Genomic DNA, 56,280 nt, shown 5'->3' with positions numbered 1-56,280 from the left:
TGGGCGTGCCGGCCATGCCGCCGAATGCGATGCGCGCGGCTGTCACGATGCCACCCTCAAGCGTGATGTTGAATGCGCCGCACACCGCCGAGATATCTTGATCGAAGCGCTTGGACAGCTTGTAGCAGCGCAAATGGTCCGGCTGGACGGGGATCGTGACGGCCTCGACGAATTCCCCGGCGGCGCGGTCTTGCTTGCCATAGGCGAGAAAGAAATCCTCGAGCGGCAGGCTGCGCCGTATATCGCCCCGGCGCAGGTGCAGTGTTGCGCCCAAGGCGATCAGCGCGGGTGGGCTGTCACCGATGGGCGAGCCATTGGCGATATTGCCGCCGATGGTGGCGGCATTGCGCACTTGCACCGAGCCGTAGCGGCGGATCAGCTCGGCGAAGGCGGGGTGGCGGTCGGCGATGAATGCGCCGAGTTCCGCGATTGTGGTCATCGCGCCGATGCTGATTGTTTCGTCATCGGCAACAATCCCGCGCAAATCGGCGCATTGGTTCAGGAAGGCGACCGGCGCAAGATCGCGCAAGCCCTTGGTCACCCAAAGCCCCACATCGGTGGCCCCCGCGATCAAGGTTGCGTCGGGGTTGTCCAGATACCAAGCGGCGAGTTCATCGGCGGATGTCGGGCAAGTGGGGGGCTGTCTGTCCCGGCCGCCATTGTCGCTCGGACCAGTGGCGCTCGAATGGCGCCCCCCCGGGGATATTTGTGAAACACACAAGGGTGAGGCCGCCAGGGTGGCCGCATCAACCCGCATCCAGTCAGGTATGGGGGCCGTGGTTGCGGCTTCGGCGGCGCGAATGATCGGGGCATAGCCCGTACAACGACACAGGTTGCCCGCCAATTGATCGTCATGGTCGTGCCGCCCGTTCAGATGGGCCACGGCCATCGACACCACGAAGCCCGGTGTGCAAAAGCCGCATTGTGACCCATGATGATCGACCATCGCCTGTTGTACCGGGTGCAGTGCGCCGTCGGGGCCTGCGATCCCCTCGATCGTGCGGACCGCGTGACCTGCGAGTTGGGGCATGAACAAGATGCAGGCATTGAGCGCGCGCGATGTTCCTTCGGGATTGGTCACCATGACCGTGCAGGCGCCGCAATCGCCCTCGTTACAGCCTTCCTTGGTGCCGGTGAGCCGCCGTTCCTCGCGCAGCCAATCGAGCAGCGTCGCGGTGGGGGGCGCATCGACATCCACAGGTTCCCCGTTCAAAAGAAACCGGATCGTCATGAAACTTGCCTGCCGCGATACCCGTGTTCGGGGAGGTCGTCCGGCGCTCGATGCGGCGTAGAGCGCGGCCCCAAAGTTGTACGACCGCCCTCTAGAAAAGCGGTGTTGCGGCGATATTGCAAGCCTTGCCTTGCGCCAAGCCATCCGCGCGCATGGTTGCGCCCGTTTTCTGTGCGAACCGCGAGGTTGCGGTTCCATCGCGCGGACGGCTGCGATAGCGTGCCGACATGTCCGATCCGAAATTCATCCACCTGCGCTTGCACACGGAATATTCGCTGCTCGAAGGGGCGATGCGGGTCAAGAAGCTGCCCGGTCTTGTGGCCGATGCCGGCATGCCCGCGGTCGCCGTGACCGATAGCAACAACATGTTTTGTGCGCTGGAGTTTTCGGAAACCGCTGTCAAGGCTGGGGTCCAGCCGATCATCGGTTGCCAGCTCGATGTCGATTACGACCCGGTCCGCCCCGGCGAGCGTCCCGTGCCGCCCGCCGCGATCGTGCTTTTGGCCCAAGACCGGCAGGGTTATGAAAATCTGATGAAGCTGAACTCGGCGCTTTACCTGCGCGGGGATGGCAGCGCGCCGCATGTCACGCTTGATGAATTGGCGGCGCATGGGGCGGGGATGATCTGTCTGACGGGTGGGCCGGATGGACCGCTGGGACGTTTGCTGCGCATGGGCAATCATGCCAAGGCCGAGGCGCTTTTGACGCGTTTGACCACGATCTATCCCGACAGGCTTTATGTTGAATTGCAGCGCCACCCGGGCGAGACAGGCCTGCCCGAGGCCGAGCAACTGACCGAGCGGCCCAGCATCGAGCTGGCCTATGCGATGGGTCTGCCGCTGGTGGCGACCAATGATGTCTATTTCCCGAAAGCCGATATGTTCCAAGCCCATGATGCATTGATCTGCATCGCGCAAGGTGCCTATGTCGACCAATCCGAGCCGCGCCGCCGCCTCAGCCCGCAGCATTATTTCAAATCCCCCGAAGAGATGGCGACGCTTTTCGCCGATCTGCCCGAGGCGTTGGAAAACACCGTCGAGATCGCGCGCCGCTGCGCCTATCGCGCGCGGACGCACCCCCCGATCCTGCCGCGTTTTGCCGAGGATGAGATCGAGGAATTGCGCCGTCAGGCCCGTGCCGGGCTTGCCGCGCGTTTGGCCGTGATCCCCCATGCCGCCCCGGTCGCTGAGTACGAGGCGCGCCTTGATTTCGAACTGGGCATCATCGAGGGGATGGGGTTCCCCGGTTACTTCCTGATCGTGGCCGATTTCATCAAATGGGCCAAGGATGCGGGAATTCCCGTGGGTCCGGGCCGGGGATCGGGGGCGGGCTCGCTTGTGGCCTATGCGCTGACGATCACGGACCTTGACCCGCTGCGCTATTCGCTGTTGTTCGAACGCTTCCTCAACCCCGAGCGCGTGTCGATGCCCGATTTCGACATCGACTTTTGCATGGACCGCCGCGAAGAGGTGATCCGTTATGTGCAGGAAAAATACGGCCGCGACCGGGTGGGCCAGATCATCACCTTCGGCGCGCTTTTGTCCAAGGCTGCTGTGCGCGATGTCGGCCGTGTGCTGCAAATGCCCTTTGGCCAGGTCGACAGGCTGTCGAAAATGATCCCCGTCGAAGGGGTGAAGCCGGTCTCGATCACGCAAGCCGTGACGCAAGAGGAACGCATCCGCGAAGAAATGCGCGAGACCGAGCAAGATCGCCGCGAGGGTCGCACCAACCCGGTGCGGCGCCTGTTCGATTACGCCGAAAAGGTCGAAGGTCTGCTCAGGAATGCCTCGACCCATGCAGCGGGTGTGGTGATCGCTGATCGCCCGCTTGACGCGCTGGTGCCGATCTACCGCGATCCGCGCTCGGATATGCCCGCCACCCAGTTCAACATGAAATGGGTCGAGCCGGCCGGTTTGGTGAAATTCGATTTCCTCGGCCTCAAGACGCTGACGGTGGTGCAAAACGCCATCGCCTTGATCCATGCCAGCGGACGGCAACTCCATGAGGGGCCGGATGGCACGCGGCTATACGACCCCGCGCCGGGGGCGGAAAACCAGATCAACGCCATCCCGCTCGATGACGCCAAGACCTACGCGCTTTATGCCAGCGCCAAGACGGTCGCGGTGTTTCAGGTGGAAAGTTCGGGCATGATGGATGCGCTTCGCCGCATGAAACCCACCTGCATCGAGGATATCGTTGCGCTGGTCGCACTCTATCGCCCCGGCCCGATGGAGAACATCCCCGCCTATTGCGAGGTCAAGAACGGCCTGCGGCCGCTTGAATCGATCCACCCTTCGATCGATCATATCTTGCAAGAGACCCAAGGCATCATCGTCTACCAAGAACAGGTGATGGAGATCGCGCAGGTCATGGCGGGCTATTCGCTGGGCGGTGCCGACCTCCTGCGCCGCGCCATGGGCAAGAAGATCGCCGAGGAAATGGCCAAGGAACGCCCCAAATTCATCGAAGGGGCAACCGCCAATGGCGTGACCAATGAGAAGGCGGGTGAGGTTTTCGACCTGCTCGAGAAATTCGCCAATTACGGCTTCAACAAATCCCATGCTGCCGCCTATGCGGTGGTCAGCTATCAGACGGCATGGCTCAAGGCCAACCACCCGGTCGAATTCATGGCCGCGGTGATGAATTGCGACATCCATCTCACCGAGAAACTCGCCATTTATCGCCAAGAGGTCGCAAGGCTGGGCATCGATGTGGTGTCGCCCTGCGTGAACCGCGCGGCGGCCAGCTTTACGGTTGCGGAGGGCAAGATCCTTTACGCGCTGGGCGCACTCAAGAATGTAGGCGTCGATGCGATGCGGCTGATCGTCGAGGCGCGCGGCGACAAACCCTTCCGCTCGCTTTTCGACTTCGCCCGCCGTGTCGATCTGAAACGCGTGGGCAAGCGTTCGCTTGAAATGCTGGCACGGGCGGGTGCTTTTGATACGCTCGACCGCAACCGGGCGCGCGTGTTCGCCGGCCTCGATGCGCTGGTGGCCTATTCGGCAGCGATCCATGATGCGGCCGCATCAAATCAGGTCTCGCTTTTCGGCGAAGCGGGCGACGACCTGCCCGAGCCGCGCCTGCCCGACACCGAGGATTGGTTGCCCGCCGCGCGGCTGAGTGCCGAGCATGCGGCTGTCGGGTTCTACCTTTCGGGCCATCCGCTTGACGACTACCTGCCCGCGCTGGGGCGCAAGGGGGTGCTGACCCTGTCCGATGTGATGGCCAAGGTTCAGGGCGGGGCCTTTGTCGCGCGCATGGCGGGGGCGGTCTCGTCGCGGCAGGAACGCAAATCGCAAAAGGGCAATCGCTTCGCTTTCGTGGCGCTCTCCGATCCAACGGGGCTTTACGAAGTGACGATGTTCTCCGACGTGCTCGATGCCGCGCGGCCCCATCTCGATACGGGGATGAATGTCTTGCTGCAGGTCGAGGCGACCTATGAGGCCGATCAGCTGAAATTGCTTTGCCGGGCTGTGCAGCCGTTGGACGCCGCCGTGGCGAGTGCCACCACCGGCCTGCGGGTTTTCGTCGATGGCGAGATCGGGATCACATCGGTGCAATCGCTCTTGTCGCGCATGGCCACCGACGCGGCCCGCGCCGTGCGGGGGCCGATCCATCTTTGCCTGATGGCCCCCGATCTGCCGGGTGAGGTCGAATTGGTGCTGGGCGATGACTTTCCCGTCTCGCCCCAGATCAAGGGCGCCCTGCGCGCCATGGAAGGGGTCGTGACGGTCGAAGAGGTCTAGCTGTCCATCGGGCCAAACACCCTCTTTCCAAGCCGCGATGACAGGCCTAGCCTCGCGCCATGATCGCCCCCATTCTCGATAGCCGCGCATCGTGGTTCCGCCTTGGCCTCGCGCTGCTGATCTCGCTGATCGGCAATGTGGGGATGTGGTCGATCATCGTCATCATGCCCGCGATGCAGGCCGAGTTCGGTGTCGACCGCGCCGATGCCGCCATCCCCTATACGCTGACCATGCTGGGCTTTGCGGCGGGCAATTTCCTGATCGGTCGCGCGGTGGATCGCTGGGGGGTGGCACGCGCCTTGGCGGCCTCGGCCTTGCTCATGGCCTTGGGTTTCGCCGGTGCCGCGATCGCGCCCAACATCGCCACGCTCTCGGCGCTGCAACTCCTGATCGGCTTCGGCACCGCCACCAGCTTCGGCCCGCTCATCGCCGATGTCAGCCAATGGTTTCTCAAGCGCCGCGGGATCGCGGTGGCGATGATCGCCTCGGGCAATTACCTCTCCGGTGCGATCTGGCCCCTGATCTTGGCCGATATCCTTGCCGGGCCCGGCTGGCGTACCGCCTATCTTGTGATCGCTGCCGCCGCATTGTTCATCATGCTGCCCGCCACATGGCTTTTGCGCGCACCGCTTCCCGCCGGCGCGATCGAGGCCTCCGACACCGCTGCCGCGGCACGCGCGCGCGATAGCGGGCTGGGCCCGCGGGCATTGACATGGCTCTTGGCGGCGGCAGGCATCGGCTGCTGCGTGGCCATGTCCATGCCGCAGGTCCACATCGTCGCCTATTGCGTCGATCTCGGCTACGGCCCGGCGGTCGGTGCCGAAATGTTGAGCTTGATGCTGTTGGGTGGGGTCGCCTCGCGGCTGATCTCGGGGCTTTTGGCCGACCGTTTGGGGGGGGTGATGACCCTTCTGATCGGATCGAGCCTGCAAATGCTGGCGCTCATGCTTTATTTGCCGAGCAGCGGCCTGACCTCGCTCTATCTTGTCAGCCTGATCTTCGGCCTCAGCCAAGGGGGCATCGTGCCTGCCTATGCGATCATCGTGCGCGAATACCTGCCCGCGCGCGAGGCGGGCGCAAGGGTCGGCTTCGTCATCATGGCCACGATCATCGGCATGGCGCTGGGCGGTTGGCTGTCGGGGCTGATCTACGACATCACCGGTTCCTACCGCTGGGCTTTCCTTAACGGCATCGCCTTCAACGCGCTCAATGTGGCGGTCATGCTCTACATCTTGGCCCGCTCACGCCCGCGCAGGCCGCAGCCTTTGCCTGCTTGACCATTCCGCAAGGCGAACCCCCTGCCATCTTTGCTTCCCAAATACTCCGGGGGGAACGGCCAAGGGCCGTCGGGGGGCAGCGCCCCCCGCACACAAGGACTCTGGGGCGCTCACCAATGCGGCGGCTTTTGATCGGCCAAGGGCACGCTGCCGCCCGCCGCGAACTCGCGTTCGGCCTCGCGCGCCATGATCATTTCCACGCGGCGTGTCAGGCGTGCGATCTCGGTGTCTTGGCGCGCGACGACTTCGGATAGATCGTCGAGCATGCGGGCAAGATGGGCGATGCGTTCTTCATAGGCGGTCATATCGGTCATGGGGCCTCGCTTTGCGGCGCGCAGTGCAGTTGGCCTAGCCTATAGCCTGCCCGCCGTCAGCACATCCCCCCGCGTGACCTTGCCGATCGCGCCCCCCTCCGCTAGACGATGCCCGACCCCGACCCGAGGGATATGCCGCCCATGGCCAAAGACCGCAAACAGCCCCGCCCCAAGGCCGAGACGCCCAAAGGCTTCCGTGACTTTTTCGGCGCCGAGGTGCTGGAACGCCAGCAGATGCTGGACAAGATCGCGCGCGTCTATCACGCCCATGGCTTCGACCCGCTGGAAACCGCCGCCGTTGAAACCGTCGAGGCGCTGGGCAAGTTCCTGCCCGATGTCGACCGACCCAATGCCGGCGTCTTTTCGTGGCAAGAGGATGAGGGCGAAGGGGGCACATGGCTGGCGCTGCGCTATGATATGACCGCGCCGCTTGCGCGCGTCGCGGCACAATTCCGCAACGATTTGCCCAGCCCCTATCGCCGCTACGCGATGGGCCCTGTCTGGCGCAATGAGAAGCCGGGGCCGGGGCGGTTTCGGCAGTTCTATCAGTGCGATGCCGATACGGTGGGTGCGGCCAGCGTGGCCGCCGACGCCGAGATTTGCGGCATGTTGGCGGACGCGCTTGAGGCCGTGGGGATCGAGCGGGGCGATTACATCGTGCGCGTCAACAATCGCAAGGTTTTGAACGGCGTGCTTGAGGTCGCGGGCCTGTCGGGCGAGGATCAAGAGGATGCGCGCGGCATCGTCTTGCGCGCCATCGACAAGCTGGACCGCTTGGGCGAGGGCGGCGTGCGCGCGCTTCTGGGCGCGGGCCGCAAGGATGAAAGCGGCGATTTCACCCACGGTGCAGGGCTGGCCGAGGCGCAGGCCGATGTGATCATGGGTTTCATGGACGCGCGCCGCGATAGCGCACAGGCCACGGTCGCGCGGCTTTATGAATTGGTCGCTGGCTCGGAAATCGGGCGCGACGGCGTGGCCGAGTTGGAAACCATCGCATCCCTGCTTAACGCCCAAGGCTATGGCCCTGACCGCATCGTCATCGACCCCTCGGTCGTGCGGGGCTTGGGCTATTACACCGGCCCGGTCTATGAGGCCGAGCTGACCTTTGAAATCCTCGACGAAAAAGGCCGTCCGCGCCAATTCGGCAGCGTGGCGGGGGGCGGGCGCTACGACGATCTGGTCAAGCGCTTCACCGGGCAAGAGGTTCCGGCCACCGGCGTTTCCATCGGCGTGGACCGCTTGCTTGCCGCGCTGCGCGCCAAGGGGCGGCTCTCGGGCGAGGCCCAAGGCCCCGTCGTCGTTACCGTGATGGATCGCGACCGCATGGAAGATTACCAGCGCATGGCCGCCGAGCTTCGCGCTGCAGGCATCCGCGCCGAGGTTTACTTGGGCAACCCCAAGAATTTCGGCAACCAGCTCAAATACGCCGACAAACGGGCCAGCCCCGTCGCGATCATCCAGGGCGGGGACGAGGCCGCACGCGGGGTGGTTCAGATTAAGGATCTGATCCTCGGCGCGAAACTGGCTGGGGAGGCGACGTTGGAGGAATGGAAATCCCAGCCCGCGCAAATCGAGGTGCCGTTGGCCGATTTGGTGGCCCAGACCCGCGCCATTCTGGATCGCCACAGGTGAGCGACAAATCCGCCCTCAGGGCCGAGGCAGCACGGCTTCAGGCCATCTTCACCGCGGCGGGCGCTCAACCCGTCGAGGCCGATCTTTTGCTGCCCGCCGAGACGCTTCTCGATCTTTACGGCGAAGATATCCGCGCGCGCGCCTATGTCACCCATGACCCCGACCGGGGCGAATTGATGCTGCGCCCCGATTTCACCGTGCCGGTGGTGCAGATGCATATGCAGGGCGGGGCCGATCCCGCGCGCTATTGCTATCAGGGCGAGGTGTTCCGCACGCAGGCCGCAGGCTCGGGCCGGCCCAGCGAATATCTGCAAGTGGGATACGAGGTGTTCGACCGCGCCGATCCGACCCGCGCCGATGCCGAGGTGTTCGCGCTGTTTTCCCGCGCGCTTGGCGGGCTCGATCTACGTGCGGTGACGGGCGATATCGGCATTCTGTCAGCTGCCATCGATACGCTGACCACCTCGGATGCGCGCAAGGCCGCGCTGCGCCGCCACATCTGGCGCCCGCGCCGCTTTCGCGCGCTGCTTGACCGCTTCACCGGGGCCAAGGCTGCCGCGCCTGCCCGCGCATCTTTGATCGCTGCGTTGGCGGATAAGGGTGCAGCAAAGCTATTGGCTGGGGCCGCACCCGAAATCGGTCTGCGCAGCATGGCCGAGGTCGCCGCGCGTCTGGACGCCCTTGCCGCCGATGCCGCAACCGCGCCCATCCCCGCCGCACAGGCCGAGGTTCTGGGCGGGATCTTGTCGCTCAAGGCGATGCTGCCCGATGCGCTGGAACATCTGCGCGATATCTGTGTCGATCTGCCGGGGTTGTCGCCGGCCGTCGACCGGCTCGCCGCGCGGACGGCTGCGCTTTCTGCCGCCGGCATCGATGTCGCGACCCTGCCGTTCGAGGCGAATTTCGGACGTACCACGATGGAATATTACGACGGCTTTGTCTTCGGCTTCTGGGCCGCGGCGCAGGCCGATCTGCCGCCTGTCGCATCGGGCGGGCGCTATGACGCGCTGACGCGGATCTTGGGCGATGGCCGCGCGATCCCTGCGGTGGGCGGCGTGATCCGGCCCGAGTTGGTGATGCGGCTGACGGCGGGGGGGGCACCATGACGATCCGGCTGGGGGTGCCCTCCAAGGGGCGGCTGATGGACAAGACATTCGGCTGGTTCGCCGACCGCGGCGTCGAGATGCGGCGCACGGGCTCCGAGCGCGAATATGCCGCCGCCGTCGACGGGGTGGATATGAGCTTGATGCTGCTCGCCGCGGGTGAGATTCCGCGCGAATTGGCGGCGGGGCGCATCCATCTGGGCGTCACCGGTTCTGATCTTGTGCAAGAACGCATCCCCGCTTGGGATCAAGCGGTCGAGGTGGTGGCGCCGATGGGGTTCGGCCATGCCGATCTGGTGATCGCCGTGCCCGCCTGCTGGATCGATGTGACGGGCCTTGAGGATCTCGATGCGGTCGCGGCCGCCTTTCGGCGCAAGCACGGGTTCCGCCTGCGGATCGCCACGAAATATCACCGCCTCGTGCGCGAGTTCCTGCGTGAGGCGGGGGTTGCCGATTATCAGCTTGTCGACAGCCAAGGGGCGACCGAAGGCACCGTCGCCCATGGCACCGCCGAGGCGATTGCCGACATCACCTCGACCGGTGAGACTTTGCGCGCCAATCACCTGCGCATCTTGGAGGATGGGCTGATCCACCGCTCCGAGGCGACGTTGTTTCGTGCGCGCGGGGCGGAATGGGGCGCGGCGGAAAAGGCGGCGCTGGCCCATCTGGTGGGCCTCATCGGCGCGGCTTGAAGGGGCCGCTACAGAACACCGATTTCAGCCAATGCATTTTGCAACGCTTGCGGCAGCGCTTCTTCGGCCTCGCGGCCCTTGGGCAAATCGCGCGGTGCGTCCTCGGGGGCAAGGTAGCGCCAGCCTTGAAAGGGTCGCTTGGCGGTCGGAGCCACGCGGATTATCGTCGGGTCAAGCACGATGCCGCAGCGCGCGATCCCGTCGCCACGATCCACAGCATCAAGCCGCAAGATAGGTTGGCGACATAGCACCAACCCCTTGAACACCCAGTAAAGCGCGCCGCCATTCAGCACCTCTTCGGCGCGTTTGGGCCACATGCGGGTGACATGGCGCGGAAGGCCGTCGGGGCCTTTGGCCCGCGCTGTCGCCTGCCAATCAGTCAGGTCTTCGACCCGCTCTGCGCCGACGCACAGCTTGATCAGATGAATTGTCCCCGACTTACTCACAGACTGCTCCACAGAATCCCGAGTTTCTACCGCATATCGTAGGGCGTTCACGCGCCGCTGCAATCTGTTGATCGCAAAGGCCGGTCGCGCTATGTTGTGCGTCTGCCCAAAGGAGCCCTGCCAATGACCCGTTTCGCCGCCCCCATCGCCGAGCAAATCTGGGATATGAAATATCGTCTCAAGCAAGGCGATGGCAGCGCCATCGACCAGTCGGTCGAGGATACATGGCGCCGCATCGCGCGTGCGCTGGCCGATGTCGAACAAGACAAGGCCGGGTGGGAAGAGCGGTTCTACACCGCGCTCGAGGATTTCAAATACCTGCCCGCGGGGCGTATCGTGGCGGGTGCGGGCACGGGGCGGTCGGTGACGCTGTTCAACTGCTTCGTCATGGGGACGGTGCCCGACAGCATGGGCGGTATCTTCGACAATCTGCGCGAGGCGGCGCTGACCATGCAGCAGGGTGGCGGCATCGGTTATGATTTCTCAACCATCCGACCCAAGGGGGCCGAGGTTTTGGGCGTGGCCGCCGATGCATCCGGGCCGCTGTCGTTCATGGATGTCTGGGATGCGATGTGCCGCACGATCATGTCGGCGGGCAGTCGTCGTGGTGCCATGATGGCGACCCTGCGCTGCGATCACCCCGATATCGAGGCCTTCATCGACGCGAAATCGGACCCCGCGCGCCTGCGCATGTTCAATGTTTCGGTTCTTGTGACCGATCCTTTCATGGAGGCGGTCAAGGCCGACGGCCCGTGGGATCTGGTCTTTGGGGGGCGGGTCTACCGCACGGTGCAGGCGCGCGATCTGTGGAACAAGATCATGCGCGCGACCTATGATTATGCCGAACCCGGCGTGATCTTCATCGACCGCATCAACGCCGAAAACAACCTCAACTATGTCGAGACGATCGCGGCGACCAACCCCTGCGGAGAGCAGCCCTTGCCGCCCTATGGGGCATGTCTTTTGGGGTCGATCAACCTGTCGCGGCTGGTGGATGATCCGTTCGGCGCGAACGCAAGGATCGATCCCGCCAAGCTTGCCGATCTTGTGGCGCTGTCGGTGCGGATGATGGATAATGTTGTCGATGCTTCGCGCTTCCCGCTGGAGGCACAAGCCGCCGAGGCACGCGCCAAGCGCCGGATCGGGCTTGGTGTGACGGGTCTGGCCGATGCCTTGGCGATGGTGGGGCTGCGCTACGGCGCGCCCGAGGCGGCCGAGATGACGGGTGAATGGCTGCGGCTGATCGCCAATGCCAGCTATCGCGCCTCGGCTTTGCTGGCGGCTGAAAAGGGGGCTTTCCCGCTTTATGACCCGGCGGCCTATGCCAAGGCACCGATGATCTTGCGGCTTGATGCGGAAGTGCAGGCCTTGATCGCGCAACACGGGCTGAGGAACGCGCTTTTGACTTCCATCGCGCCTACGGGCACGATCAGCCTGTTCGCGGGTAATGTCAGCTCGGGGATCGAGCCGATCTTCGCCAATTCCTACAAGCGAAAGGTGCTGCAACCCGATGGTAGCCGGACCGAGGAAGAGGTGGTGGATTACGCCGTGAAGGCATGGCGCGCTTATGCTGGTGATACCGCGTTGCCCGATCACTTCGTGACCGCCCAAACGCTGGCACCGCTCGACCATGTCCGCATGCAAGCAGCGGCTCAGCCCTGGATCGACAGCTCGATCTCGAAAACCATCAATGTGCCGGCTGATATCGATTTCGAAAGCTTCAAGGATGTTTATGCAGAAGCTTACGCCACCGGCTGCAAGGGTTGCACGACCTATCGGCCCAATGATGTGACGGGATCGGTCCTGTCGGTTTCCGAGACCGCCGATAAAGCCGATGGCCCCGAGGCCGTCGAGGCCGCAAGCGGCGAAGTCATCTATATGTCCGAACCGCTGGACCGCCCCGCAACGCTTGAGGGGCATACCTACAAGGTCAAATGGCCCGATAGCGAGCATGCGCTTTACATCACGATCAACGACATCGTGCTGTCGGGCCACAGGCGGCCCTTCGAGGTCTTCATCAACTCCAAGAACATGGAGCATTTCGCCTGGACCGTCGCGCTGACGCGGATGATCTCGGCGGTGTTCCGGCGCGGGGGCGATGTCAGTTTCGTGGTCGAGGAGCTCAAGGCCGTGTTCGATCCGCGTGGTGGCGCGTGGATGAACGGCAAATACGTGCCGTCGATCTTGGCGGCCATCGGAGGCGTGATCGAACGGCACATGATCTCTATCGGCTTCATCGCGGGCGAGGGGATGGGGCTGAAATCCGACCCGCAGGCCGAGGTGGTCAATCTGGGCCACAAACCCGGCCCGGCCTGTGCGTCTTGCGGGCAATACGACATGCGCATGGCCGAAGGGTGCCTGACCTGCAACAGTTGCGGCTATTCGAAATGTGGCTGAGATAAGGCCGCGCCGCGCCACATTTTCGCCGCATTCCGCCGCATAAGTCGGGGTAACGGGCGGGCGTTTGCGCCGCTGTTTTGCGTGGGTCGGTATCATGGGTTTCGGTTTCACCCGGTTCGGGGCTTTGGCGATCGCTGTTCTGGGCTGGGCCGCCCCGGCCTTGGCCCAAGACGTCGATGGACGCCAAGCGCTCGGCATGGCGCGGGTCTTTACCAATGACACCATCGCCGACAGGCAAGATCGCTGGCGTTCGGGTGGCTACGGGGTCAGCGCCTTTCGCGGCGCGGAATGGTTCGGTGCGTTGCCCAACCAACCCTTCACGATCATGGAATATCGCCTGCGTGGCGAGGTGATGGCGCCTGACAATCTGGCCCGCCCCGCGCCGGGGGACCGGCTTTATGCCGGTAGCCTGTGGCTTGGCGCGCACACGCATCTGGGATGGCAGGGGCTCGATGTGACGGCGGGGGCCGATCTGGTCGTGACGGGCGAACAATCGGGCGTGCGGCGCTTGCAGTCGCAAATCCATGATTGGTTCTCGATGCCACGGATGGATGTCGAAGGGTTTCAAGTCGCCAACGGTGTCTATCTGCACGGCACGGTAGAAATGGCGAAAGCGGTCGCGCTGTCATGGGGCGAGTTGCGCCCCTTTGCCGAGCTTCAGGCCGGGGTCGAGAACATGGCCCGCGCCGGGGTCGATCTGACCATCGGCACGCTGGGGCAAGGCGGTTTGCGCGCGCGCGATCCTATTACCGGGCAGCGCATCGCGGGCATCGTGGATGCGGAAGGCAGCGGCTGGTCGTTTTTGATCGGCGGCGATGTCGCGCATGTCGACAGCTCGGTCTTTCTGCCCGAGAGCCGCGGCTACATGGTCGAACCCACGCGTCAAAGGCTGCGCCTTGGCGCGAATTACGCGGTCGGCACCAGCAATTTCTTCTACGGCGTGACCTACATGTCCGAAGAATTCGTGGGTCAGCCCGAGGGCCAGCTTGTCGGATCGCTCAGTTTGAACCTGCGATTCTGATATTTTGTGTCTCGGCGCGAATCGAGCGCTATACATAGCGAATCACTTTTGATACCCTTTGCGAAAGGCATGGCCGATCAACGGCTGGCCGCGTAACGAGTATGAGGCGGGGCAATGAGCACGGGCTTTCGGGGCGCGTTCGTGATCACATGGGCGCAGACCATGCTGGATGGATATCCGGCACAAGGGCATCTTCATCTTTCGGAAGGCATGACATGGCGTTGGCAGGGCCGCGCGATCCCTTTGGCGGGCGAGGGCGGCGCATTGTTGCTGCAAGACAGCGCCGAACATGTCGAGTTGCGCGCCCGCGCGGCACGTGTGGTGCGCAAGCTGATGCAGCGCCCCGCACCCAGTGCTGCCGAAATCGCCGCTGACGAGGCCGACCCGATCTTTCGCGGGGCCTTCGTGGTCACGGATCAACGCAAGCTCTTTACCATTGTGCCGATCAATCTCGATGATGCGGCCGAGCCGGTGCTGCTTTTCTTGGGTGAGATGCCGCCGCCCGAGCGCGATCTGACCATTTTGCATTGCTCCGAGCGCATGTTGCGCGCGACCCCGTCCGAACGGCCCTCGGTCATCTGTTTCACGCCCGGCACGCGGCTGAAAACCGAGACAGGCGAGATGGCGATCGAGGATCTGGGGCCGGGCGACAAGCTTTTGACCCGCGACAGCGGCCCCCAAGAGGTACTGTGGTCAGGCCATCGCCGCATGTCGGGCGCGCGGCTTTTCGCCATGCCCGAACAGCGCCCCGTCAGGTTGCGCCGCGGGGCATTGGGGCTTGACCGACCCGAAGATGATCTGGTGGTCAGCCCCGAGCATCGCGTTCTGGTCAAGGGGCGCGCCGCCCGCGATCTCTGGGGCGAGGACGAGGTTCTGGTGCGCGCCGCCGATCTGGTGGGCGATCGCTTCATCACCATCGATCATTCCCTGCGCGAGACATGGTACATCCACCTGATGCTGGAACGCCACGAGGTGATCTGGGCCAATGGGCTGGAGGTAGAGACATTCCATCCCGGCTTCATGGGCCTCGATCATCTGAACGGGGCGCAGCGCGACCTGTTGTTCGACCTGCGCCCGGAATTGTCGGACAACCCCGATCTTTACGGCCCACCCGCCCGGCGTATGGTCAGCCGCGCCGAGGCCGCGATCCTTTTACATGGCGCACCGGCGCATGCGGTGTCCGCGCGGCATTGACAGCCCCGCCGCTTCGGCCTAAACGGCGCGCTCACGCGGCGGTCCGAATGGGCCGCTGTTCATATTGGTGTTGGTGGCCCCCGCAAGGGAATGCCTGTCGCCTCGGCAAAATCCGGGGAAAGGACAACGCCCTCTCGATGCATGAAGAGGAGATCAGACGGTGACCAAACGCACCTCTGCCAAGTATAAGATCGACCGCCGGATGGGTGAGAACATCTGGGGTCGTCCGAAATCCCCGGTGAACAAGCGCGAATACGGCCCCGGCCAGCATGGTCAGCGCCGCAAGGGCAAGATGTCGGACTTCGGCCTGCAGCTGCGCGCAAAGCAAAAGCTGAAGGGCTATTACGGCGATCTGACCGAAAAGCAGTTCCGCCGCATCTTCACCGAAGCCGAGCGTCGCCGTGGTGACACGGGCGAATTGCTCATCGGCCTGCTCGAGCGCCGCTTGGACGCTGTCGTCTACCGCGCGAAATTCGTCGCCACCATCTTCGCCGCACGCCAGTTCGTGAACCACGGCCATGTGACGGTGAACGGTCAGCGGGTGAACATCCCCTCCTACCGCGTGAAGGAAGGCGATGTGATCGAGGTGCGTCAGAAGTCCAAGCAGATGACCGTGCTTCTCGAAGCCGTGCAATTGGCCGAGCGCGATGTTCCCGATTACCTCGAGGTCGATCATTCCAAGATGATCGCCACCTTCGTGCGCACCCCGGGCTTGGGCGATGTGCCCTATCCGGTGGTGATGGAACCGAATCTCGTTATCGAATACTACGCACAGAACTGATAACTGTTGCACGCAAGTTCAGGGGGCCGTGCCAAGCTGGCGCGGCCCTTTTTGTTTCGTTCAGGCGATAGGAGGCCCCACGAATGGCGCAGACCCATCCCATCTACGGCCGCATCGACGGCCCGATCGTGATCATCGGCTTCGGTTCGATCGGCAAAGGCACTTGGCCCTTGATCGAACGGCATTTCGATTATGATGCCGACAAGCTGGTGGTGATCGAACCCGACGCGGCACAGGCCAACTTCCTGCGCCAGCATCGCCTGACCCATGTGCAAGAGGCGCTGACGCCCGAGAATTACCGCGCCGTGCTGGGCCGTCTTTTGGAGCCGGGAAAAGGGTTTTGCGTCAACCTGAGTGTCGATACATCCTCGCTCGACTTGATGCGCTACTGCCGCGAGATCGGCGTTCCTTATATCGACACCGTGGTAGAGCCTTGGGCGGGCTATTACTTCGGCACGACGGATAATGCCGCGCGCACCAATTATGCGCTGCGCCAAGCGGTGCGCGATGAAAAGGCCGCCAACCCCGGCGGGTCGACCGCAATCTCGTGCTGCGGGGCCAATCCCGGCATGGTGTCATGGTTCGTGAAAGAGGCGCTTTTGACGCTGGCGCGCGACACCGGGCATGATGTCGGTATGCCACAAGATCGTGCCGCTTGGGCGGGGCTGATGCGCGATCTGGGTGTAAAAGGTGTGCATATCGCCGAGCGCGACACCCAGGCGCGCCGTGTGCCGCGCCCGCGCGGCGTCTTCGTCAACACGTGGTCGGTCGAGGGCTTCATCGCCGAAGGGTTCCAGCCCGCGGAGCTGGGGTGGGGCACGCATGAGCCGTGGTTCCCCGAGAACGGCTATCGCCACGATACCGGCTGTCAGGCCGCGATCTGGCTGGACCGTCCCGGCGCGATCACCCGCGTGCATAGCTGGTGCCCGACGCCGGGGCCGCAATTCGGCTTTCTGGTCACCCATAACGAAGCGATCTCGATCGCGGATTACTACACCGTGGGCCAAGGCGCGGCGCCGGAATATCGGCCGACCTGTCACTATGCTTATCATCCCTGCGACGACGCGGTGCTGAGCTTGCACGAGATGTTCGGCTCGGGGCGGGCGCAGGAAAAGCATCATATCCTTGCCGAAGATGAGATCGTCGAGGGGATCGATGAGTTGGGCGTGCTGCTCTATGGCCACGAGAAGAACGCGCTTTGGTTCGGTTCGCGCCTGTCCAATGCCGAGACGCGCGATCTTGCCCCCTATCAAAACGCCACCGGGCTACAGGTGACGAGTGCGGTTCTGGCGGGGATGGTCTGGGCCTTGGAGAACCCCGGTGCGGGGATCGTCGAGGCCGATGAGATGGATCATGCGCGCTGCCTTGAGGTGCAGCGGCCCTATCTGGGCCCGGTCGAGGCGCATTATACTGATTGGACGCCTTTGCAGGACCGCTGGGAACTGTTTCCCGAGGATATCGACCCCGAAGAGCCTTGGGCTTTTCGCAATGTATTGGCCAGCTGACCCCTGCGTCGATCGAAAGGTGCAGACTACGGCTGCGCGGCTGGTGTCGCGCCCCGCCCTTGGCGGGGCTCGGGTCACGGGGGCGCTGCCCCCGCACCCCCGGAGTATTTGAAAAGCAAAGATGACGCGGTGATCCGCGCTTTCGAGGCGATGGACGCGGGCGGCGAAGGGGCGTAAGGGCGATCCATGGCATATGGCGATCGTTTCAGCACCCTCTCGCTTGCGCAGGCGCAAGGGCTGCCGTTCTGGCGGCGCCCCATTGCGCTTTTGGTGCTGATGGCGTTCGCCATGCCGGTGGCCTTTGCCACTTGGTCGGCGCTGCTGAACAATTTCGTCATCGAGATGGCGGGTTTCGACGGGGCCGATATCGGCTGGCTGCATACCGTGCGCGAGATACCGGGGTTTTTCGCCATCGGGGTTATTGCCTTGATCATCTTTATCCGCGAGCAGCTGCTGGGGCTGGTGTCGCTTTTGATGCTTGGTGTGGCGACCGCGCTGACGGCGCAATTTCCTAGCTTGGGTGGCTTGTTGATGATCACGCTGATCAGTTCGATCGGCTTTCACTATTACGAGACGGTCAACCAATCGCTGCAGTTACAATGGATCGACAAGAAGCGCGCGCCGCAGGTTCTGGGCTGGTTGATGGCCGTAGGCTCGGGGGCGACATTCCTTGCCTATGGGCTGATCGTGCTGACATGGCGGGCCTATGATCTGAGCTATGATCTTGTCTATTGGCTGGCGGGCGGTGTGACGGCGGCGATCGCGCTGCTGTGCCTTTGGGCCTATCCGCAATTCGAAAGCCCGAACCCGCAGACCAAGAAGATGGTGCTGCGCCGGCGCTATTGGCTCTATTATGCGTTGCAATTCATGTCGGGCGCGCGGCGGCAGATCTTCGTCGTTTTCGCGGCTTTCATGATGGTAGAGCGCTATGGCTTTGCCGTGCATGAGGTCACGGCGCTGTTCATGGTGACGCTGCTTGCCAATATGGTCGTGGCACCGCTTTTGGGGGCGGTGGTGGCGCGCTTCGGGGAAAGGTTGGCCTTGATCGTGGAATATGGCGGGTTGGGTGCCATCTTCTTGCTTTATGCCGCGCTCTATATCTTTGACTGGGGCCCTATGGTGGCGGCGGGGCTGTATATCGCCAATCATCTGTTCTTCGCGCTGGCCTTGGCGATCAAGACCTATTTCCAGAAGATCGCCGATCCCGGCGATATCGCGCCGACGGCGGCGGTGGCTTTCACCATCAACCATATCGCGGCCGTGTTCTTGCCCGCATTGCTGGGCTATGTCTGGCTTACATCACCGATATCGGTCTTTGTACTGGCGGCGGGGATGGCAGCGGTGTCCTTGGGCCTGTCCTGTCTTGTGCCGCGCCACCCCGAACCGGGACATGAGACCACATTGGTCGCGCGGCGCGGCGCGGACGTTGCCAAGAGCGGGACAAGCGCGTAGGGGCAGGGCGAGTTTGACCTGACCCGAACGGAGCCCGCAAATGCCCACCTGGACCGCGCTGACGACCCTGCCCGAGAAGATCATGGCCGAGGCGCTGGGTGCTGCGTTGGAAGAGATGACGCCCGAGCCGACCGGCGTCGGCGTCTTCGAAATGGAGGACGGGTCAGGTCTATGGGAAGTCGGCGCTTATTTCACCGAGGCGCCCGACGAGATCGCGCTGATGTTGCTGGCCGCAGCGCATGGGGCGCGGCCTTTCGCGATATCGGAACTTCCCGAAACCGATTGGGTCGCGCATGTGCGCCGGGAATTGCACCCCGTAAATGCCGGGCGGTTCTTCGTCTATGGCGCGCATGATGCCGACAAGGTGCCGGATGGGCGGATCGGCCTGTTGATCGAGGCTGCGATGGCCTTTGGCACAGGGCATCATGGGACGACGCAAGGTTGTCTCGAAGCGATGGACAAACTGTTGAACGCTGGGAATTCGTTCAAAAATGTGGCCGATATCGGTTGTGGCACGGCGGTTCTTGCCATCGCTGCCGCCAAGGTTTTGGAGGGGGATGTCATCGCCTCTGACATCGATCCGGTCGCCGTCGATGTTGCCTTGGCCAATGCTGCGGCCAATGGTGTGGCGGGGGGTATCGCCTGTGTGGAGGCGGCTGGTTTCGACCATGTCGATCTTGCCGCGCGCGCGCCTTATGATCTTGTTTTTGCAAATATTCTCAAGGGTCCGCTGATCGAGTTGGCGCCTGATATGGCCGCGCATTCAGCCGCGGATGGTCATGTCATCTTGTCGGGGCTTTTGATCGATCAAGCGCCTGATGTGACGGCCGCCTATGTCGCGGCGGGTTTCGAGTTGAAGGATCATCGCGAGATCGGGGATTGGGCCACGCTGACCTTGTGCCGTAAACACGCCTAAATTCCGCCCCAATTCACTCGCAGTTTTCGGCGACTCGTGGTAAATATCCACGCGGTGGGGGCAACTTTGAACGTTCGAGTTGCCCAATGAATCAGGACTATCCTAATTTTCGGTCTCGCGTGGATCGAATTAACCGTGCCCGGCGTGACCGGGTGGTGGGCGAGTTCGTGTTGCAATCGAACGGTCTTCTTGTGCCGAAACAGCGTCGCCTGAGATTTGGTTTCCCGCTCAAGGGCCTGATTTTGGCTTTCGTCATCGCCGTGATGGTGAAGGCCTATCTGATCTGGTTCCTTGGCTTGGAGCTTTATCAGTTGGAGATGCTGCGACTGCTGAGTGGATCGCGCTTCGAACAAGCCGCGGCGCGTATCCTTATGCCTGATCAACTGACCATGTGGGTGGTCGGCCAGTATGATTGGATATGGGGGTATATCATGGCTTGGCGACAATCTGCGGTGGCCCTTTGACGGGCTGTCCAGAACGATCTTGCCAATAAAAGAAAAAGGCGCCCCCGATCTGCTTCGGGGGCGCCTTTATTTTCGGGAGTGGTTGGTTCACCCGCGCTGATAGGTGCCGCGGGCGATATCGTCGATATCACCGCGCACAAGGCCCAGATCTTCCAATTCGCGGTCGGTCAAGGCCGAGAGGCTTTTGCGCGTGACGCGCGCGTCATTCCATGCGGCGATCCGGCCGAAAACTTCGGCCAGAAGACGGGATGCGCCGAAGCCGGCGCCGAGGGGGCGGTTCGTGATAAGGGCCATCTGGCGTTTCCTTTCGGGTTCAACTTTTCGGCCAAGCGCTGCGAGTGCGTTGAGCCTGTGTTCAGACGCCGCATCTAGATGTGCGGAATACGGCACACAATGCGCGTTTGTGCATGGGTCACATGCAATCTGCGCATGCCTCGAAAGGAGCCGTTTCGCGCAATAATCAAAGGGGTTTTCGGGAAATTCAATGTCGCTTTCACATCGTCGGATGACGCTTTTTGGCGGTGCGATTCCGACATCGGTCAAAAGCGACTTTTCACAGCGACAAAGGGACCATTCGCTAGGCAATGTTCGCCTTTCGTGCTAGTGATGCAGAAAGGCCACGAAATGGGCTGTCAATTGCGGGGCGAGGACGGGCAGATGCGGATAATCGGGATCGACCCGGGGCTGAGATGTCTTGGATGGGGTGTGATCGAGGTTGATGGTGCGCGGCTCAGGCATGTGGCCAACGGGCATATCTTGTCTGGTACGGGTGATTTGGCGGCGCGGCTTTTGGTGCTTTATGAGCAATTGAGCCTGGTTGTCGCGCGCCATGCGCCACAGGCGGCCGCCGTCGAGCAGACCTTTGTCAACAAGGATGGGGCAGGCACCCTCAAGCTGGGGCAGGCGCGCGGCATTGCGATGCTGGTGCCAGCGCAAGCGGGGTTGAGCGTGGCGGAATATGCCCCCAATGCGGTGAAAAAGGCGGTCGTCGGCGTGGGGCATGCCGAGAAGCAACAGGTCGAACACATGGTGCGGCTGCAATTGCCGGGTTGCGATCCGGCGGGGCCAGATGCCGCCGATGCACTGGCGATCGCGATCTGCCACGCCTTTCACGCGCAATCGGCAGGGCGTCTGGCCCAAGCCATCGGGGCGGCATCATGATCGGCAAGCTGACGGGGCGGGTGGATTACAAGGCCGCCGATCATGTCCTGCTCGATGTGGGCGGCGTGGGCTACACGGTGCATTGTTCGGACCGCACCTTGGCGGCCCTTCCGGGCGCGGGGCAGGCGGTGGCACTTTATACCGAGCTTCTGGTGCGCGAGGATTTGCTGCAGCTTTTCGGTTTTCTCACGCCCTATGAGCGCGAATGGCACCGGCTACTCATCACGGTGCAGGGGGTTGGCTCCAAGGCGTCGATGGCGATCTTGGGCACGCTTGGCCCCGAAGGCGTGGCGCGCGCGATTGCCATTGGTGATTGGGGTGCGGTCAAGGCCGCGCCGGGGATCGGCCCGAAGCTTGCGCAGCGCGTGGTCAATGAACTCAAGGAAAAGGCACCGGGCATCATGGCCTTGGGTGGCACGATGGGGCAGGCGGCGGGCACCGCGTCCGACCCTTTGATCGTCGAGGACGCGCCAGCGCCCATGCCCAAGGCCAAACCTGCCGCGCCAAACGCGGGCGCGGCACAAGCTGATGCGCTCTCCGCCCTGACCAATCTGGGCTATGCACCGTCTGAGGCCGCGCGCGCCGTGGCCGAGGCGGCGGGCAATGCGCCGGGGGCCGAGGCGTCAGCGCTCATCCGCGCGGCGCTGCGCCTTTTGGCACCAAAAGAGTAAGGGGGTGGCGTGCGCTTTGCGCCTCAGCCATAGATGCAAGACATGACAGACCCCGATCCAACCCTTCGCCCCGCGCCCTTGCCCGAAGATGCAGACCGCGCGCTCAGGCCGCAAAGCCTTGATGATTTCATCGGTCAGGCCGAGGCGCGGGCGAACCTGTCGGTCTTCATCGAAAGCGCGCGGCGTCGGGCCGAGGCGATGGACCATGTGCTGTTCCACGGCCCCCCCGGCCTTGGCAAGACGACGCTGGCGCAGATCATGGCGCGCGAATTGGGGGTCAATTTCCGTATGACAAGCGGCCCGGTGCTGGCGCGCGCGGGCGATCTGGCGGCGATCTTGACCAATCTCGAGGCGCGCGATGTGCTGTTCATCGACGAGATCCACCGCCTCAACCCCGCGGTAGAAGAGGTGCTGTATCCCGCGCTTGAGGATTTCGAGCTTGATCTGGTGATCGGCGAAGGCCCCGCCGCGCGCACGGTGCGGATCGAATTGCAGCCCTTCACGCTGGTGGGTGCCACGACGCGGATGGGGCTCTTGACCACGCCATTGCGTGACCGCTTCGGCATTCCCACGCGGCTCAATTTCTACACGACCGAGGAATTGACCCGGATCGTGGCGCGCGGTGCACGGCTCTCGGGGATCGATGCCGACCCCGCGGGCGTGGCCGAGATCGCCGGGCGCGCGCGTGGAACGCCGCGCATTGCAGGGCGGCTGTTGCGCCGCGTAATCGACTTCGCGCTGGTCGAGGGGAATGGGCGTTTGACCCAAGCCATCGCCGATAGCGCGCTGACCCGGCTGGGCGTCGATCATCTGGGCCTTGATGGGGCGGATAGGCGGTATTTGAGCTTGATCGCGGAAAACTATGCGGGTGGGCCGGTGGGTGTGGAAACCCTATCCGCCGCGCTGTCGGAAAGCCGCGATACGCTGGAAGAGGTGATCGAGCCCTATCTGCTACAACAAGGCCTGATCGCGCGCACACCGCGCGGGCGGATGCTGGCACATAAGGGCTGGACACATCTTGGGCTGGCCGCCCCGCCCATGCCGGGGCAGGGCGATCTGTTCTGAGCGCGCCGATGACCGATACCACCCTTTCCCCCCTGTCCCCCGATGACATCACCGCGCTGTTCACCCGCGCGGATGGTCAATTCCTGTTTGCCCGTTGGGGGCGGCCCATCGTGCCGGTGGTGTTCGGGGTCGAGGATGGCACGGTGTCCATCCTGAAAGGCGCGATCGAGGCGGTGGTGGCGCTGGCCGGTCACCGCATGGCTGAAACCGACCCGGAACTGGGCGCGAACCTGATGGTGTTTTTCATCCGCGACTGGGCCGAGTTGACGGCAACCCCCAATCTTGACCGGCTGATCCCCGATCTGGGCGCGCTGGTGGTGCGGCTGCAGGCGGCCGATGCTAATCAATACCGCGCCTTTCGCTTTGACGCGGGCGGCGGGATCAAGGCGGCTTTTGTGTTCATCCGCATGGATGCCGCGATGGCGCAGGCACCAGCCGAGACCATCGCGCTCAGCCAGATCGTGCAGACGATCCTTTTGTGGTCGGACACGGCGTTTCTTGGCCAATCGCCGCTTGCCGTGCTACGCGATGGCGGCCCTGCGATCCTCAAGCCGCAGATCGCCGATCTGATCCGGGCGGCTTATGATCCAGCGCTGCCCGTGGCGTCGGACGATCCGGCGCTGGCGTTGCGCGTGGCCGCGCGTCTGGGGCGGATGCAATGACCCATATCTGGCCCATCCGCGTCTATTACGAAGACACCGATCTGGCGGGGATCGTCTATTACGCCAATTACCTGCGCTTCATCGAGCGCGCGCGCTCGGAACTGGTGCGCGCGGCAGGCATTGACCAGGTGGCGATGAAACAAGCCGGGCTGGTCTTCGCCGTGCGGCGCGTCGAGGCCGACTACCTGTCGCCTGCGCGATACGATGATCAGATCCAGGTGCGCACCCGGCTCACCGATGTGAGAGGCGCAAGTTTCGCCATGCCGCAAGAGGTGTGGCGCGGCGAGACGCTTTTGTTCCGCGCCGATGTGATCATTGTGGTCTTGAACGCCGAAGGGCGGGCCACGCGGCTTCCGGCGGAACTTCGCGCAAAGCTCGATACGTTCACGGCAGATGTCAGCCGCTGACAGAGAAGTGTTCGCAATCCCCCTTATAAGCTGATATGCTCCACCCTTAATGAGGCATGGAAAACGTGCCCATATCGTATTGAGGCCGGGGCAGAGGAAACCTTTAGACACTATGGAAACCGAAACACTCGCTGTCGCGCAGCAGGCGGATTACACCGTTATTGCGCTGTTTTTCCGTGCAAGCATAACTGTCCAGCTTGTCATGATCGCCTTGATCGTGGCCTCGGTCTGGGTTTGGGCGGTCACCTTTACCAAGTTCAAGATGTTTCGCAGCGCACGCGCCAATGCGAGTGCTTTCGACGCGGCATTTTGGTCGGGTGAGCCGCTGGACGAGCTTTATGACCGCGTCGCCGATGCACCCGCCAGCGCCTATGAACGCGTTTTTGTCGCGGGCATGACCGAATGGCGGCGGTCCTTGCGCGATGATGGCGCCTTGATCCCCGGGGTGCAGCAGCGCGTCGACCGCTCGATGGATGTGGCGATCGCGCGCGAAAGCGAACGCTGGACCCAAGGTCTCGGATTTCTGGCGACCACCGGATCGGCGGCGCCTTTCGTCGGCCTGTTCGGTACTGTTTGGGGGATCATGCGCTCGTTTCAGGAAATCGCGATTTCCGGGAATACGTCGCTTGCCATCGTCGCCCCCGGTATCGCCGAGGCGTTGCTGGCCACGGGCTTGGGCCTGTTGGCAGCCATCCCCGCGGTGATCTTGTATAACATGCTCAGTGCCGATGCCGATCGTCTTGTCAGCGGGCTGGAAGGTTTCGCCGATGAGTTTTCGACCCTGCTGTCGCGGCAGCTCGACTGATGGGTGTCTCGGTTGCAACCAATAGCGGCTCACGCCGCCGGGGACGGGGCCGCCGTGCCAATCTCAAGCCCATGTCCGAGATCAACGTCACGCCGTTCGTCGATGTGATCTTGTGCCTGTTGATCATCTTCATGGTCGCCGCGCCCTTGATGACGGTGGGCGTGCCCATCGACCTGCCCGATACCGCCGCCGAAGCGCTGCCGTCGGAGGAGGAAGAGCCGCTCACGGTGACGCTGGCCCCTGATGGAACGGTGATGATCCAGACTACCGCGGTCGCACCTGAGGAGATGATCAACCGTCTACAGGCGATTGCCGCCGAGCGTGCATCGTCGCGCATATTCCTGCGTGCCGATGGCGCGATACCCTATGAGGATGTGATGCGCATCATGGGGGCACTGAATGCAGGTGGTTTTCGCGAGATCGGTCTGGTGACCGATTCCGGCGGCCCCCGGCTTGACGGTGGCGGAGAGTAAGGGGGGAACGGATGCGCCGGTCCCTTTACGCCTCGACTGCGATACATGCCGCGCTCTTGATTTGGGTCGCGGTCGGGGATGGTTTGTTCAAGGAAAGCCCTGATCCGGTGTTCGAGGTCACGGGCGTCACGATCTTGTCGACCGCCGAATTCGATGCCTTGACGGCGGCGGCCACGCCTGTTGCGCTGGAAATTGCACCGCCTCCGCCGCGCCCCGAACCGACGCCTGAGCCGGAGCCGGAACCTGCGCCTGAACCCGAACCCCAGCCTGAACCCACCCCGCCGGGTGAGGTGACCGATACGCTGGCGCCACCCGCGCCGTTGTCGGGCTCTCCCGATCTGCCCGAGGATGGCCGCCCGACGCCGCGCGCCGCCGATCGGATCGCGCCCCTGCCCACACCCGCCCCCGAACCCGAGGTCGAGACCGCCCCCGAGGCCGTGACCCAATCCACCGCCCCAGCCCCATCGCCAAGCCCGGTCGAGGCACAGCCCGAAACCGCCCCCGAAGAGGCCACGACCGAGATCGTGACCGAGGCGGAAACGCCCTCGGGCGGGCCGCTTGGCCCCGTCGCCTCGATCCGGCCGCCGACGCGACCCGAGCGCCCACGCCCGGCCGAAACACCAGTCGCCGCAGCTGCGCCTGAACCGCAGCCCGCGCCAGAACCGCCACCCGAACCCGCTGTCGATCCGCTGGCCGCGGCCATCGCCTCGGCGGTGGCCCAAGCGGTGCAAGCCCCGGCAGCCCCCGCCGGCCCGCCGCTCAGCGCTGGCGCGCGCGAGGGGTTCCGCGTGGCTGTGTCGACCTGTTGGAATGTCGGCTCGCTTAGCAACGAGGCCCAGCGCACGACGGTCGTGGTCGGGTTCGACATGACCCCCGATGCCCGGCCCGTCGATGGCTCGCTGCGCCTGATCTCCTTCGATGGTGGATCAGAGGCCGCAGCCCGCCAAGCCTATGAGGCCGCCCGCCGCGCGATCCTGCGCTGTGGGACCAGCGGATATAGCCTGCCCGCCGAAAGCTATGATGATTGGCGGCAGGTCGAGCTTGTCTTCAACCCCGAAGGGATGCGTCTGAGATGATTTTGTCGCGCGCCCCGATTAGCATAAGCTGGCGGAAGCTTTCCGCGTGGCCAGAGGTGTATCCATGTTGTTGACCCGTCGTTCCCTGATCCGTTCCGCCTCGGTTTTCGCGGCGGCGGCAAGTATGCCCGCGCTGGTGCGCGCGCAAAGCCGGCCCTTGCGCCTCGAGATCACCGAAGGGGTGATCGAACCCATGCCCTTCGCCATCCCCGCCTTTATCGCGCGCAACGGGGCGGCCGCCGATGCCGCCGCCGACATCACCCGCGTCATCGCCGCCGATCTGCGTGGCACGGGGCTGTTTCGTCAAATCCCCGACAGCGCGCATATCTCGAGCGTCACCAATTTCGACGCGCCGATCCTCTACCCCGATTGGCAGGCGATCAACGCCCAAGCCCTGATCGTGGGCGAGGTCGAGCAGCAGGGCGGCCGCCTGATCGTGCGATTCCGCCTGTTCGATGTGTTCAGCCAACAGCCCTTGGGTGACGGGCTGCAATTCGTGGGCAACCGCGATGGCTGGCGGCGGATGGCGCATAATGTCGCCGATCAGGTCTATGAGCGGATCACCGGCGAGACGGGGTATTTCGACACCCGCGTCGTTTTCGTCCATGAGGAAGGGCCGAAGAACGCCCGCCTCAAGCGGCTGGCCTTGATGGATTACGACGGGGCGAATGTGCAATTTCTGACCGATAGCCGTAGCCTTGTTCTCGCGCCGCGTTTCAGCCCGACGGGCGATCGCATCATCTATACCAGCTATGAAAGCGGCCAGCCGCGCGTCTATCTGATGGATGTGGCAAGTGTCAGCCGCCGCCCGCTCGAGGCGGTATCGGCAGGCAACATGACCTTTTCGCCGCGCTTTACCGCCGATGGCGGCAGCGTGGTCTTTTCGATGGAACAAGGCGGCAACACCGATATCTACCGCGTGCCGGTGGGCGGTGGGGCGCGCAGCCAGTTGACCAATGCCCCCTCGATTGAAACCGCGCCCTCCTTCTCGCCCGATGGGCGGCAGATGGTTTTCGAGAGCGACCGCACCGGCGGCCAACAGATCTATGTCATGCCCGCAGGCGGCGGCGAGGTGCAGCGCATCAGCCGTGGCTCGGGGCGCTACGGCACCCCCGTCTGGTCGCCGCGCGGCGATTACATCGCCTTTACCAAGCAAGAGCGCGGACGCTTCCATATCGGGGTGATGCGCACAAACGGCTCGGAAGAGCGGCTGTTGACCGCCTCATTCCTTGATGAGGGGCCGACATGGGCGCCCAATGGCCGCGTCTTGATGTTCACCCGCGAAACCGCAGGCGCCGATGGTGCGCCAGCGGTCTATTCCGTCGATATCTCGGGGCGCAACCTACAGCGCGTCGCGACACCGGGCATGGCCTCCGACCCGTCATGGTCGCCGCGCTTGCCCTGAGCATAACCCCCGCATGGACGCGGGCCATACGCCCATGCTATATTGAGAAAAACAACAAGGACCGAGCATCATGACCTTTTCTTTTCGCGCGACAGCGCTGATCCTGACCGCCGCCATGGCCCTGTCCGCCTGTGCGCAGGGCGGGCTGCGTGGCGGTGATGACGCCATTAACCTCAACGGGGCGCAAGGTGCCTTCGGGTCGGTCTCCGATCCGGGCAGCATCGCCTATTTCAACCAGATCGTCGGCGACCGGGTACTTTTCGCAGTCGATCAATCCACCATCGACGCTTCTGCCATGGCTGTGCTGGACGGGCAGGCCGAATGGCTGATGACCAATCCCGAATTCACGGCCCTTGTCGAAGGTCATGCCGACGAGCAAGGCACGCGCGAATACAACCTTGCGCTGGGTGCGCGGCGTGCGGCGGCGGTGCGCGATTACCTCGTCTCGCGCGGGGTGGCTGCCAACCGGATCAACACGATCAGCTTTGGCAAGGAGCGCCCGCTCGAGATTTGTTCCGATGAAAGCTGCTACAGCCAGAACCGCCGCGGCGTGACGGTTCTCAGCACGGGCGCTGGGGTCTGAACCGATGCGTCACGCCCTGATCCTTGCGCTGTTGATCGGCTTGTGCCCGCCCATGGCGCTGGCACAAGACCGCACCCAATCCCTCGCCGATATCCGGCAAGAGCTGTCGGTGCTGTTTGTCGAGATGCAGCGTTTGCGGGGCGAGTTGAACACGACAGGCGGGGCGATGGGCGCAGGCGGCGGCGGCACGGTGCTGGCACGCATTGACGCCATCGAGGCCGAGTTGCGCCGCCTGACCGACCAGACCGAACAGTTGCAGATCAGGGTCGAGCGGGTCGTCACCGATGGCACCAACCGCATCGGCGATCTGGAGTTTCGTCTGTGCGAGCTGACCCCCGATTGCCGGATCGGCGATCTGGCGGCGACACCTCCCTTGGGTGGGGCGGGCGATGCAGGGGCAAGTGCCGGCACGCTTCCCGCGACCCCGGTGATGCCAAGTGGTGCCAACCTTGCCGTGGCCGAGCAAAGCGATTTCGACCGCGCGCGCGCGGCCTATGAAGCGGCCGATTATGCGCAGGCCGCCCAGCTTTTCGAAGCCTTTACCCAGACCTATCCGGGCGGTCCGCTTTCGGCCGAGGCGCATTTCCTGCGCGGCCAATCCGAGGCGCAGCAAAGCGCCTGGAACCGGGCGGCCCGCGCTTATCTGGACAGTTTCACCGCCGACCCGTCGGGCGCGCGGGCCAGTGATGCGCTGCTCAATCTGGGTCTTGCCTTGGGTGAAATCGGCCAGCGCGACGAGGCCTGCCTGACCTTGAGCGAAGTGGGCGCGCGTTTTCCGACAAGCCCCGCCGCATCCGAGGCGCTTGCCGTGCGGAGCCGGTTGAACTGCACGTGACATCCGACACGCTCGAGGCGCGCTTTGCCGCGCGCATGGGCGCGTTGCTCGGCCCTGATTTCCCGCCTGCCATCGGTCTTGCCGTCTCGGGCGGGGGCGACAGCATGGCGATGCTGGCCTTGGCCCATGCTTGGGCGCGGGTCATGGGGATCGGGTTGCGTGTCGTGACGATCGATCATGGGTTGCGGCCCGCCGCCGCTGATGAGGCCGCGATGGTCGCGGCCGAATGCGCCGCCTTGGGCCATGCGCATGACACGCTTCACTGGCAGTGGGATGGGCATGGCAATCTGCAAGATGCCGCGCGACAGGCGCGGCGCGATCTGATCGGCGCGTGGCGGGGCGATCTGGCGCATGTGCTGTTCGCCCATACGCAAGACGATCAGGCCGAGACCGTCTTGCTGCGGCTTTTGCGCGGCTCGGGTGTCGAGGGGTTGGCCGCGATGTCCCCGGCGCGCGCCGTGCGCGATGCAAGCGGCCAATGGTGGCTTTTGCGCCCGCTTCTGACCGAACGCCGCGAAGATCTGCGCCATTATGCGGTGACGTTGAAGACGCCATTCGTTGATGACCCCTCCAATGATGATCCGCGCTTCGACCGGGTGCGCGCGCGACACGCGATCGCGACACTGGGGCTGTCGGTGGAGGGGCTTGCCCAGACCGCCGACCGCATGGCCCGGGCGGCACAGGCATGCCGGGCGCGTGTCGCCGATATCGCGGGGCGGATCGTGACCGAAGAGCGGGTGAATGCGCTTTCCACCGGCGACCTGCTGATCGACCGCGATGGGTTGGCCGGGGTGGAGCGTGACAGCCAGATGCGACTTTTGGCGGCTGCGCTGCAATGGGTGGCCTCAAGCCCCTACAGGCCGCGCGCCCATGCGCTCGAAGGGTTGCTTGACCGGCTTTTGGCGGGTGGCGGCGGGACGCTGCATGGGGTGGACGCAACGCCGCGCGCTGCGGCGATCCGCCTCTCTCGCGAGAGTGCGGCCTTGCGCGATCGGCAAATTCCGGCCTGCGCGGGTGCATGCTGGGATGGGCGCTGGGTGGTGGGCAAAGCCGCCCCTTCGGGGGTTACGCTGCGCGCGCTTGGCCCCGATGGATGGGCGCAACGCACAGAAAGTAAAGCGTTTTCAGGGCCTGCGCGCGCGGCCTATGCTTGGCCTGCGCTGTTTCGTGACGATCATTTGGTGGCCTGTCCGCTTTTGGGTATCGGGCCACAGACGGCGATCATTTTCCGCCCCGGCAGCGGCCATTTCGCCCAGTTCTTGGAATCGCATTGAAGTCGGCCCCGTCATCTCTATCTTTCAGGGGTAAGGCACGGGCGGTTGTCCCGTCTGGCATGTAAGGAGATATTCCCTTGGGCAACGCGAGAAACATCGCATTCTGGGTCATCCTGTTTCTTCTGATTTTGGCATTGTTCAACCTGTTTTCAGGCGGCCAGAACCAGGTGGCTCAGCGCGGCGTGGCCTATTCCGAGTTCATCGGCCAGGTCGAGGGTGGACAGGTTTTGTCTGCCACGCTTGATGGCGAGAATGTGCAGTTCACGACCGCGAGCGGGACTTTCGGCACCGTTGCGCCGGGCGATGCGAACACCACCCAGATCTTGCTCGATCAAGGTGTGCGCATCGAAGCGCGCCCACAGGAACAATCGGGCTTCCTCAGTGTGCTGTCGCTCTGGCTGCCGGTGTTGGTGCTGATCGGGATCTGGATTTTCTTCATGAACCGGATGCAGGGTGGCGGCAAAGGTGGGGCGATGGGCTTTGGGAAATCCAAGGCGAAATTGCTGACCGAAAAGCATGGCCGCGTGACCTTTGACGATGTCGCTGGCATCGACGAGGCCAAAGAAGAGCTTGAGGAAATCGTCGAATTTCTGCGCAATCCGCAGAAATTCAGCCGGCTTGGCGGCAAGATCCCCAAGGGCGCGCTGCTTGTCGGCCCGCCCGGCACCGGCAAGACGCTGCTGGCACGCGCTATCGCGGGCGAAGCGGGCGTGCCGTTTTTCACTATCTCGGGCTCGGATTTCGTCGAGATGTTCGTGGGCGTGGGGGCCAGCCGCGTGCGCGACATGTTTGAACAGGCCAAAAAGAACGCGCCTTGCATCGTCTTCATCGACGAGATCGACGCCGTTGGCCGGTCGCGCGGCGTGGGCTATGGCGGCGGCAATGACGAACGTGAACAGACGCTGAACCAGTTGCTCGTCGAGATGGACGGCTTCGAGGCGAATGAGGGCATCATCATCATCGCGGCCACCAACCGCCCCGATGTGCTTGACCCCGCATTGCTGCGCCCCGGTCGTTTCGACCGTCAGGTGCAGGTGCCCAACCCCGATATCAAGGGCCGTGAGCGTATCTTGAGCGTGCATTCCCGCAAGGTGCCGCTTGGTCCCGATGTCGATCTTCGCATCATCGCGCGTGGCACGCCCGGTTTCTCGGGGGCCGATCTGGCCAACCTCGTGAACGAGGCGGCGCTGATGGCCGCTCGTGTCAATCGGCGCTTCGTGACGATGGAAGATTTCGAAAACGCCAAGGACAAGGTCATGATGGGCGCCGAGCGCCGCTCGATGGTGATGTCCGAGGATGAGAAGAAACTGACCGCTTATCACGAGGCGGGCCATGCCGTGGTCGGCATGAACGTTCCCGATCACGACCCGATCCACAAGGCCACGATCATTCCGCGTGGCCGTGCGTTGGGGCTGGTCTTGTCCCTGCCCGAACGCGATCAACTTTCGGTCAGCTACCGCAAATACACCTCGAAGATCGCCATGGCGATGGGTGGGCGCGTGGCCGAGGAACTGGTGTTCGGCAAGGATATGGTCACTTCGGGTGCGGCAAGCGATATCCAACAGGTTTCGCGCATCGCACGCGCCATGGTCACCCAGTTCGGCTATGCCGAAGAGCTTGGCTATGTCGACTACGCCAATGAGCAGCAGTCTTATCTCGGCTCTTACGGTGGTGGCACGAACCATTCGGCCGCGACCCAGAAGATCATCGACGATAAGGTCAAGGCGCTGATCGACGAAGGTTACGAGACCGCCAAGCGCATCCTGACCGAAAAGCGCGACGATCTGGAGCGGCTGGCACAAGGCTTGTTGGAATACGAAACCCTGACCGGGATCGAGATCCAGAAGGTCATCAACGGCGAGCCGCTGAACAAGGGCGACGATAGCGGCGACACCAGTGATCGCTCGGGTGGCACGCCATCGATTACGGCGATCCCGAAGCTCAAGCCCAAGGCAAAGCCGGCCGGCGACATGGAGCCGGAACCCAGCGCCTGAACCACGCGACACGGCGATATCGAAAGGCCCCCGACAGGGGGCCTTTTCTTTGTGCTGCGCACAGGTTCCGGGTTGCACGACGCCGCATCTTTGGGTGACATCACCTCGCAAATGAGAGAAAGCCCCCATGCCTGCCCTGATCCCCACGCAATATACCGCGACCGTCACATGGCTGGGCATGAACCCCGACCGCGTCGCTGCGCTGGAAACGCAAGCCTTGCGCGAAATGGCGTTGAGTTTCGCCGGCCATGCCGGGGAAAGCCGCGCGGGGTTGGTGCGCCCTTCCGACAGCCGTGTCTTGTCGCAATACAAGCGCGGCACGCCGATCAGGAATACCCGCCAACTCTCGATCCTGTCGGCCGAGGAGCTTGACGCCATCGCCGCCGAGATGGGGATTGACGCGCTCGACCCGACGCTGGTGGGGGCTTCGATGGTGATCCGCGGCATTCCCGATTTCAGCCATGTGCCGCCATCCGCACGGCTGCAGGACGAGGCAAGCGGGACGACCTTGACCATCGACATGGAAAACCGCCCCTGCACGCTTCCTGCCAAGCCGATCGAGGGGCGCTATCCCGGCATGGGCGCGCGGTTCAAGCGCGCGGCGCAAAACCGGCGCGGTGTCACGGCTTGGGTCGAGCGCGAAGGTGTGATCACCTTGGGCGCGACCTTGCGGCTGCATATCCCCGATCAGCCGGTCTGGCCGCATCTCGCTCAGGCGCGCGGTGGTCACGCTTGAGCACATGGGTTTCCCATGGGAAACGCCGCGTGACGAATGAGCAAGGCAATGTGTCGGAAACGATCCTTACGCAAGCAGCGTCACCCGCTATAGCCAAGGGTGAGCACACACGCCCGCATGTGGGAAGGGAGCCCGCCTGACATGGCCTTCAAGACAGATATCGAAATCGCCCGCGAGGCGAAGAAAAAGCCGATCCAACAGATCGGTGACAAGCTCGGCATTCCGACCGAGGCGCTTTTGCCCTATGGGCATGACAAGGCAAAGATCGGACAGGATTTCATCACCTCGCTGGCCGACCGGCCCAATGGCAAGCTGATCTTGGTGACCGCGATCAACCCCACGCCTGCGGGTGAGGGCAAGACGACGACCACGGTGGGCTTGGGCGACGGTCTGAACCGCATCGGCAAAAAGGCCGCGATCTGTATCCGCGAGGCAAGCCTTGGCCCGAATTTCGGGATGAAGGGGGGGGCCGCTGGCGGCGGCTATGCGCAAGTCGTGCCGATGGAAGAGATGAACCTGCATTTCACCGGCGATTTCCACGCGATCACGAGCGCGCATAACCTGCTGTCGGCGATGATCGATAACCACATCTACTGGGGCAATACGCTGGGCATCGACGAGCGCCGCGTCGTCTGGCGCCGCGTGATGGACATGAACGACCGCGCGCTGCGCGATATCGTGGTGTCGCTGGGTGGCGTATCGAACGGTTTCCCGCGCCAGACGGGGTTTGACATCACGGTTGCCTCCGAGGTGATGGCGATCTTGTGCCTTGCCAGCGATCTGGCCGATCTGGAACGTCGCTTGGGCGATATGATCGTGGCCTATCGCCGCGACAAATCCCCGGTCTACTGCCGCGATATCAAGGCTGACGGGGCGATGACCGTGCTGCTCAAGGATGCGATGCAGCCCAATCTGGTGCAGACGCTCGAAAACAACCCGGCCTTCGTGCATGGCGGCCCTTTCGCCAATATCGCGCATGGCTGCAACAGCGTCATCGCCACCAAGACCGCGCTGAAGCTGGCCGATTTCGTCGTGACCGAGGCCGGTTTCGGTGCCGATCTGGGGGCCGAGAAATTCATGAACATCAAATGCCGCAAGGCGGGGCTTGCGCCTGACGCGGTGGTGATCGTGGCGACGGTGCGCGCGATGAAGATGAATGGTGGCGTGGCCAAGGCCGATCTGGGGGCCGAGAATGTCGATGCCGTCAAGGCGGGCTGCGCCAATCTGGGTCGCCATATCGAGAACGTCAAAGGTTTCGGCGTGCCGGTCGTCGTGGGCATCAACCATTTCGCGGGCGATACCGAGGCCGAGGTCGAGGCCGTCAAAGCCTATGTCGCGGCCCAAGGCTCCGAGGCGATCTTGTGCAAGCATTGGGCGCATGGCAGCGCGGGGATCGAGGATCTGGCACGCCGCGTGGCGGAACTCGCCGAAGGCGGCAGCGCCGATTTCCACACGCTCTACCCCGACGAGATGGGGCTGATGGACAAGATCGAGACCATCGCCAAGCGCATCTACCGTGCAGGCAGCGTGACCGCCGATGCCGGCGTGCGTGCGCAACTCAAGGCGTGGGAAGATGCGGGCTATGGCAACCTGCCGGTCTGTATGGCCAAGACGCAGTATTCCTTCTCGACCGACCCCAATCTGCGCGGCGCGCCCGAGGGGCATACGATCCCTGTGCGCGAGGTGCGGTTGTCGGCCGGGGCAGGCTTTGTCGTCGCGATCTGCGGTGAGATCATGACCATGCCCGGCCTGCCCAAGGTTCCGGCTTCGGAAACCATCCGGCTGAACGAGGCGGGTCTGATCGAAGGCCTGTTCTAAGCGAAGGCGCGCGGCGGCGGGGGCGTCGAACCCCCGCCGCCGCGCGCGCCGCCTTGGACGACCCGGGCGCTCCGATCAGAGCGCTGCGCGGGTCGGCTGATTGCGGCTGCGTATTTTGGGAAAGATGAAGGATCAAGGGCATGGCGGCACAGATCATCGACGGAAAGGCCTTTGCAGCCAAGGTGCGCGGGCAGGTGGCGGACCATGTCGCGGCGTTGAAATCCGGGCATGGGATCGTGCCGGGTTTGGCCGTGGTGCTGGTGGGCGAAGATCCGGCAAGCCAGGTCTATGTCAGGAACAAGGGGCTTCAGACCGTCGAGGCCGGGATGGCGAGTTTCGAGCACAAGCTCGATGCCGGCACGCCCGAGGCCGACATCTTGGCGCTGGTGGCAAAGCTGAATGCCGACCCTGCCGTGCATGGCATCTTGGTGCAATTGCCGCTGCCCGCCCATGTCGATGCGGCCAAGGTGATCAACACCATCGATCCGGCCAAGGATGTCGACGGGTTCCATATCTCCAATGTGGGCCTGCTGGGGACAGGGCAGAAGGCGCTGGTGCCCTGCACCCCCTTGGGCAGCCTAATGATGCTGCGCGATCATCACGGCAGCCTTGCGGGGCTGGAGGCGGTGGTGGTTGGCCGCTCGAATATCGTGGGCAAGCCGATGGCGCAGCTTTTGCTGGGTGATAGCTGCACGGTCACCATCGCGCATTCGCGCACCGCCGATCTGGCTGCGGTATGTCGGCGTGCCGATATCCTTGTGGCGGCCGTGGGGCGGCCCGAGATGATCCGCGGCGATTGGGTCAAGCCCGGCGCGACGGTGATCGATGTCGGCATCAACCGGGTGCCCCACCCAGGTGATCCGGCCAAGACGCGGCTGGTGGGCGATTGCCATTATGAGAGCTGCGCGGCAGTGGCGGGCGCGATCACGCCCGTGCCCGGTGGCGTGGGGCCAATGACGATCGCGTGCCTTTTGGCCAATACGCTGACGGCGTGCTGCCGGGCGCATGGCGTGGCCGAGCCTCAGGGCCTGACCGCCTGAGCATTTCCAATGTCCGTGCCGGAATGACTTGCGCCACGGGGCATCTTGGTTAGGGTGCGCGGGAAAGTTTTCGCTCTCAAAAGTCGTTTTTCATGGTGTTTGCGCGTAACGATCCGGCCGGTCCGAGACAGACGACATTTTGGTCATTGGCGCTGTTGTGGCTCTTGGGCAGTGTCGCCCTTGGCCTTTTGGGCCCCTACGGCACATGGGTGCTCTTGCCCTTGGTGTGGCGGCTGTCGTTCTGGGCTGCGATCTTGATCGCAGCGGTGACGGTGGCCGGGGGCGCGGCTTTCCTTTCAAGGTTGGTTTTGCCACGGCGCCCGTTCCTTGGGCTTTGGCTGGAGGGTGGATTGACCGCCCTGATCCTTGGGCCGATGATCTGGTCCTTGTGTTGTGTCTTGCCCCATGCCGACCCGGCGCTTGTGCCACCACCGGGCAAGATCATGCTGGCGGTTTTTGCCGTCTGGCTGTGCGTGCTGCTGTTGCGCGGCCTGCCGCGCCGCGCGCCGCCACCCCCTGCGGCCTTGGTCGCCCGTGATCGCCAAGTGGCGCGCACAGACATTGAGACAGTGCCGAATATCACCCGGCCCGCTTTCTTGGCGCGCAGTGACCTCGATCTGCCCGGCGCGGTGATGCGGGTCTCGGCCGCTGATCATTATCTGGAGATCCAGACCACGCAAAGTACCGGGCGCATGATCATGCGGTTCCGCGATGCGATGCCGGATTTGGAGGAATTGGCGGGGTTTCGTATCCATCGTTCCCATTGGGTGGCGGCAGAGGCCGTTTTGCGCGTCAGGGCCGAGGGGCGGCGCCATGTGATGGATTTGATCGATGGGACCGTCTTGCCGGTCAGCCAAGCCTATCTTGAACCATTGCGCGCTGTGGGCTTGCTGGATCACCGGGGCATGGGCAAACGGATGGGCGAGGGGCCAAGCAAGATCGCCTCGGCGTCGCTGGCCATCAAGCCCGATAGCTCGGGCCGGTCGCAGAACAACCCGCCGGTATAGGCCCCATAGGCGGGCAGGATCAGCCTGTTCTTATCGCGCAGCATGCAGCGGCGGCTGATTGTCCGCCCGCGCAGGGTGATGCGCGCCTTGGGGTGGTAATGGCCCGAGATCTCGCCGGTCGCGTGCGCTTCGGCGATATGGCGAAAGATCAGTGGTCCGTCGGTGTGTTCCGCCAGATGGCTCCCGCCCAGATCAACCGGGCCGGGGTCGTGATTGCCCGAGATCCAGATCCATCGCCGCCCTGCCATCAGACTGACCAAGCGGCCCTTGAGCGGATCGGCCATGTCTTTGGCGGCGATCAGATCATCGAAGCTGTCGCCAAGACAGATCACCTTGGCAGGGCGCATCGCAGCGATATCTTCGGCCAGCCGATCAAGCGTTTCGATGGTTTCATAGGGCGGCAAAAGCGCACCGCCCCGCCGCGCCATGCGGTCCGATTTACCCAAGTGCAGGTCCGAGACACACAAGACCTCGCGCGTGGGCCAATAAAGCGCACCCGTCGGCAGGGCGTGCAGTGTTTCGCCGCGAAAAGGAAAGGGCAGGCTGGTCATCGCCTGCTCATAGGCGGGCGGGGTCGGGTTCGGCAAGGGGGCGTCAGCTTGGGACGCTGTCCAGACCGGCCGCCGCCATCAGGCGCGCGGCCTCGGCCTCGAGCAGGCGCTGATCGGCCATGCCCGCAATCGGCACACGGCCGGGCTCAAGAAAAAGGGGTGCGGCCAGCGGACTGACGCGGGACAGGCGCAGATGATCGATCCGGTCACCGATACGGTCGAGCATGCCCTCGATCCGGCCGAAATCGACCAGGCCGCGCATCGCCTCGGCCCGGGTGATCGCCAGCATGATGTGATCGGGGTCGTATTTGCGAAGCGTGTCGTAAAGGATATCGGTCGAAAACGTCGCCTGCCGCCCGGATTTGCGCATGCCGCCGGGTTGGTTGCGCTCGATCAGCCCCGCGATGAGTGCGCTGGCCTTGAAGGTGCGTTTCATCACCGCGTTATCGGCCAGCCATGCCGCCATGGTCTCGACCAGATTTTTGCGCGCGAAGAGCGGCTTTGGATCGGTCGTGGCCTCCAGCCCCCAGATCAGCGTTGCGTAATCCGTGGCCACGAACCCCATCGGGTTCAGTCCCATCTCTTCCATCCGCTGAGTGATCAAAAGGCCGAGCGTCTGCTGCGCGTTGCGGCCCGCAAAGCCGTAAGCCACCACATGTTCGCGGCCGTCATGGGGGAAGGTTTCTACCAAAAGCCGGTCCCGTTCGGGCAGGCGGCTGAGGCGGGCTTGCAGCACCAGCCAATCGCGGGTGTGGCCGGGCAGATCGGGCCAATCGTCTTGGCGGAACATCGCCAGAATGCGGTCGGAAAGCTGGGTGGAGGTGGCGAATTTCGTGCCCATGAAGGTGGCGATCTTGGGCTTTTGTGTCGGCGTGCGGCTGACCTCGACCACCATCTCGCGCATCCCTTCAAAACGCACGATCTGCCCGCCGATCAGGAAGGTGTCGCCCTTGCGCAAGCTGGCGGCGAAATATTCCTCCACCTCGCCCAGGGGCGCGCCGCCGCGGGTTTTCTGATAGCGGACCTGCATCTTGTCGGCATCCACGATGGTGCCGATGTTCATGCGGATGCGCGCGGCCCGGCGGGGATCGCGCAACTGCCACTCGCCATCTTGGCGCTGGATCAGGCGTTGCCACTGGTCATAGGCGCGCAGCGCATAGCCCCCTGTCGCCGCGAAATCGAGGCAGCGATCGAAGGTGTCGCGCGGTAGCTCCGCATAGGCGCCCGCGCTGCGGATCTCTTGGTAGAGGTCATCGGCTTGAAACGGCCCGGCGCAGGCGCGGATCAGGATGTGTTGGCACAAGACATCAAGCGGCCCGTCATGGTCGGTGTCGCCGTCCAGCGCATGGGCGCGCACAGCGTCGAGTGCTGCGGTGCATTCGATCACCTCGAAGCGATTGGCCGGCACGATCAGCGCCTTGGAGGGGGCGTTGTAGCGATGATTGGCGCGCCCGATCCGCTGCACCAGCCGCTTGACGTTCTTGGGCGCACCGATCTGGATCACCAGATCCACATCGCCCCAATCGATCCCGAGATCGAGCGAGCCAGTACAGACAATGGCGCGAAGCCGCCCCTCGACCATCGCTTGCTCTACCTTTTCGCGCTGCTCGCGTGCCAGCGCGCCGTGATGGATGCCGATGGGCAATTGGTCCTCATTGGCCAGCCACAGATGGTGAAAGAACAACTCCGCCTGCGCGCGGGTGTTGTGAAAGATCAGCGTGGTGCGGTGGCGCTTGACCTGCTCCAGCACCGCTGGAATCGCGTATCTGCCGCCGCCGCCCGACCATGGCGGGGGGGCCTCGGTCGTGAGCATGGCGATATCGGGGTCGGGGCCGGGATCGGCCTGCAAGATGTCGCAAGGGTCGGGGTGGCGGGCGAGGATGCGGGCGATGGCGGCGGGGTCCTCGACGGTGGCCGATAGGCCCACACGGCGCAGGCCGGGGGCCAGTGTGGACAGCCGCGACAGCGCCAGCATCAGCTGATCGCCGCGTTTGCTTTCGGCGAGCGCGTGAACCTCATCGACGATGATGCGCTGCAGTCCCGCGAATGTGCGCTGCGCATCCTCGTAGGACACCAGCAGCGCAAGGGATTCGGGCGTGGTCAGCAGGATATGGGGCGGATCGGCGCGCTGCCTGCGCTTGGTGTGGGAGGAGGTGTCGCCGGTGCGATCCTCGACCCTGACGGGCAGGCCCATCTCGGTGATCGGGCCGGTCAGGTTGCGCTTGATATCGGCGGCCAGCGCCTTGAGCGGCGAGACATAAAGTGTGTGCAGGCCTTGATGCGCCCCGTCGGCCAGTTCGGCCAGTGTCGGCAAGAAGCCCGCCATCGTCTTGCCGCCGCCCGTGGGCGCGATGAGCAATTGGCAGGGGCCATCGGCGCGGTCCAGCATCGCCTGCTGGTGCGGGTGGATCGACCAGCCGCGAGCGGAAAACCAGCCGGTGATCTGGGGGGGAAGGGCGCGCGTCATGCCCCTTAGATAACGGTTTGTGCGCGCTTGGCCACGGGGCGTGTTTCCCTGCAGCGAAACCTTCGGGAGAACTGCTGTTTTTCGGCCTTAGTGAACGATCTTCTCGTCCTTGACGAAGAGGTTCTCCCACGCGCGGTCGATGAATTCGGGCCGCATCTGGTAGGGGATACCCTCGAAATCGCAGATCGCCTTGATCTGGTCGCACAAGAAGACCGGGTGATAATTGGCGTAGTTATGCCCGATGGTGGGATATTTGGTCTTGAGCAGATGTACGAGCGAGGCCTGATCGAGCGGTATGCCCTTTTTCTTGGCGACCAGCGCGAAGATCTTGAGGAACTGCTCTTGGTTCGGCCCGTCGATCTTCACCTTGAAGAAGATCCGGCGAAGGGCTGCTTGGTCGAAGATCTCGTTGGGGTGGAAATTGGTCGAGAACACGACCAGCGTGTCGAAGGGCACCTCGAACTTCTCGCCCGATTGGAGCGCGAGGATGTCATAGGCGTTTTCCATCGGAACGATCCAACGGTTGATCAGCGCCTGCGGCGGTTCCTCTTGGCGGCCAAGGTCGTCGACGATGAAAACCCCGCCCGTGGATTTCAACTGAAGGCTCGCCTGATAGGTGCGGCTGACCGCGTTATAGTTCAGGTCCAACATCGCAAGCGTCAATTCGCCCCCCGTCATCACCGTGGGACGCGTGCACAGCAGGTAGCGCGTATCGTGGCGGGCTGCGTTCTTGCGCAACGGGCTGTTGTCGGGGCTGTCGGGTGAGGCGATGACCGGCGTATGCACGATCGGGTCGAACATGGTGATCACCTGTCCCGCATAAGACAGCGCGTGCGGGATATAGATGTTGTCTCCCATCGCCTTGCGGATGCCTTCGGCGATCGAGGATTTGCCGTTGCCGGGCGGGCCATACATCAAGACCGAGCGGCCCGAGCCGACCGCCGGGCCAAGCTGATCCAACAGGCCGTGCGGCAAGATCAGATGGCCCATCGAGGCCTCGAGCATGGCACGCGTCAGCTTGATGTCGCGGATCGACTGGCGCTTGACCTGTGCCTTGTAGTCTTCGAGCGGTACGGGCATCGGCCCGTAATATTCGGATTGCGACAGCGCATCGAGCGCGCGCGCCTTGCCGCCATCGGTGAGTTGAAAGCCCATCTCCGAGCTTGAGGTGGCGTGCAGCGTGCCGGTGGCCTGCATCAGCCCCAGATCGCGCAGATTGTCGATCAAGGCCTGCGCCAAGGGAATGGGCAGCGCGATGGCCCGCGCGATTTCCGAGGCTTTTTCCACATTCTTGCGGAACACCGTCTTGAGAAGAATATCGCGCATCATCACCGGCGTTAGGCCGGTATCAGACAATTGCCGCAACGGCGGCGGCGCCAATGTATCGGTTTGCGAGACTTGGATATTCATGGCGTAACCCCACGCATTTTGCTGTCGCATCCAATAGCTTGGGATTGCGGCGCTTTATGGGCGAAGCTGGGATGGCGATGGGGCTAAAGCCCTGCCGCCGCACCCATGATCAGATAGATCGCCAGCGCGCCCGCAAGGGCCACGCCCATCGGGAACAGCTTGTTTTGATCCCACGAAGCCCAATCCGCCGTTGCGCGACGCAAAACGGGCACACGCCCCGCCAAACGATGCGTCACCCATGACCCGATCAGTACCATCGAGAAGAGCATCAGGAAAAACAGGCCATCACCCGGCACCACGAAGGGGGCCATTGCAGCTGCGAATTTCGCGTCGCCCGCGCCCACCATGCCCAGCGATGTGATGACAAAGCCGATGACCAGCACGATGCCCAAAGCCGCAAGCCGCCAAAGATAGGCCTCGAATGGCATGACGATGAGGCCGACGCACAGAAAGACACCGACCAAGGCCAGAACCGCGATGTTGGGAATACGCATCGCGCGCAGGTCGCTATGGGCGACCCAGACGCAGATCGGCAGCACGAAGGGCAAGAACCACATCGCCTCGGTGGGGGTCAGGGCAAGCGTCATCAGCGGCGAACCTCCGTATCAAGGGTGTCGAGTGCGCGCACGGCAGCTTCGAAATGTTGGGGGTGGGTTTCGATCGCCTCGGCCAGCAATCCGCGCCCGACATCGGTCTGGCCTTGGCGGATCGCCGCAAGGCCAGCCGTGTGCAACAGTTGCGCACGTTCGATCTCGCTCATGCGGACCAGTGGCATCTGGTAATTGCCTTGCGCGGCGCGCGCCATGACAAGGTTGTTCTTGGCCGTGAACAGCGCGGGGTCATAGCGGATCGACTCCAAGAATAGCTCTTCCGCGCCGTCGAAATCACCCCGCGAAAGGCGCGAGAAGCCCCAATTGTTCAGCACATTTGCCGGGCGCGTGGTCAGACCTACGGCGATCTCGTAGAAATGATCGGCCCGGTCCCATTCCTGATTGCTGTCGGCGACCATGGCCTCAAGGCGGTAGCGTTCGTAGGTTTCGAGGGTCGGGGGCACAAGATCGAGTTGGCGCTCGGCCTCTTCCCAATCGCCCGCACGGATCAGCGCGCCCGCGAAATCGATGCGGTCTTGTTCGACTGTTTCATTGCCGTTCACGATCTCACGCCACAAGGGCACCGCCTCATCAGCGCGCCCGGCGCGCACGAGGCTGGAAGCCAAGCCCCGGCGAAAATCGATGCGGTCGGGTTGCTCACGCACGGCGCGTTGGAAATAGGCGACCGCTTCATTGGGTGCCGCGGCGGTCAACATGATATCGCTGAGGTTGGATTCATCGATCACGTTGATCGGATCAAGCGCCCGATTCACATCGGGGGTCCCGGTCGTATCGCATGCGGCCAAGCCGATCATCGCGATCGCGACCACCGGAAAAGTCCGGAGGCGGAGTGTCATGGCGACCTCTTACTGCTCATACTCTGTGCCCCGATCCCGGTCATGGTTCGGCGAGAAGCACATACACGCCTCCGCCGCGCCGGATCAGTCCGGGGCCCTTTTGATTATTCTCATCACTATAGATGATATTTTCCATTCTTGCGATAGCCAGTCGCAGGTTCTCGCGGATCGCGTCCGATTGGCCACTATCATGGGCGAAGGCCAATTCGAAAACGCGCCGTGCCTCTCCAAAAGCCTCGCGCTCCATCAAGGCGACGCCGAGATTGTTCAGCGCCGGCACATATGCCGCGTCGCTGTCGAGGGCTTGGCGGAATTGGTTTTCGGCCTGACCCATGCGCCCCAGTCTTAGATTGGCCGCGCCGATCGCGGTCAGGGTCTCGGGCGTCAAGCCTTGTTCGCCCGCCGCGCGGTAGTAAGCGCGCAGCGCAAGTTCTGGCTGGCCGGCATCCAACAGCCTGTCGCCAACCAGCATTTGGTTCACCTCGTCTTGCAGTACGACGGTGCCCAAGGGTGCCGCGACTTCCAGTTCTTGCGCAATCGGATCAAGACGCCGTTCGTCGGTCGTGTTCACACAGGCGCTCAGCCCGGTCAGTGTCATCAGGATGATGAGCCCCCTCATCACGCCCTCCCAGATTTCGGATCGCAGCGACGCAGGTCAGCGCGACTGCAAATCCATTGCGATACCATAGATCGACGGTCCGATCAGAATGATCAGAAGCGGCGGTAGACAGAACATCATCGTGCCAAGTGTCAGCTTGGTCGGAAGTTTGTTGGCCTTTTCTTCGGCACGCATCACACGCTTGTCGCGCATCTCGTCGGCATAGACGCGCAGCGCCTCGGCGATCGAGGTGCCGAAAGTCGCCGATTGGATCAGCGTGGTCACGAAGCTGCTGACGTCTTGAATACCCACGCGTTCGGACAGATCGCGCAGAACGCGGGCCTTGTCCTTGCCGGCTTTCATCTCGAAGGCGACGATCTCGAATTCTTCGGAAAGTGCCGGATAGCCCGAGCGGATTTCCTTGGCGACGCGGATGATGGATTGGTCGAGCGATTGGCCCGCTTCGACGCAGACCAGCATCAGGTCCAAGGCATCGGGAAAGCCCGATGTGATTTCGGACTCCCGACCCTGTACGCGGCGCTGCACCCAGTATTTGGGCGCGTAATAGCCCACCGCGCCCGGAATCAGGACCGATAGGATCGAGCTTTGCGCCGATCCGCCGCCCGACACCATGACATAGATGGTGCCCAGCACCAGACCGCCGATCCCAAGGGCGAATTGTGCGAAATGGAACATTTGCACCGCACCCTTGGAGCGGTAGCCCGCGCGCACCAGTTGTAGTTGCGCGGCGCTGAACTGGGCTTGATCTTGTGGTTCGAGATATTGCGCAAAACGGTTGAGGCGCTCGTCCTTGCCGCCGCGCCGCAGGCTGCGGGGCGTTTCGCTTTGCTCATGGTTGATATGCATCTCGCGGATGCGGTCGAGCGGGTCTTTTTTCTTGAACAAGATCGACGGGAGCGCCACGAGGATCAGCAAAAGACCAAGGCCGCCTGCAACGATCAAGGGGCCAAGATCGCCCAGATACTCGACGATCAGGGAATTGGCCTCGGTGAAGAGATTGGAAAAGAACTTCATCGCGGAACCCTCAGACTTTGATGTTCACGAGCATCTTCATGAACACCATGTTCATGAGGAGCATCACACCCACCACGGCGCAGGCCGGGATGAAGATCGGCGTATTCATCACTTCGCTGTAGTAATCGGGCTGCATCACGTTGATCCCGACCAGCGCCAGCAGCGGAAAGACCGACAAGAAGGTGCCTGACCATTTCGCCTCGCCGGTGATCGCCTTGACCTTGCGAAACAGCTTGAAGCGGGCGCGGATCACAAGGGCGAGCCCGGCAAGGATCTCGGCCAGATTGCCACCCGATTTCTGCTGGATGCCCACGGCAACGGCCAGGAAGCGCAAATCCTGGCTGTCGAGCCGTTCGGCCATCGCACGGATCGAGTCAGAGATATCGCGCCCATAGGCGGCCTCATCGGCGATAACGCCGAGTTCCGAGGCGAGCGGATCTTGGATTTCTTTGGCGACAGTATTGATCGCCGAGACGAAGGGATGGCCCACGCGCAGCGAGCGCACCATCAACTCGACCGCGTCGGGCAGTTGTTCGTCGATCATCGCAAGGCGTTTTTTGGCCTTGGAGTTCACCCAGTAAAACACTCCGCCCGCGCCCATGGCCACGCTGACCAATAAGCGGATCGGCAAGGATGTGGCGGTCAGGATCGTCAGCGCCATGAACGCGGCCACACCCAGCGCCACCATCACGAGGATCAGCTGGGGTGGGGTGAAGGCGATGTTTGCCTTTTGCGCCTTGTCGGCGATCATCGCATAGAGCGGCAGGCTTGTGGCGCCCTTGTGCTGGTCCATCTCCTTGCGCAGCTTGGCCAGCACATCTTCACGGCTCGTACCTTTTTCCAGCATGGTCAGGCGGCGATTGACGCGCGCGTTCAAGCTGATGGATTTGCCGAAGATCGCCAGATAGATGCCTTCGACCAGCATGATGATGCCGACGAAGATCCCGATATAAATCAGCGGTTCGATGGAAAGCGTCATCTGTGTTACTCCGCCGCGATCGGTTCATAGATGGATGCGGGCAGGTCATAGCCCCACTGGCGGAAGCGTTCGGCATAATGCGAGCGCACACCGCAGGCGGTGAAATGGCCGATGATCGTGCCGTCGGGCTTGAGGCCCGTGCGCTGGTAGCGGAACACCTCCTGCATCGAGACGACCTCGCCCTCCATGCCGGTCACTTCGGTGATCGAGACCATGCGGCGCGAACCATCCTGAAGGCGGCTTGCCTGTACGATCAAGTTCACGGCGCTCGAAATCTGGGCGCGCACGGCTTTCAGCGGCATCTCGATGCCCGCCATCGCCACCATGTTTTCCAGACGCGAGACCGCATCGCGGGCGTTGTTGGCGTGGATCGTGGTCATCGAGCCGTCATGGCCGGTGTTCATGGCCTGCAGCATGTCGATCACTTCCTCGCCGCGGGTTTCGCCCACGATGATGCGGTCGGGCCGCATGCGGAGTGCGTTGCGCAGACAGTCGCGCTGGGTCACGGCACCCTTGCCCTCGACGTTGGGGGGGCGGCTTTCCATCCGGCCCACATGCACCTGTTGCAGCTGCAATTCGGCGGTGTCTTCGATGGTCAGAACGCGTTCCTTGTTGTCGATGAAGGACGACAGCGCGTTGAGCGTGGTGGTTTTGCCCGAACCGGTACCACCCGAGACGATCACGTTGAGGCGGGTGGCGACCGCGGCCTGCAGATAGGCGGCCATTTCCTCGGAAAAGGCACCAAAACGCACCAGATCGTCGATGCCGAGCTTTTCTTTCTTGAATTTACGGATCGACACCAGCGAGCCATCGACCGCCACGGGCGGCACCATCGCGTTGAAGCGCGAGCCGTCTTTCAGACGGGCGTCGACATAGGGGTTCGATTCGTCAACGCGCCGACCCACGGCCGACACGATCTTGTCGATGATGCGCAAAAGGTGGCGTTCGTCTTTGAAGCGCACTTCGGTCAGGCTGAGCTTGCCCGCGCGTTCGACGAAAACCCGGTTTGGCCCGTTGACCAAGATATCGTTGACATCGGGGTCTTTGAGCAGTGGCTCGAGCGGGCCGAGGCCCGTGACCTCGTCGAATAGCTCGATGTTGAGCGTTTGGCGGTCTTCGCGATTGAGGACCACGCCCAATTCGGCCAGCTGTTCGGAGACGATCGAGGTAATCTCAGCGCGCAGATCGGCCTCTTTGGCGGATTCCAGCGCGGCGAGGTTGAGGTTGTCGAGAAGCCGCGAATGCATCTCGGTCTTGATTTCATCAAGGCGCTGGCGGCGTTTGACGTCTTTTTCCTCATCGCCGGCTTGTGCCGCTGGGCGCGGCGCTTCCACGACGATCTGCGGCTTGCGCAAGCTTGTAACGGCCCCGGCATTCGCGGGGGTGGCCGCATCGCTGGCGGCGTCGCGCATTTGTGGCATCACCTCGGCGGTGCCGGGTTTCTTGTACTTACCGAACATCTCTCACCCCCAGGTTCATTTCGCGGCCTTCGCGTCGCCCAGCATCGCCTTGTGCAGCCCATCGGCGAGCTTCGCGATCTCTTTGCGCAGCGCGTTCTTGCGGGCGACTTCCGAAAGCGGCTGGCCATGATCACCGGCCTGCATCACCTGCTTGCCACCATCGGGCAGTAGCGTGGCGATCTTGACGCCAAGACTTTCGCCAAGTTTCTTGACGCGGCCCTTGCCGTTCAGATCGGTCAAGCCCGGTGCGCGGTTCAGCACGAAATTCAGCTTTTCGACCGGCAGGCTTTCGGCGCGCAGCGCCTTGAGAAAGCGCATCGCGTTCTGCGCCGAGCGCATGTCGAGTTCCATTGTGGTGAAAAACACATCCGCGCGGTTCAGGACCGTTTCGGTCCACATCACCAGCGTGTGCGGCATATCCACGATCACAACGTCGAAACATTGTGTGGCGAGGTTCAACAACGCCTCCACCTCTTCGGGGCCGATCAGGTCGAGCGGCAAGACCTCGGGCGGGGCGGGAAAGACCGACAGCTTGCCCTCATAGCCCAAAAGCGCCTGTTTGAAGGCATCCACATCCATGCTGCGGGCGTCTTGCAACAGCTCGACCACCATGTCGCGGCGCGGCAGGTCGAGATAGGCCGAGATCGTGCTTGCCTGCAGGTCGAAATCGATCAGGCAGACCGACGGGGGTTTCGATTTCTGCTTGTCGATCGTGGCCAATTCCCAAGCCAGATTGACCGCCAGTGTCGAGGCCCCGGTGCCGCCCGCAAGCCCCTGGACCGCGAAAACAGCGGCTTTGCCGTCAAGGCGCGGCGCGATCGTGGCGGGTGCATCAGTGTTTTTGGCAGGTTCTTCGGCGATGGAGGGTGCGATGCTCGGTGCTGGTGGGGCCGGTTGATCGTTACGCAGACGCATGATGGCGTCATGCAAGGCCCCTTCACCCAGCGGGTAGGGCACGAAATCCTCGGCCCCGAGCCGCAACAGCTCATGCAGGCTGGCGGGCTTGAGTTCATGGGCCACAAGAATGCAACGCACATCGCGCGTCTTGGCGGCCTGGATCAATTCGCCCAGCATTCCGATGTCGGTCTCATCCTCGGGCGTCAGCGCGAGGGCGAGGAATTCGAGATTGTCGGCCTCGGGTTGATCGATGAAGCTGCGCGCTTCGGCAAAGCTCAGATCCCCCCATGCCTCGCCGAGTTCGGTTTCCATATCTTCGATCAGCAGATCGAAGTGATGAACATTTCGCGACACCGTACAGGCCAAAATCGGCGCCGGGTCAGCTCGCAATGCAAGTCCGCTACTCATTCCTCAAGTCCTTCACTGCCCGGGTTTCCCGGATCATCATCTTGCTCCGGCGCAACAACCGCCGTTCTGGTCGAGATCCGCGCGGCGATGCGGGCGGATCACAGCCTCATGCAAGGAAGGTGCTTGGCAAAAGGGGCAACAATACGACGAAAACAGGGGATTTCGTTTGCAATTCTCGAACATAGAGGTCCTGCGGATGTATTGAACGCCCGCAGGCAGGCGATCACTCACCGCCCGCCGATCCTTCGCCCTCGCCGCCGCTGCCACCTGCGCCCGCGGCATAGCCGCGATAGACAATCTGGGCGTAGCGGCCATCGGTGACGAGCGGGCTGGAGCGTACGAAACCTGACACCTCGGTCACGGTGCGGCGATTGCGGCGCTCTTCGGCTTGCGTCGCGAACAGCGGCTGCGTTTCACCCAGCGAGACAAGCGCCTCGAGGCGGCTACGATGCACCCCTTGCGACACAAGGAAATCCACCACGGCGCGCGCGCGGCGCAAGCCTAGCTGTTGGTTGTAGCTTTGCGATCCGACCAGATCGGTGTGGCCATAAACCGAGAAACGCGCTTCGGGGAAATTCCTGATAAAATCAGCTTGTTGGCGCAGAATCGCCCGCGCCTCGGGTTCCAGCGTGGCCGAGTTGAAGGCAAAGGTGATGGTGGTGGGAACCTCGGCTGCGAAGCGGTCCGCCAAGACGGTGACATAGTCGCGTTCGCCGGTGTGATAGAGGATATTGTTCATCGTCGGGTTGCCGAAGCCGCCTTCGTCGATCTGCGTGCCCAGTTCGGCATCGTCGCAGCCGGCCACCGCAACGGTGATGAACGCAAGCATCACCCAACGGATGCGGTGTGATTGGGTCGGGACAAAAGAGCGTGTCAGCATCATCATTGCCTCAATCCATCACATAACCGTAGGAGCCGGAAAAATCCTGCCGGGCGACATCGGCGGCGGCGGTGCCTGCGCGGGGTGCGCCCGTCAACCGGCCTTGCAAGAACAACTCGCGATCGGTGGGAATGGTGACGCGGTCTGTCGGCAGGGCAAGCGCCTCGCCACGCACGGGTTGTACCAGATGCGAGGTCACGATGATCACAAGCTCGGATTGTTCGCGCTGATAGCTGGTCGAGCGGAAGAGCGCGCCCAAAACCGGGATATCGCCCAGCCATGGCACCTGCCCGATCGAGTCGCGGAAATCATCTTGCAAAAGCCCCGCGATGGCGAAGCTTTCGCCGTCGCGCATCTCGACCGTGGTCGCCGCCTCGCGCGTGCGCAGGCCGGGAATGCCGGTATTGTTGCCTTCGATCGCGGCGTCGATGGCGCTGACCGTGGCCGACAGCTGCAGGTTGATGACATCGCCATCGACAACGGTGGGAGTGAATTCCAGTTCGATCCCGAAGGGTTGGAAGATCACCGTCACTTGGCCCTCGTCATTGCGGCTGGGCACCGGGAATTCGCCACCCGCCAAGAACGAGGCGGTCTGACCCGAAAGCGCGGACAGGTTCGGCTCGGCCAAGGTGCGCACCAGACCCTCGGTCTCGAGCGCTTCGAGCAAGATGTTGAATTCGAAATTCGTGCCGTTCAGGCCAAGCGCCAACAACCCGCCCGGCGGGTTCGCCTGCACCGGGAAGTCGACGAAATTGCCCGAATTCACACCCGTGATGTCGCCGCCAGCGCTGATATTGGCGCCGGTCATGCTGATGCCCAGCTCTTGGCGGACGGTGCGGTTCATCTCGGCAAAGCGCACTTGCAGCATCACCTGTTGGCTGCCGCCGACAAGCATCAGGTTCGACACCCGGCCCGGCGCGTAGCGCTCGGCCAATTCCATGGCGCGGTCGACGGCCCGGCCAGAGCTGACCGTGCCCGACAAGACGATCCCGTCATTGGCGGGGCGCACCTCGATATGCTCGCCGCGCAAGATCTCGCGCAGGCGTTCGCGCAACTCGGCCACATCGGGGATGACCTGCACCTCGACATTGGCGATCAATGCGCCATCAGGGCCCAAAAGCGTCATCGTCGTGCGGCCTGGTGCGCGGCCCAGGATATAGATGCTGCGTTCAGAGAGGGTGGCGATATCGGCGATCGCCGGGTTGGCCACGCTGATCTCGGCGAAAAGCAGATCGCTTTCGACCACGACAGCGCGGTTCATCGGCACGGAGAGGGTGGCCGATGTCTGGCCCTCGACAACGCGAAGCTGTGCATTTTGTGCAAATGCTAGCGTTGCGGGCATTGCCGCAAGGGCGCAGCCGACAAGGCCTGCGCGCAGGAAACCCAGCATGTTCATCGCGATCCTGCCTCTCTGATCACTGCTCTCTAGCGTCTTTTTGCGCTTATCTTTCGAGCAATATGAACGAAAAAAGAATTCACCGCAAGAATCAGAAGCATGCTGCGCGTGCTTCATGTGCTATTTCGACAACGCAGGGCTTGATAATGCACAACGGCCCAGCGGCGCGAAAGCTACTGGGCCGTGCGATGTGCGGGGGTCGTTCAGTTCGTGCAAGGCACCGGAACCACGACCAATTGGCCGGCATTACGTTGGCGCACGGTGCAAACACGGGGCGCTTCAGGGGCTTCGGCAACCTCTTCGCGCACACCCAGAAGCGAGTCGCGCGAGACTTCGACGGTTTCGATCTCGGTGTGGTCGTCGATCCCGACAAGCGCCAGCGTCAAACGGCCCGATGCCTGTGCCTGTGTCAGCGCCGCGATATCCTGCGGCAGGGCGGCAAAGGTGATGGTACGGGCGATGATGGGGTTGCTGCGGTCGCTATCGGCGGTCTGGTCAAGCGCCATGATCTGCAGACCCGAGCGGATCAGACGCGTCAAGCCGTCGCCATTACGCCCAGTGCCGGTCCAATAGACATCGACACGGTCACCGGGGCGCAAGAAACCAGACACACCCGCCACGACGTCGATCTGCAGTGTGAAGGCGCGGGTGCCATCCTGAAGCCGCGAGGCGACGCCGGCGTCATCGCCGGGGCCTGTGACCTTGGTCGACAGAAGCGGTTCATGCTGTTCGATCACGCGCAACACGGTGCGCAACCCCTCTTGATCGGCGGGGAACAGATCCTCCATCCGGGTGAAGGCGCCGAATGGCACGAAATCGGCGGGCCAGCGGATCGCTTGCACATCTTCGGGCGACAGCCGCTCACCATAGCGCAGCTGGCGGGCGGCGACGTAAACCTCGGTCGTCGGCACGATGGCCGCGCGCTGTTGTTCCAGCGCGACCTGGTATTGGGTGAAGCGATCCATCGCCACTTTGACGGCAAAGCCCGCAAGGCCGATGCCCAGAAACAGAACGAGGCCGAAAACCAGTCTCATCGGTCTTTTCCTTTCTCTTGGGGTCCGCCCTTTTCAGAACTGCTCGTCGGGTCGGACACATCATTGTTTCCTGCAATGGCGGGCAATTGCGGCGGCATGATGGTGCAATAGGGGAAATCACTTGCCGGATCGGCCTGTTTTCACCGGCCGTCAAAGCGAAAGGGCCGCATCCTGTTTGGGATGCGGCCCTTTGTCGGCCCGGGGAAGGGGCGTTTGCGCGGGTTACTGCAGCGCGATGTCGTTCGAGGCCGTCACGTCGTCGTTGGTGCCGAAGGGGTTGGTCGAGGGGTTGGTGTTGGCCAGCGAGTTGCGGATATCGGTGCCGAGGTTCTCGACGCCCGAGGACACAACGGCCATCACGGCGAGGCCGAGGCCCACCAGTGCTGCGGTCAGAACGACCCAGTCAACGGTCACGGCGCCGGATTCGGACTTGGCGAAATTCTTGATCAGTGCGGTCATGGTTCAGCTCTCCAGGTTTGCTTTCTGCGTTTGCCTCGCCGGGGTTGTCCGGCTCGGATGCAGCGTTTTTGACCGCTGAACATGGCCGGAATTGGACCCAACCGAGAAATTTTCTCGAATTGTGTGGGGAAGTTTGGGGGCAGATCATGATTGATTTTCGTGCTACATTGCGCCGCAAGAAGAAGGTTTTTCTGTAAAAACAATCGCCCCGCGTATCGTAACGAGCAGGCAGTGACATGAGTGGTAGATGGTTTGCCCGCGGCTGCGCGGTTTATCTGTGTTTGGGCATGTGCGCGCCACTTTGGGCGCAAGATACACCGTTGGGCCCCCTGAACCCCGGTGTCAGGTTCATGGCGCCCCCGGCGGCGGGTCATGCCGGGCCGCGGATCACGATCCAGATCACCCCCGAGGAGCATCTGCGCAACAGCAGCCCACCCGCTCTCGACCCCATCGCCACACGGGTGACGCCAACGCCGGATATCGGTGCGGAACGTCGTGATACTGGCGGCACCGCTTGGTTTTGGGATGCGATCTCACCCAGTTTTCCGCCCGATCCCGGACGCTTTTGGGCCGCGCAAGACCTGTTGTCTTCGGCAAGCGCGGCGGCTGACATCTCGGTGCCACGGCTGAATACCTTGCAGCAGATCGTGGCTGAACACGGCACCGAAATATTGGGCGCCAGTATCGCGACCGAGGTCTCACCCGCGTTGATCCTTGCGGTGATGGCGGTCGAATCCGCGGGCCGTGCCGATGCGCAAAGCCATGCCGGTGCGCAAGGCTTGATGCAGCTGATCCCGGCCACGGCCGAACGTTTCGGCGTGGCGGACCCCTTCGATCCGGCCCAGAATATCGCGGGCGGGGCTGCCTATCTGAACTGGCTGCTCAAGGAGTTTGACGGCGATCCGCTCTTGGCTTTGGCCGGATACAATGCGGGCGAGGGGGCTGTGCGCACCGCCGGTGGGGTGCCGAATTTCAGCGAGACGCGCGATTATGTGCCCAAGGTCTTGGCCGCGTGGATGATGGCGCGCGGCCTGTGCCGCACGCCGCCCGATCTGATTTCGGATGGCTGCGTCTTCACCCCGATTGCGATCAACTAGGCGTCTGGCGGCAGCGCGCGGGTCACGCCCGAGGCCGAGATGGCGACGAAGGTGAAATCGCCCTCCGTCACCAGCATCCGCTCGCCGGTGCGCTGGCGGCGGACCCAAGCTTCGATATGCATGGTGATCGAGGTGCGCCCGGTGCGGGTGATCTGGGAATAGACGGAAAAGAGATCACCGACGAGGACAGGGGCGTGAAACCTGAGCGCCTCGATCGCGACGGTTGCGCAGCGCCCCTGCGCGCGGTCCATCGCGGTGGTGCCTGCGGCGATGTCCATCTGGCTGACGACCCAGCCACCAAAAACATCGCCGCCTGAATTGGTATCGGCGGGCATCGGCACGGTCTGAAGGGTCAGCGTGCCTTGGGGTGTGCGCCCCGGCGCGGATGCGGCTTGCCCGGACACAGGATCAGACAAGCGTCGCATCGGTGGCTGCCCGCAATTCGGCCTCGCTCACGCCATCGGCCAGTTCGAGGATTTTGAGGCCGCCCGGAACCACCTCCAGAACACCCATATTGGTGATGATCAGATCGACCACGCCCGTGCCCGTCAGCGGCAGGGTGCAGGATTTCAGTACCTTGCTCTCGCCATGCTTGTTGGCGTGATCCATCACGACGACCACGCGGCCCACACCGGCCACCAGATCCATCGCGCCGCCCATGCCCTTGACCAGCTTGCCGGGGATCATCCAGTTGGCCAGATCGCCGGTTTCCGACACTTCCATCGCGCCGAGGATCGCCATGGCGATCTTGCCGCCCCGGATCATGCCAAAGCTGGTCGCGCTGTCGAAATAGGCGGTGTGGGGCAATTCGGTGATGGTTTGTTTACCTGCGTTGATCAGGTCGGCGTCTTCCTCACCCTCGAAGGGGAAAGGGCCCATGCCGAGCATGCCGTTTTCCGATTGCAGCGTCACGGTGATGCCTTCGGGGATGTAGTTCGACACCAGCGTCGGAATACCGATGCCAAGGTTCACATACATCCCGTCGCGCAGTTCCTTTGCGGCGCGCGCGGCCATCTGGTTGCGGTCCCACATCGGTCTCACTCCTCTATCGGTGGTCTGGGGTCGGCCCCGACCGTGGTCGGGCCAAGGGCTAGCGCAAAGGCGCGGAAAAGCGAAGCGCCAAACGCAGCATTCATGTGCCGATGATCATCGAGAACCCGATCTGCGGCGCGAAAATCACCTGCAGCCTGTCCAAATTCCGGGCGGGTCAGAAAGGGCGCGGCAATCGTATCGGACGGTTGCGCGACCAAGGTGACCGCATGCGCCGAAAGCGCCCGCGACAGCGCTACGGTATAGAGCCGCTCGATTCGCACGGCTTCGGGGTGGGTGGCGATCGAGGCGAAGGGTTCAAGCCGCAAGGGCCCGCGCCGGGTGACGACCGTGGTGGGGTAGGGCGCACGGGCGAGGTAGAGGGGCGACGCCCCGGCAAAGCGTCGCGCGATATCTGTGGCGGCGGCGGTGACCGTTTCGGCCAAGGCGGCGTGGAATGCAGCCTCGGACAAAAGCGGGCGATCATGGCGGGCCGCCCAAGCGACCACATCGTAATGACCCGCGACAAACAGGATCTGCGGCAAGCCCATGGTGTCCGCAATCACCAAAGTGGCATCGACAACCGACAGGTCGATCCCCTCCGCCCCGTTGATGCGCCGGGCCAGCTTGATCGCCTCGCGGTCGTCCGGTGCGGGCCGCAAGATGCCCGCCGCGTCCACCGCGCAATCGCTGAACTTGCCCCCAGGAAGGCCCCAGAACGTCAGCGCCAGATCCGGGAATTCGTTGGCAATGGCGGGGGCGGCGTATTTCAACGCCCCGATGTTGGAGGTGCCGACGATGGCGATGCGGCGCGTCATGGGCGAAAGGCGTCCAACAGCACGTCTTCGCAGATCGCCTCATCTTCGGCCGCCTCGTGTGTCGGCGCAGTGGCGGCAAGCCCGTGGGCGGCCAGAAACAGCGCCATGATCCCCTCGACCACCTCCGGGCGCACGCTGCGCAGATCGGGTGCGAAGGCACCTGTGGGATGGGCGGGCGACATGACCAGCTCATAAGAGGGGAAATAGTCGATCCGCTCCGAGCTATCGCGCAGCATGTCGCAGACCACCCGCAGCACCGCCTTGGACCGCGCCGTGGCGCTCAGCACATGATCTTCGGTCGCGGTGGCGGCCAGCGGCACGGGCGAGACTGTCAAAAGCCATTTCAGATCGGGATTGATCTCGGCCAGCATCTCTTCGATGGCGGTGAAATCCTCGAGGATCTCGGCCACGCCATGATTGCGGAAGGCGAAGATGTCGGGGTCATACTCACCCGCGATGGTACCTGGTGCCGTAGGATAGACCGTGCCGCTTGCACGATGCTCCCATGCTTCGGTCAGGCCAAGCGTGAAGACGATCACATCGGTCTCGGCCACGGCTTTTGCCAGCGCGCCCAAGTGGTGGGCGCGCATTTCGGTGACGTGTTCGGGGCTGGCCAGCCCCTCGGACTCGACCCCGGGGCGCAGCGCGTCCCAAAAGCGGCCGTCCCTTTCCCAGATGGGCAGTGCGGGAACAAACAGGCCCAACATCTCTTCGAGCAACTGCCGGAACTGGCGCACCGTGTAGATATTGCCGAAGCGCGCGGCATAGGTGCCATAGCCAAAGCGCTTGGCGGTTTCGGGCGGCATGCCGCGCAGCGCGGGTTCGGTGTCGATGACATGTAGCCCCGCACGCTTCATCGCGGCGCCCACATGCTGGGCAAAGCATGATCCGGCGGTAAACACACGGGTTTCGGGCGTCAGCGCAAAGCGCGGGCGGTAAAGATCGGGCAGATCGAAAGGCCCCACCCCCGCCACCCCGCCACGCCAAAAGGCGCGTTGGGGCAAGCCGGAATAGGGCGACCGCGCCATGCGGGGATCAGGCCGCGCGCGACCGCACGGTGCGCTGTTCGATCCGCTTTTCGTGCTGCCCTTGGATCAGGCGGTGCACATAGATGCCGGGCAGGTGGATC

The 56,280-nt window shown here is 63.3% G+C and carries 53 protein-coding genes and 1 pseudogene (1 of these 54 only partly in view); 31 read left to right on the top strand and 23 right to left on the bottom strand.

Features of this window, described 5'->3' with window-relative positions; all coding sequences use genetic code 11:
* A protein-coding gene (gene xdhA, locus ACTG4J_RS01420) for a xanthine dehydrogenase small subunit (protein WP_439136708.1) crosses the window boundary here: on the bottom strand, nt 1-1,231 show its 5' portion. 215 nt of this gene lie to the left of the window's left edge; 1,231 of the gene's 1,446 nt are visible here — the first part of the coding sequence; its start codon is at nt 1,229-1,231; its stop codon lies beyond the left edge, outside the window.
* A gap of 227 nt (nt 1,232-1,458) precedes the next feature.
* Between xdhA and dnaE the strand changes: the two genes are divergently transcribed.
* On the top strand, nt 1,459-4,977 hold the full coding sequence (gene dnaE / locus ACTG4J_RS01415) for a DNA polymerase III subunit alpha (RefSeq protein ID WP_439136707.1): 3,519 nt from the start codon (nt 1,459-1,461) through the stop codon (nt 4,975-4,977).
* A gap of 59 nt (nt 4,978-5,036) precedes the next feature.
* Nucleotides 5,037-6,254 (top strand): MFS transporter, encoded by a 1,218-nt coding sequence (locus ACTG4J_RS01410; RefSeq protein WP_439136706.1) that lies wholly within the window; start codon nt 5,037-5,039, stop codon nt 6,252-6,254.
* A gap of 110 nt (nt 6,255-6,364) precedes the next feature.
* Here ACTG4J_RS01410 and ACTG4J_RS01405 read toward each other — a convergent pair whose 3' ends face one another.
* Nucleotides 6,365-6,568, bottom strand: a complete 204-nt coding sequence (locus tag ACTG4J_RS01405) for a SlyX family protein (RefSeq protein WP_439136705.1) — start codon at nt 6,566-6,568, stop codon at nt 6,365-6,367.
* A 141-nt stretch (nt 6,569-6,709) separates the two neighbouring features.
* On the opposite strand from ACTG4J_RS01405, the gene hisS reads away from it, so the two are divergent.
* From hisS to hisG, 3 genes are read left to right on the top strand one after another with little or no spacing between them, the layout of a single operon-like run.
* On the top strand, nt 6,710-8,200 hold the full coding sequence (gene hisS, locus ACTG4J_RS01400) for a histidine--tRNA ligase (protein ID WP_439136704.1): 1,491 nt from the start codon (nt 6,710-6,712) through the stop codon (nt 8,198-8,200).
* Nucleotides 8,197-9,306, top strand: coding sequence for an ATP phosphoribosyltransferase regulatory subunit (locus ACTG4J_RS01395; RefSeq protein ID WP_439136703.1), 1,110 nt, complete (start codon nt 8,197-8,199; stop codon nt 9,304-9,306). Before hisS ends, ACTG4J_RS01395 begins: the two co-directional genes overlap by 4 nt.
* Complete coding sequence (gene hisG / locus ACTG4J_RS01390) at nt 9,303-9,995, top strand: ATP phosphoribosyltransferase (RefSeq protein WP_439136702.1); 693 nt, start codon at nt 9,303-9,305, stop codon at nt 9,993-9,995. Before ACTG4J_RS01395 ends, hisG begins: the two co-directional genes overlap by 4 nt.
* Nucleotides 9,996-10,003: 8 nt before the next feature.
* Here the strand turns inward: hisG and ACTG4J_RS01385 are convergent, their stop codons facing one another.
* Entirely contained in the window at nt 10,004-10,441 is a 438-nt protein-coding gene (locus ACTG4J_RS01385) for a DUF1489 family protein (protein WP_439136701.1), read from the bottom strand.
* A gap of 123 nt (nt 10,442-10,564) precedes the next feature.
* Between ACTG4J_RS01385 and ACTG4J_RS01380 the strand changes: the two genes are divergently transcribed.
* From ACTG4J_RS01380 to ACTG4J_RS01345, 8 genes are all read left to right on the top strand, one after another.
* A complete protein-coding gene (locus tag ACTG4J_RS01380) occupies nt 10,565-12,838 on the top strand; it encodes an adenosylcobalamin-dependent ribonucleoside-diphosphate reductase (protein WP_439136700.1) in 2,274 nt (757 codons plus the stop codon).
* Between the two features lie 97 nt (nt 12,839-12,935).
* Nucleotides 12,936-13,862: a lipid A-modifier LpxR family protein gene (locus ACTG4J_RS01375; RefSeq protein ID WP_439136699.1), complete on the top strand. Its 927-nt coding sequence runs from the start codon at nt 12,936-12,938 to the stop codon at nt 13,860-13,862.
* 114 nt (nt 13,863-13,976) lie between these two features.
* Nucleotides 13,977-15,056 (top strand): Hint domain-containing protein, encoded by a 1,080-nt coding sequence (locus ACTG4J_RS01370; RefSeq protein ID WP_439136698.1) that lies wholly within the window; start codon nt 13,977-13,979, stop codon nt 15,054-15,056.
* A gap of 160 nt (nt 15,057-15,216) precedes the next feature.
* Nucleotides 15,217-15,837, top strand: coding sequence for a 30S ribosomal protein S4 (gene rpsD / locus ACTG4J_RS01365; protein WP_439136697.1), 621 nt, complete (start codon nt 15,217-15,219; stop codon nt 15,835-15,837).
* An 83-nt stretch (nt 15,838-15,920) separates the two neighbouring features.
* Nucleotides 15,921-17,342, top strand: a complete 1,422-nt coding sequence (locus ACTG4J_RS01360) for a homospermidine synthase (protein ID WP_439136696.1) — start codon at nt 15,921-15,923, stop codon at nt 17,340-17,342.
* A gap of 186 nt (nt 17,343-17,528) precedes the next feature.
* Entirely contained in the window at nt 17,529-18,794 is a 1,266-nt protein-coding gene (locus tag ACTG4J_RS01355) for an MFS transporter (RefSeq protein WP_439136695.1), read from the top strand.
* A gap of 40 nt (nt 18,795-18,834) precedes the next feature.
* Complete coding sequence (locus ACTG4J_RS01350; RefSeq protein ID WP_439136694.1) at nt 18,835-19,710, top strand: 50S ribosomal protein L11 methyltransferase; 876 nt, start codon at nt 18,835-18,837, stop codon at nt 19,708-19,710.
* Nucleotides 19,711-19,796: 86 nt separating this feature from the next.
* Nucleotides 19,797-20,174, top strand: a complete 378-nt coding sequence (locus ACTG4J_RS01345) for a hypothetical protein (protein WP_439136693.1) — start codon at nt 19,797-19,799, stop codon at nt 20,172-20,174.
* 87 nt (nt 20,175-20,261) lie between these two features.
* Here the strand turns inward: ACTG4J_RS01345 and ACTG4J_RS01340 are convergent, their stop codons facing one another.
* Entirely contained in the window at nt 20,262-20,468 is a 207-nt protein-coding gene (locus ACTG4J_RS01340; RefSeq protein WP_439136692.1) for a DUF1127 domain-containing protein, read from the bottom strand.
* 363 nt (nt 20,469-20,831) lie between these two features.
* On the opposite strand from ACTG4J_RS01340, the gene ruvC reads away from it, so the two are divergent.
* From ruvC to ACTG4J_RS01255, 17 genes are all read left to right on the top strand, one after another.
* Nucleotides 20,832-21,335, top strand: a complete 504-nt coding sequence (ruvC, locus tag ACTG4J_RS01335) for a crossover junction endodeoxyribonuclease RuvC (protein ID WP_439136691.1) — start codon at nt 20,832-20,834, stop codon at nt 21,333-21,335.
* Nucleotides 21,332-22,006 (top strand): Holliday junction branch migration protein RuvA, encoded by a 675-nt coding sequence (ruvA, locus tag ACTG4J_RS01330; protein ID WP_439136690.1) that lies wholly within the window; start codon nt 21,332-21,334, stop codon nt 22,004-22,006. Before ruvC ends, ruvA begins: the two co-directional genes overlap by 4 nt.
* A gap of 42 nt (nt 22,007-22,048) precedes the next feature.
* A complete protein-coding gene (gene ruvB / locus ACTG4J_RS01325) occupies nt 22,049-23,071 on the top strand; it encodes a Holliday junction branch migration DNA helicase RuvB (RefSeq protein ID WP_439136752.1) in 1,023 nt (340 codons plus the stop codon).
* Between the two features lie 8 nt (nt 23,072-23,079).
* Nucleotides 23,080-23,733: a hypothetical protein gene (locus tag ACTG4J_RS01320; protein WP_439136689.1), complete on the top strand. Its 654-nt coding sequence runs from the start codon at nt 23,080-23,082 to the stop codon at nt 23,731-23,733.
* A complete protein-coding gene (gene ybgC, locus ACTG4J_RS01315) occupies nt 23,730-24,140 on the top strand; it encodes a tol-pal system-associated acyl-CoA thioesterase (protein ID WP_439136688.1) in 411 nt (136 codons plus the stop codon). The genes ACTG4J_RS01320 and ybgC overlap by 4 nt, the downstream gene beginning before the upstream one ends.
* Nucleotides 24,141-24,252: 112 nt before the next feature.
* The gene (tolQ, locus tag ACTG4J_RS01310; RefSeq protein WP_439136687.1) at nt 24,253-24,945 is read left to right on the top strand and encodes a protein TolQ; all 693 of its coding nucleotides are present in this window, start codon (nt 24,253-24,255) and stop codon (nt 24,943-24,945) included.
* Complete coding sequence (locus ACTG4J_RS01305; protein WP_439136686.1) at nt 24,945-25,418, top strand: ExbD/TolR family protein; 474 nt, start codon at nt 24,945-24,947, stop codon at nt 25,416-25,418. Before tolQ ends, ACTG4J_RS01305 begins: the two co-directional genes overlap by 1 nt.
* A gap of 11 nt (nt 25,419-25,429) precedes the next feature.
* Nucleotides 25,430-26,494 carry a hypothetical protein gene (locus ACTG4J_RS01300; RefSeq protein ID WP_439136685.1) on the top strand — a complete coding sequence of 355 codons (1,065 nt, stop codon included), beginning with the start codon at nt 25,430-25,432 and terminating at the stop codon, nt 26,492-26,494.
* Nucleotides 26,495-26,558: 64 nt separating this feature from the next.
* Nucleotides 26,559-27,899 carry a Tol-Pal system beta propeller repeat protein TolB gene (tolB, locus tag ACTG4J_RS01295; protein ID WP_439136684.1) on the top strand — a complete coding sequence of 447 codons (1,341 nt, stop codon included), beginning with the start codon at nt 26,559-26,561 and terminating at the stop codon, nt 27,897-27,899.
* A 70-nt stretch (nt 27,900-27,969) separates the two neighbouring features.
* Nucleotides 27,970-28,482, top strand: a complete 513-nt coding sequence (gene pal / locus ACTG4J_RS01290) for a peptidoglycan-associated lipoprotein Pal (RefSeq protein WP_439136683.1) — start codon at nt 27,970-27,972, stop codon at nt 28,480-28,482.
* Nucleotides 28,483-28,486: 4 nt separating this feature from the next.
* Entirely contained in the window at nt 28,487-29,317 is an 831-nt protein-coding gene (ybgF, locus tag ACTG4J_RS01285) for a tol-pal system protein YbgF (protein WP_439136682.1), read from the top strand.
* A gap of 35 nt (nt 29,318-29,352) precedes the next feature.
* Nucleotides 29,353-30,591 carry a tRNA lysidine(34) synthetase TilS gene (gene tilS / locus ACTG4J_RS01280; RefSeq protein ID WP_439136751.1) on the top strand — a complete coding sequence of 413 codons (1,239 nt, stop codon included), beginning with the start codon at nt 29,353-29,355 and terminating at the stop codon, nt 30,589-30,591.
* Nucleotides 30,592-30,668: 77 nt separating this feature from the next.
* Nucleotides 30,669-32,585, top strand: coding sequence for an ATP-dependent zinc metalloprotease FtsH (gene ftsH / locus ACTG4J_RS01275; protein ID WP_439136681.1), 1,917 nt, complete (start codon nt 30,669-30,671; stop codon nt 32,583-32,585).
* Between the two features lie 127 nt (nt 32,586-32,712).
* A complete protein-coding gene (locus tag ACTG4J_RS01270) occupies nt 32,713-33,321 on the top strand; it encodes an MOSC domain-containing protein (protein WP_439136680.1) in 609 nt (202 codons plus the stop codon).
* A gap of 141 nt (nt 33,322-33,462) precedes the next feature.
* A complete protein-coding gene (locus tag ACTG4J_RS01265) occupies nt 33,463-35,139 on the top strand; it encodes a formate--tetrahydrofolate ligase (RefSeq protein ID WP_439136679.1) in 1,677 nt (558 codons plus the stop codon).
* A 140-nt stretch (nt 35,140-35,279) separates the two neighbouring features.
* Nucleotides 35,280-36,179: a bifunctional methylenetetrahydrofolate dehydrogenase/methenyltetrahydrofolate cyclohydrolase FolD gene (folD, locus tag ACTG4J_RS01260; protein WP_439136678.1), complete on the top strand. Its 900-nt coding sequence runs from the start codon at nt 35,280-35,282 to the stop codon at nt 36,177-36,179.
* Nucleotides 36,180-36,271: 92 nt separating this feature from the next.
* Nucleotides 36,272-37,186, top strand: coding sequence for a LytTR family DNA-binding domain-containing protein (locus ACTG4J_RS01255; RefSeq protein ID WP_439136677.1), 915 nt, complete (start codon nt 36,272-36,274; stop codon nt 37,184-37,186).
* On the opposite strand, the gene pdeM is transcribed toward ACTG4J_RS01255, so the two are convergent.
* The 14 genes from pdeM to ACTG4J_RS01185 form a co-directional block, all read right to left on the bottom strand.
* Nucleotides 37,075-37,737 carry a ligase-associated DNA damage response endonuclease PdeM gene (gene pdeM, locus ACTG4J_RS01250; RefSeq protein ID WP_439136676.1) on the bottom strand — a complete coding sequence of 221 codons (663 nt, stop codon included), beginning with the start codon at nt 37,735-37,737 and terminating at the stop codon, nt 37,075-37,077. The two genes, ACTG4J_RS01255 and pdeM, sit on opposite strands and share 112 nt — an antisense overlap.
* 43 nt (nt 37,738-37,780) lie before the next feature.
* A complete protein-coding gene (locus ACTG4J_RS01245) occupies nt 37,781-40,204 on the bottom strand; it encodes a ligase-associated DNA damage response DEXH box helicase (protein ID WP_439136675.1) in 2,424 nt (807 codons plus the stop codon).
* 87 nt (nt 40,205-40,291) lie between these two features.
* The gene (locus ACTG4J_RS01240) at nt 40,292-41,614 is read right to left on the bottom strand and encodes an ATPase (RefSeq protein WP_439136674.1); all 1,323 of its coding nucleotides are present in this window, start codon (nt 41,612-41,614) and stop codon (nt 40,292-40,294) included.
* An 83-nt stretch (nt 41,615-41,697) separates the two neighbouring features.
* Nucleotides 41,698-42,201 carry a prepilin peptidase gene (locus tag ACTG4J_RS01235; RefSeq protein ID WP_439136673.1) on the bottom strand — a complete coding sequence of 168 codons (504 nt, stop codon included), beginning with the start codon at nt 42,199-42,201 and terminating at the stop codon, nt 41,698-41,700.
* Nucleotides 42,201-43,061, bottom strand: a complete 861-nt coding sequence (locus tag ACTG4J_RS01230) for a tetratricopeptide repeat protein (RefSeq protein WP_439136672.1) — start codon at nt 43,059-43,061, stop codon at nt 42,201-42,203. Before ACTG4J_RS01230 ends, ACTG4J_RS01235 begins: the two co-directional genes overlap by 1 nt.
* A gap of 40 nt (nt 43,062-43,101) precedes the next feature.
* Nucleotides 43,102-43,680 carry a tetratricopeptide repeat protein gene (locus ACTG4J_RS01225; protein ID WP_439136671.1) on the bottom strand — a complete coding sequence of 193 codons (579 nt, stop codon included), beginning with the start codon at nt 43,678-43,680 and terminating at the stop codon, nt 43,102-43,104.
* Nucleotides 43,681-43,716: 36 nt separating this feature from the next.
* Entirely contained in the window at nt 43,717-44,694 is a 978-nt protein-coding gene (locus ACTG4J_RS01220; RefSeq protein WP_439136670.1) for a type II secretion system F family protein, read from the bottom strand.
* A 10-nt stretch (nt 44,695-44,704) separates the two neighbouring features.
* Nucleotides 44,705-45,673: a type II secretion system F family protein gene (locus tag ACTG4J_RS01215; RefSeq protein WP_439136669.1), complete on the bottom strand. Its 969-nt coding sequence runs from the start codon at nt 45,671-45,673 to the stop codon at nt 44,705-44,707.
* Nucleotides 45,674-45,678: 5 nt separating this feature from the next.
* Nucleotides 45,679-47,133 (bottom strand): CpaF family protein, encoded by a 1,455-nt coding sequence (locus ACTG4J_RS01210; protein WP_439136668.1) that lies wholly within the window; start codon nt 47,131-47,133, stop codon nt 45,679-45,681.
* 15 nt (nt 47,134-47,148) lie between these two features.
* Nucleotides 47,149-48,438, bottom strand: a complete 1,290-nt coding sequence (locus ACTG4J_RS01205) for an AAA family ATPase (protein ID WP_439136667.1) — start codon at nt 48,436-48,438, stop codon at nt 47,149-47,151.
* Between the two features lie 223 nt (nt 48,439-48,661).
* Complete coding sequence (locus tag ACTG4J_RS01200) at nt 48,662-49,267, bottom strand: OmpA family protein (protein WP_439136666.1); 606 nt, start codon at nt 49,265-49,267, stop codon at nt 48,662-48,664.
* 61 nt (nt 49,268-49,328) lie between these two features.
* On the bottom strand, nt 49,329-50,714 hold the full coding sequence (locus tag ACTG4J_RS01195; protein ID WP_439136665.1) for a type II and III secretion system protein family protein: 1,386 nt from the start codon (nt 50,712-50,714) through the stop codon (nt 49,329-49,331).
* Between the two features lie 203 nt (nt 50,715-50,917).
* Nucleotides 50,918-51,748, bottom strand: a complete 831-nt coding sequence (gene cpaB, locus ACTG4J_RS01190; protein ID WP_439136664.1) for a Flp pilus assembly protein CpaB — start codon at nt 51,746-51,748, stop codon at nt 50,918-50,920.
* Nucleotides 51,749-51,970: 222 nt separating this feature from the next.
* A complete protein-coding gene (locus tag ACTG4J_RS01185) occupies nt 51,971-52,207 on the bottom strand; it encodes a hypothetical protein (RefSeq protein ID WP_439136663.1) in 237 nt (78 codons plus the stop codon).
* A 287-nt stretch (nt 52,208-52,494) separates the two neighbouring features.
* Here ACTG4J_RS01185 and ACTG4J_RS01180 point away from each other — a divergent pair, with 287 nt between their 5' ends.
* Nucleotides 52,495-53,304: a lytic transglycosylase domain-containing protein gene (locus tag ACTG4J_RS01180; protein WP_439136662.1), complete on the top strand. Its 810-nt coding sequence runs from the start codon at nt 52,495-52,497 to the stop codon at nt 53,302-53,304.
* Here the strand turns inward: ACTG4J_RS01180 and ACTG4J_RS01175 are convergent.
* The 5 genes and pseudogenes from ACTG4J_RS01175 to ACTG4J_RS01155 all read right to left on the bottom strand — a co-directional run.
* On the bottom strand, nt 53,301-53,729 hold the full coding sequence (locus tag ACTG4J_RS01175; RefSeq protein WP_439136661.1) for an acyl-CoA thioesterase: 429 nt from the start codon (nt 53,727-53,729) through the stop codon (nt 53,301-53,303). The genes ACTG4J_RS01180 and ACTG4J_RS01175 overlap by 4 nt on opposite strands.
* The gene (locus ACTG4J_RS01170) at nt 53,713-54,336 is read right to left on the bottom strand and encodes a 3-oxoacid CoA-transferase subunit B (RefSeq protein WP_439136660.1); all 624 of its coding nucleotides are present in this window, start codon (nt 54,334-54,336) and stop codon (nt 53,713-53,715) included. The genes ACTG4J_RS01175 and ACTG4J_RS01170 overlap by 17 nt, the downstream gene beginning before the upstream one ends.
* A 5-nt stretch (nt 54,337-54,341) precedes the next feature.
* Nucleotides 54,342-55,151, bottom strand: a complete 810-nt coding sequence (locus ACTG4J_RS01165; protein ID WP_439136659.1) for a hypothetical protein — start codon at nt 55,149-55,151, stop codon at nt 54,342-54,344.
* On the bottom strand, nt 55,148-56,179 hold the full coding sequence (locus ACTG4J_RS01160) for a GSCFA domain-containing protein (RefSeq protein WP_439136658.1): 1,032 nt from the start codon (nt 56,177-56,179) through the stop codon (nt 55,148-55,150). The genes ACTG4J_RS01165 and ACTG4J_RS01160 overlap by 4 nt, the downstream gene beginning before the upstream one ends.
* Nucleotides 56,180-56,186: 7 nt before the next feature.
* Nucleotides 56,187-56,280, bottom strand: a pseudogene (locus ACTG4J_RS01155) (succinyl-CoA--3-ketoacid-CoA transferase); the annotation flags it as partial.

The sequence above is a fragment of the Roseicyclus sp. genome (genome assembly GCF_965662675.1).
GTDB lineage: Bacteria > Pseudomonadota > Alphaproteobacteria > Rhodobacterales > Rhodobacteraceae > Roseicyclus.
The sequence above is the reverse complement of the archived record's forward strand: the minus strand, read 5'-3'. Positions and strand labels throughout refer to the sequence as shown.

Coding starts and splice junctions, on each gene's coding strand:
- dnaE (WP_439136707.1), top strand. CDS start 1,459: ATGTCCGATCCGAAATTCATCCACCTGCGCTTGCACACGGAATATTCG.
- ACTG4J_RS01410 (WP_439136706.1), top strand. CDS start 5,037: ATGATCGCCCCCATTCTCGATAGCCGCGCATCGTGGTTCCGCCTTGGC.
- ACTG4J_RS01405 (WP_439136705.1), bottom strand. CDS start 6,568: ATGACCGATATGACCGCCTATGAAGAACGCATCGCCCATCTTGCCCGC.
- hisS (WP_439136704.1), top strand. CDS start 6,710: ATGGCCAAAGACCGCAAACAGCCCCGCCCCAAGGCCGAGACGCCCAAA.
- hisG (WP_439136702.1), top strand. CDS start 9,303: ATGACGATCCGGCTGGGGGTGCCCTCCAAGGGGCGGCTGATGGACAAG.
- ACTG4J_RS01380 (WP_439136700.1), top strand. CDS start 10,565: ATGACCCGTTTCGCCGCCCCCATCGCCGAGCAAATCTGGGATATGAAA.
- ACTG4J_RS01375 (WP_439136699.1), top strand. CDS start 12,936: ATGGGTTTCGGTTTCACCCGGTTCGGGGCTTTGGCGATCGCTGTTCTG.
- ACTG4J_RS01370 (WP_439136698.1), top strand. CDS start 13,977: ATGAGCACGGGCTTTCGGGGCGCGTTCGTGATCACATGGGCGCAGACC.
- ACTG4J_RS01360 (WP_439136696.1), top strand. CDS start 15,921: ATGGCGCAGACCCATCCCATCTACGGCCGCATCGACGGCCCGATCGTG.
- ACTG4J_RS01355 (WP_439136695.1), top strand. CDS start 17,529: ATGGCATATGGCGATCGTTTCAGCACCCTCTCGCTTGCGCAGGCGCAA.
- ACTG4J_RS01350 (WP_439136694.1), top strand. CDS start 18,835: ATGCCCACCTGGACCGCGCTGACGACCCTGCCCGAGAAGATCATGGCC.
- ACTG4J_RS01345 (WP_439136693.1), top strand. CDS start 19,797: ATGAATCAGGACTATCCTAATTTTCGGTCTCGCGTGGATCGAATTAAC.
- ACTG4J_RS01340 (WP_439136692.1), bottom strand. CDS start 20,468: ATGGCCCTTATCACGAACCGCCCCCTCGGCGCCGGCTTCGGCGCATCC.
- ruvC (WP_439136691.1), top strand. CDS start 20,832: ATGCGGATAATCGGGATCGACCCGGGGCTGAGATGTCTTGGATGGGGT.
- ruvA (WP_439136690.1), top strand. CDS start 21,332: ATGATCGGCAAGCTGACGGGGCGGGTGGATTACAAGGCCGCCGATCAT.
- ruvB (WP_439136752.1), top strand. CDS start 22,049: ATGACAGACCCCGATCCAACCCTTCGCCCCGCGCCCTTGCCCGAAGAT.
- ACTG4J_RS01320 (WP_439136689.1), top strand. CDS start 23,080: ATGACCGATACCACCCTTTCCCCCCTGTCCCCCGATGACATCACCGCG.
- ybgC (WP_439136688.1), top strand. CDS start 23,730: ATGACCCATATCTGGCCCATCCGCGTCTATTACGAAGACACCGATCTG.
- tolQ (WP_439136687.1), top strand. CDS start 24,253: ATGGAAACCGAAACACTCGCTGTCGCGCAGCAGGCGGATTACACCGTT.
- ACTG4J_RS01305 (WP_439136686.1), top strand. CDS start 24,945: ATGGGTGTCTCGGTTGCAACCAATAGCGGCTCACGCCGCCGGGGACGG.
- ACTG4J_RS01300 (WP_439136685.1), top strand. CDS start 25,430: ATGCGCCGGTCCCTTTACGCCTCGACTGCGATACATGCCGCGCTCTTG.
- tolB (WP_439136684.1), top strand. CDS start 26,559: ATGTTGTTGACCCGTCGTTCCCTGATCCGTTCCGCCTCGGTTTTCGCG.
- pal (WP_439136683.1), top strand. CDS start 27,970: ATGACCTTTTCTTTTCGCGCGACAGCGCTGATCCTGACCGCCGCCATG.
- ybgF (WP_439136682.1), top strand. CDS start 28,487: ATGCGTCACGCCCTGATCCTTGCGCTGTTGATCGGCTTGTGCCCGCCC.
- tilS (WP_439136751.1), top strand. CDS start 29,353: ATGGGCGCGTTGCTCGGCCCTGATTTCCCGCCTGCCATCGGTCTTGCC.
- ACTG4J_RS01270 (WP_439136680.1), top strand. CDS start 32,713: ATGCCTGCCCTGATCCCCACGCAATATACCGCGACCGTCACATGGCTG.
- ACTG4J_RS01265 (WP_439136679.1), top strand. CDS start 33,463: ATGGCCTTCAAGACAGATATCGAAATCGCCCGCGAGGCGAAGAAAAAG.
- folD (WP_439136678.1), top strand. CDS start 35,280: ATGGCGGCACAGATCATCGACGGAAAGGCCTTTGCAGCCAAGGTGCGC.
- ACTG4J_RS01255 (WP_439136677.1), top strand. CDS start 36,272: ATGGTGTTTGCGCGTAACGATCCGGCCGGTCCGAGACAGACGACATTT.
- pdeM (WP_439136676.1), bottom strand. CDS start 37,737: ATGACCAGCCTGCCCTTTCCTTTTCGCGGCGAAACACTGCACGCCCTG.
- ACTG4J_RS01245 (WP_439136675.1), bottom strand. CDS start 40,204: ATGACGCGCGCCCTTCCCCCCCAGATCACCGGCTGGTTTTCCGCTCGC.
- ACTG4J_RS01240 (WP_439136674.1), bottom strand. CDS start 41,614: ATGAATATCCAAGTCTCGCAAACCGATACATTGGCGCCGCCGCCGTTG.
- ACTG4J_RS01235 (WP_439136673.1), bottom strand. CDS start 42,201: ATGACGCTTGCCCTGACCCCCACCGAGGCGATGTGGTTCTTGCCCTTC.
- ACTG4J_RS01230 (WP_439136672.1), bottom strand. CDS start 43,061: ATGACACTCCGCCTCCGGACTTTTCCGGTGGTCGCGATCGCGATGATC.
- ACTG4J_RS01225 (WP_439136671.1), bottom strand. CDS start 43,680: ATGAGGGGGCTCATCATCCTGATGACACTGACCGGGCTGAGCGCCTGT.
- ACTG4J_RS01220 (WP_439136670.1), bottom strand. CDS start 44,694: ATGAAGTTCTTTTCCAATCTCTTCACCGAGGCCAATTCCCTGATCGTC.
- ACTG4J_RS01215 (WP_439136669.1), bottom strand. CDS start 45,673: ATGACGCTTTCCATCGAACCGCTGATTTATATCGGGATCTTCGTCGGC.
- ACTG4J_RS01210 (WP_439136668.1), bottom strand. CDS start 47,133: ATGTTCGGTAAGTACAAGAAACCCGGCACCGCCGAGGTGATGCCACAA.
- ACTG4J_RS01205 (WP_439136667.1), bottom strand. CDS start 48,438: ATGAGTAGCGGACTTGCATTGCGAGCTGACCCGGCGCCGATTTTGGCC.
- ACTG4J_RS01200 (WP_439136666.1), bottom strand. CDS start 49,267: ATGCTTGCGTTCATCACCGTTGCGGTGGCCGGCTGCGACGATGCCGAA.
- ACTG4J_RS01195 (WP_439136665.1), bottom strand. CDS start 50,714: ATGAACATGCTGGGTTTCCTGCGCGCAGGCCTTGTCGGCTGCGCCCTT.
- cpaB (WP_439136664.1), bottom strand. CDS start 51,748: ATGAGACTGGTTTTCGGCCTCGTTCTGTTTCTGGGCATCGGCCTTGCG.
- ACTG4J_RS01185 (WP_439136663.1), bottom strand. CDS start 52,207: ATGACCGCACTGATCAAGAATTTCGCCAAGTCCGAATCCGGCGCCGTG.
- ACTG4J_RS01180 (WP_439136662.1), top strand. CDS start 52,495: ATGTGCGCGCCACTTTGGGCGCAAGATACACCGTTGGGCCCCCTGAAC.
- ACTG4J_RS01175 (WP_439136661.1), bottom strand. CDS start 53,729: ATGCGACGCTTGTCTGATCCTGTGTCCGGGCAAGCCGCATCCGCGCCG.
- ACTG4J_RS01170 (WP_439136660.1), bottom strand. CDS start 54,336: ATGTGGGACCGCAACCAGATGGCCGCGCGCGCCGCAAAGGAACTGCGC.
- ACTG4J_RS01165 (WP_439136659.1), bottom strand. CDS start 55,151: ATGACGCGCCGCATCGCCATCGTCGGCACCTCCAACATCGGGGCGTTG.
- ACTG4J_RS01160 (WP_439136658.1), bottom strand. CDS start 56,179: ATGGCGCGGTCGCCCTATTCCGGCTTGCCCCAACGCGCCTTTTGGCGT.